Annotated in this window: 52 protein-coding genes (2 of these 52 running past the window's edge); 28 read left to right on the top strand and 24 right to left on the bottom strand. The window is 71.1% G+C overall.

All coding sequences use genetic code 11. The annotated features are described in order from the left end of the window. The 7 genes from IFT36_RS01650 to IFT36_RS01620 all read left to right on the top strand — a co-directional run. Positions 1-238: the 3' end of a biotin--[acetyl-CoA-carboxylase] ligase gene (locus IFT36_RS01650; protein WP_200412271.1), read on the top strand. It extends 542 nt beyond the left edge of the window; 238 of the gene's 780 nt are visible here — the last part of the coding sequence; its start codon lies beyond the left edge, outside the window; its stop codon occupies positions 236-238. A 4-nt stretch (positions 239-242) separates the two neighbouring features. Continuing rightward, the gene (locus tag IFT36_RS01645) at positions 243-791 is read left to right on the top strand and encodes a PH domain-containing protein (protein ID WP_285062925.1); all 549 of its coding nucleotides are present in this window, start codon (positions 243-245) and stop codon (positions 789-791) included. A 28-nt stretch (positions 792-819) separates the two neighbouring features. Next, positions 820-2,124 carry a UDP-glucose dehydrogenase family protein gene (locus IFT36_RS01640; protein WP_200412269.1) on the top strand — a complete coding sequence of 435 codons (1,305 nt, stop codon included), beginning with the start codon at positions 820-822 and terminating at the stop codon, positions 2,122-2,124. 98 nt (positions 2,125-2,222) lie between these two features. Further along, positions 2,223-2,699 (top strand): hypothetical protein, encoded by a 477-nt coding sequence (locus IFT36_RS01635; protein WP_200412268.1) that lies wholly within the window; start codon positions 2,223-2,225, stop codon positions 2,697-2,699. Continuing rightward, positions 2,696-3,835, top strand: a complete 1,140-nt coding sequence (locus tag IFT36_RS01630) for a 5-(carboxyamino)imidazole ribonucleotide synthase (protein ID WP_056046370.1) — start codon at positions 2,696-2,698, stop codon at positions 3,833-3,835. The genes IFT36_RS01635 and IFT36_RS01630 overlap by 4 nt, the downstream gene beginning before the upstream one ends. 86 nt (positions 3,836-3,921) lie before the next feature. Next, positions 3,922-4,389 carry a 5-(carboxyamino)imidazole ribonucleotide mutase gene (gene purE / locus IFT36_RS01625; protein ID WP_200412284.1) on the top strand — a complete coding sequence of 156 codons (468 nt, stop codon included), beginning with the start codon at positions 3,922-3,924 and terminating at the stop codon, positions 4,387-4,389. 47 nt (positions 4,390-4,436) lie between these two features. Further along, on the top strand, positions 4,437-5,729 hold the full coding sequence (locus IFT36_RS01620; RefSeq protein ID WP_200412267.1) for an LCP family protein: 1,293 nt from the start codon (positions 4,437-4,439) through the stop codon (positions 5,727-5,729). Positions 5,730-5,839: 110 nt separating this feature from the next. On the opposite strand, the gene IFT36_RS01615 is transcribed toward IFT36_RS01620, so the two are convergent. Genes IFT36_RS01615 through rfbB form a run of 3 tightly spaced genes read right to left on the bottom strand, consistent with a single transcriptional unit; the run spans position 5,840 to position 8,827 of the window. Next, a complete protein-coding gene (locus tag IFT36_RS01615; protein ID WP_200412266.1) occupies positions 5,840-6,979 on the bottom strand; it encodes a glycosyltransferase family 4 protein in 1,140 nt (379 codons plus the stop codon). Beyond that, a complete protein-coding gene (rfbD, locus tag IFT36_RS01610) occupies positions 6,954-7,844 on the bottom strand; it encodes a dTDP-4-dehydrorhamnose reductase (protein WP_200412265.1) in 891 nt (296 codons plus the stop codon). Before rfbD ends, IFT36_RS01615 begins: the two co-directional genes overlap by 26 nt. Beyond that, entirely contained in the window at positions 7,844-8,827 is a 984-nt protein-coding gene (rfbB, locus tag IFT36_RS01605; RefSeq protein WP_200412264.1) for a dTDP-glucose 4,6-dehydratase, read from the bottom strand. Before rfbB ends, rfbD begins: the two co-directional genes overlap by 1 nt. A gap of 148 nt (positions 8,828-8,975) precedes the next feature. Here rfbB and IFT36_RS01600 point away from each other — a divergent pair, with 148 nt between their 5' ends. The 4 genes from IFT36_RS01600 (at position 8,976) to rfbA (ending at position 11,674) form a co-directional block, all read left to right on the top strand. Next, positions 8,976-9,866, top strand: coding sequence for a M15 family metallopeptidase (locus IFT36_RS01600; protein ID WP_200412263.1), 891 nt, complete (start codon positions 8,976-8,978; stop codon positions 9,864-9,866). Positions 9,867-9,881: 15 nt separating this feature from the next. Then, on the top strand, positions 9,882-10,112 hold the full coding sequence (locus IFT36_RS01595; protein WP_056046357.1) for a hypothetical protein: 231 nt from the start codon (positions 9,882-9,884) through the stop codon (positions 10,110-10,112). A 70-nt stretch (positions 10,113-10,182) separates the two neighbouring features. Beyond that, positions 10,183-10,809, top strand: a complete 627-nt coding sequence (locus IFT36_RS01590; RefSeq protein ID WP_200412262.1) for a dTDP-4-dehydrorhamnose 3,5-epimerase family protein — start codon at positions 10,183-10,185, stop codon at positions 10,807-10,809. Position 10,810: 1 nt separating this feature from the next. After that, a complete protein-coding gene (gene rfbA, locus IFT36_RS01585) occupies positions 10,811-11,674 on the top strand; it encodes a glucose-1-phosphate thymidylyltransferase RfbA (protein ID WP_056046351.1) in 864 nt (287 codons plus the stop codon). Between the two features lie 91 nt (positions 11,675-11,765). On the opposite strand, the gene IFT36_RS01580 is transcribed toward rfbA, so the two are convergent. The 7 genes from IFT36_RS01580 to IFT36_RS01555 form a co-directional block, all read right to left on the bottom strand. Beyond that, complete coding sequence (locus tag IFT36_RS01580) at positions 11,766-12,725, bottom strand: hypothetical protein (protein ID WP_200412261.1); 960 nt, start codon at positions 12,723-12,725, stop codon at positions 11,766-11,768. After that, entirely contained in the window at positions 12,722-13,852 is a 1,131-nt protein-coding gene (locus IFT36_RS01575) for a glycosyltransferase family 2 protein (RefSeq protein ID WP_200412260.1), read from the bottom strand. Before IFT36_RS01575 ends, IFT36_RS01580 begins: the two co-directional genes overlap by 4 nt. After that, a complete protein-coding gene (locus IFT36_RS01570) occupies positions 13,849-14,751 on the bottom strand; it encodes a glycosyltransferase family 2 protein (RefSeq protein WP_200412259.1) in 903 nt (300 codons plus the stop codon). Before IFT36_RS01570 ends, IFT36_RS01575 begins: the two co-directional genes overlap by 4 nt. Beyond that, a complete protein-coding gene (locus IFT36_RS01565) occupies positions 14,748-15,833 on the bottom strand; it encodes a glycosyltransferase family 4 protein (RefSeq protein ID WP_307784996.1) in 1,086 nt (361 codons plus the stop codon). Before IFT36_RS01565 ends, IFT36_RS01570 begins: the two co-directional genes overlap by 4 nt. A gap of 41 nt (positions 15,834-15,874) precedes the next feature. Further along, positions 15,875-17,119 carry an ABC transporter ATP-binding protein gene (locus IFT36_RS16300; RefSeq protein ID WP_056046345.1) on the bottom strand — a complete coding sequence of 415 codons (1,245 nt, stop codon included), beginning with the start codon at positions 17,117-17,119 and terminating at the stop codon, positions 15,875-15,877. A 23-nt stretch (positions 17,120-17,142) separates the two neighbouring features. Beyond that, on the bottom strand, positions 17,143-18,069 hold the full coding sequence (locus IFT36_RS01560; protein ID WP_192123173.1) for an ABC transporter permease: 927 nt from the start codon (positions 18,067-18,069) through the stop codon (positions 17,143-17,145). An 82-nt stretch (positions 18,070-18,151) separates the two neighbouring features. Further along, positions 18,152-20,707 (bottom strand): glycosyltransferase, encoded by a 2,556-nt coding sequence (locus IFT36_RS01555; RefSeq protein WP_200412257.1) that lies wholly within the window; start codon positions 20,705-20,707, stop codon positions 18,152-18,154. A 108-nt stretch (positions 20,708-20,815) separates the two neighbouring features. Here IFT36_RS01555 and IFT36_RS01550 point away from each other — a divergent pair, with 108 nt between their 5' ends. Beyond that, complete coding sequence (locus IFT36_RS01550) at positions 20,816-21,850, top strand: glycosyltransferase family 2 protein (protein ID WP_200412256.1); 1,035 nt, start codon at positions 20,816-20,818, stop codon at positions 21,848-21,850. A gap of 181 nt (positions 21,851-22,031) precedes the next feature. Further along, entirely contained in the window at positions 22,032-24,083 is a 2,052-nt protein-coding gene (locus IFT36_RS01545; protein WP_200412255.1) for a hypothetical protein, read from the top strand. Between the two features lie 101 nt (positions 24,084-24,184). Here the strand turns inward: IFT36_RS01545 and IFT36_RS01540 are convergent, their stop codons facing one another. After that, positions 24,185-25,813 (bottom strand): DUF2142 domain-containing protein, encoded by a 1,629-nt coding sequence (locus IFT36_RS01540; RefSeq protein WP_200412254.1) that lies wholly within the window; start codon positions 25,811-25,813, stop codon positions 24,185-24,187. Between the two features lie 117 nt (positions 25,814-25,930). Between IFT36_RS01540 and IFT36_RS01535 the strand changes: the two genes are divergently transcribed. Then, a complete protein-coding gene (locus tag IFT36_RS01535; protein WP_200412253.1) occupies positions 25,931-27,220 on the top strand; it encodes a lipopolysaccharide biosynthesis protein in 1,290 nt (429 codons plus the stop codon). Here the strand turns inward: IFT36_RS01535 and IFT36_RS01530 are convergent. Genes IFT36_RS01530 through IFT36_RS01520 form a run of 3 tightly spaced genes read right to left on the bottom strand, consistent with a single transcriptional unit; the run spans position 27,190 to position 29,434 of the window. Next, positions 27,190-28,212 carry a glycosyltransferase family 2 protein gene (locus IFT36_RS01530; RefSeq protein WP_200412252.1) on the bottom strand — a complete coding sequence of 341 codons (1,023 nt, stop codon included), beginning with the start codon at positions 28,210-28,212 and terminating at the stop codon, positions 27,190-27,192. The two genes, IFT36_RS01535 and IFT36_RS01530, sit on opposite strands and share 31 nt — an antisense overlap. Continuing rightward, a complete protein-coding gene (locus tag IFT36_RS01525) occupies positions 28,209-28,700 on the bottom strand; it encodes a DUF2304 domain-containing protein (protein ID WP_200412251.1) in 492 nt (163 codons plus the stop codon). The genes IFT36_RS01530 and IFT36_RS01525 overlap by 4 nt, the downstream gene beginning before the upstream one ends. Next, positions 28,697-29,434 carry a glycosyltransferase family 2 protein gene (locus tag IFT36_RS01520; protein WP_192123187.1) on the bottom strand — a complete coding sequence of 246 codons (738 nt, stop codon included), beginning with the start codon at positions 29,432-29,434 and terminating at the stop codon, positions 28,697-28,699. The genes IFT36_RS01525 and IFT36_RS01520 overlap by 4 nt, the downstream gene beginning before the upstream one ends. Before the next feature lie 82 nt (positions 29,435-29,516). Between IFT36_RS01520 and IFT36_RS01515 the strand changes: the two genes are divergently transcribed. Continuing rightward, positions 29,517-30,899, top strand: a complete 1,383-nt coding sequence (locus IFT36_RS01515; RefSeq protein WP_200412250.1) for a hypothetical protein — start codon at positions 29,517-29,519, stop codon at positions 30,897-30,899. Between the two features lie 67 nt (positions 30,900-30,966). Then, a complete protein-coding gene (locus tag IFT36_RS01510) occupies positions 30,967-31,758 on the top strand; it encodes a polyprenol monophosphomannose synthase (protein WP_192123192.1) in 792 nt (263 codons plus the stop codon). A gap of 64 nt (positions 31,759-31,822) precedes the next feature. On the opposite strand, the gene IFT36_RS01505 is transcribed toward IFT36_RS01510, so the two are convergent. From IFT36_RS01505 to IFT36_RS01495, 3 genes are all read right to left on the bottom strand, one after another. Continuing rightward, positions 31,823-33,142, bottom strand: coding sequence for an exopolysaccharide production protein (locus IFT36_RS01505; RefSeq protein ID WP_200412249.1), 1,320 nt, complete (start codon positions 33,140-33,142; stop codon positions 31,823-31,825). Beyond that, entirely contained in the window at positions 33,139-34,458 is a 1,320-nt protein-coding gene (locus IFT36_RS01500; RefSeq protein WP_200412248.1) for an O-antigen ligase family protein, read from the bottom strand. The genes IFT36_RS01505 and IFT36_RS01500 overlap by 4 nt, the downstream gene beginning before the upstream one ends. Positions 34,459-34,519: 61 nt before the next feature. Then, entirely contained in the window at positions 34,520-35,716 is a 1,197-nt protein-coding gene (locus IFT36_RS01495) for an acyl-CoA dehydrogenase family protein (protein WP_056046317.1), read from the bottom strand. 155 nt (positions 35,717-35,871) lie between these two features. Between IFT36_RS01495 and manA the strand changes: the two genes are divergently transcribed. From manA to IFT36_RS01470, 5 genes are all read left to right on the top strand, one after another. Further along, the gene (manA, locus tag IFT36_RS01490; RefSeq protein WP_192123201.1) at positions 35,872-37,038 is read left to right on the top strand and encodes a mannose-6-phosphate isomerase, class I; all 1,167 of its coding nucleotides are present in this window, start codon (positions 35,872-35,874) and stop codon (positions 37,036-37,038) included. A gap of 116 nt (positions 37,039-37,154) precedes the next feature. Next, on the top strand, positions 37,155-38,114 hold the full coding sequence (gene galE, locus IFT36_RS01485; RefSeq protein WP_056046313.1) for a UDP-glucose 4-epimerase GalE: 960 nt from the start codon (positions 37,155-37,157) through the stop codon (positions 38,112-38,114). 185 nt (positions 38,115-38,299) lie between these two features. Further along, complete coding sequence (locus IFT36_RS16230; RefSeq protein ID WP_173151170.1) at positions 38,300-38,632, top strand: WhiB family transcriptional regulator; 333 nt, start codon at positions 38,300-38,302, stop codon at positions 38,630-38,632. A gap of 167 nt (positions 38,633-38,799) precedes the next feature. Next, positions 38,800-41,631: a glycosyltransferase family 2 protein gene (locus IFT36_RS01475; RefSeq protein WP_200412247.1), complete on the top strand. Its 2,832-nt coding sequence runs from the start codon at positions 38,800-38,802 to the stop codon at positions 41,629-41,631. Beyond that, positions 41,624-43,039, top strand: a complete 1,416-nt coding sequence (locus IFT36_RS01470) for a DUF5719 family protein (protein WP_159825352.1) — start codon at positions 41,624-41,626, stop codon at positions 43,037-43,039. Before IFT36_RS01475 ends, IFT36_RS01470 begins: the two co-directional genes overlap by 8 nt. Before the next feature lie 36 nt (positions 43,040-43,075). Here the strand turns inward: IFT36_RS01470 and IFT36_RS01465 are convergent, their stop codons facing one another. Next, complete coding sequence (locus tag IFT36_RS01465) at positions 43,076-43,525, bottom strand: metallopeptidase family protein (RefSeq protein WP_056046308.1); 450 nt, start codon at positions 43,523-43,525, stop codon at positions 43,076-43,078. A gap of 71 nt (positions 43,526-43,596) precedes the next feature. On the opposite strand from IFT36_RS01465, the gene IFT36_RS01460 reads away from it, so the two are divergent. The 3 genes from IFT36_RS01460 to IFT36_RS01450 all read left to right on the top strand — a co-directional run bounded on the left by IFT36_RS01460 (position 43,597) and on the right by IFT36_RS01450 (position 45,639). After that, on the top strand, positions 43,597-43,809 hold the full coding sequence (locus IFT36_RS01460; protein ID WP_056046306.1) for a DUF3499 family protein: 213 nt from the start codon (positions 43,597-43,599) through the stop codon (positions 43,807-43,809). Beyond that, complete coding sequence (locus IFT36_RS01455) at positions 43,799-45,220, top strand: phosphomannomutase/phosphoglucomutase (RefSeq protein ID WP_192123207.1); 1,422 nt, start codon at positions 43,799-43,801, stop codon at positions 45,218-45,220. The genes IFT36_RS01460 and IFT36_RS01455 overlap by 11 nt, the downstream gene beginning before the upstream one ends. A gap of 167 nt (positions 45,221-45,387) precedes the next feature. Continuing rightward, entirely contained in the window at positions 45,388-45,639 is a 252-nt protein-coding gene (locus IFT36_RS01450; protein WP_236556883.1) for a metal-sensitive transcriptional regulator, read from the top strand. Positions 45,640-45,669: 30 nt separating this feature from the next. On the opposite strand, the gene IFT36_RS01445 is transcribed toward IFT36_RS01450, so the two are convergent. After that, entirely contained in the window at positions 45,670-46,554 is an 885-nt protein-coding gene (locus tag IFT36_RS01445; RefSeq protein WP_082460291.1) for an RDD family protein, read from the bottom strand. Between the two features lie 18 nt (positions 46,555-46,572). On the opposite strand from IFT36_RS01445, the gene IFT36_RS01440 reads away from it, so the two are divergent. Next, on the top strand, positions 46,573-47,568 hold the full coding sequence (locus IFT36_RS01440) for a stage II sporulation protein M (protein WP_056046300.1): 996 nt from the start codon (positions 46,573-46,575) through the stop codon (positions 47,566-47,568). A 28-nt stretch (positions 47,569-47,596) separates the two neighbouring features. Here the strand turns inward: IFT36_RS01440 and IFT36_RS01435 are convergent, their stop codons facing one another. The 5 genes from IFT36_RS01435 to IFT36_RS01415 form a co-directional block, all read right to left on the bottom strand. Then, complete coding sequence (locus IFT36_RS01435) at positions 47,597-48,889, bottom strand: DUF58 domain-containing protein (protein WP_056046297.1); 1,293 nt, start codon at positions 48,887-48,889, stop codon at positions 47,597-47,599. 2 nt (positions 48,890-48,891) lie between these two features. Beyond that, positions 48,892-49,845 (bottom strand): AAA family ATPase, encoded by a 954-nt coding sequence (locus IFT36_RS01430; protein ID WP_056046296.1) that lies wholly within the window; start codon positions 49,843-49,845, stop codon positions 48,892-48,894. A gap of 70 nt (positions 49,846-49,915) precedes the next feature. Continuing rightward, complete coding sequence (locus IFT36_RS01425; protein WP_056046289.1) at positions 49,916-51,100, bottom strand: DUF4350 domain-containing protein; 1,185 nt, start codon at positions 51,098-51,100, stop codon at positions 49,916-49,918. Next, entirely contained in the window at positions 51,097-51,735 is a 639-nt protein-coding gene (locus IFT36_RS01420; RefSeq protein WP_200412246.1) for a DUF4129 domain-containing protein, read from the bottom strand. The genes IFT36_RS01425 and IFT36_RS01420 overlap by 4 nt, the downstream gene beginning before the upstream one ends. Further along, positions 51,732-52,946 carry a hypothetical protein gene (locus tag IFT36_RS01415; protein ID WP_056046285.1) on the bottom strand — a complete coding sequence of 405 codons (1,215 nt, stop codon included), beginning with the start codon at positions 52,944-52,946 and terminating at the stop codon, positions 51,732-51,734. Before IFT36_RS01415 ends, IFT36_RS01420 begins: the two co-directional genes overlap by 4 nt. Positions 52,947-53,095: 149 nt before the next feature. Here IFT36_RS01415 and mtrA point away from each other — a divergent pair, with 149 nt between their 5' ends. The 3 genes in view from mtrA to IFT36_RS01400 are tightly spaced (at most 9 nt apart) and all read left to right on the top strand, a layout consistent with a single transcriptional unit that may run on beyond the window. Continuing rightward, entirely contained in the window at positions 53,096-53,776 is a 681-nt protein-coding gene (gene mtrA / locus IFT36_RS01410; protein WP_056046282.1) for an MtrAB system response regulator MtrA, read from the top strand. 9 nt (positions 53,777-53,785) lie between these two features. After that, entirely contained in the window at positions 53,786-55,558 is a 1,773-nt protein-coding gene (mtrB, locus tag IFT36_RS01405) for an MtrAB system histidine kinase MtrB (protein ID WP_233568357.1), read from the top strand. Continuing rightward, positions 55,551-56,868, top strand: partial view of an LpqB family beta-propeller domain-containing protein gene (locus tag IFT36_RS01400; RefSeq protein ID WP_157485337.1) — the 5' portion only. Its footprint extends 383 nt past the window's final position; the window shows 1,318 of its 1,701 coding nt (coding positions 1-1,318); the start codon lies at positions 55,551-55,553; the stop codon falls past the right edge of the window. The genes mtrB and IFT36_RS01400 overlap by 8 nt, the downstream gene beginning before the upstream one ends.

The raw sequence follows: 56,868 nt of genomic DNA, 5'->3' as shown, positions 1-56,868 counted from the left end.
CGTCGCCGACCTCGTCGCGGCCCGGGGCGACGCCGTGGCGAGCGGCGCCCTGGCGCTGGTGCGCACGCACTGCGCGACGCTCGGGCGCGACGTCCGCGTCGAACTCCCCGGAGGCGCGGCTCTCGTGGGCGAGGCCGTCGACGTCGACGAGGCGGGCCGGTTGGTCGTGCGTTCCGCCTCGACCGGCGGGCTGACGGCCGTCGCTTCGGGTGACGTCACGCATCTGCGGTATGAATGAGCCTGTGAGCAGCGACGGACCACAGCCGACCGAGTACGTCGTCGCGCGGCTGCGTCCCCATGCCCGCGTGCTGTTCTGGCCGTCCCTCGGGCTCGTCGGCATCTGCGCGGCCACCGGCTACTTCGGAGGTCGCTTCGACGTCGCCTGGCAGAACTACGTCGTGCTGGGTGCGGCCGTCGCCCTCATCGTTCTGCTCTGGTTGGTGCCCGTGCTGATCTGGCTCGGCAAGCGCTACGTCATCACCTCGCGTCGCCTCGTCGTGCGCAAGGGGCTGTTCGTGCGCACTCGTCAAGAGTTGCTCCACAGCCGCGGCTACGACCTCACGGTGCGCAAGAACTCGGTGCAGAGCGCCTTCCGCAGCGGAGACGTCCTGATCAACACCGGCCTCGACCGTCCGCTCGTCCTCTGGGACGTGCCGTCGGCCGACCTCGTCCAATCGACCCTGCACGACCTGATGGAGTCGAACCTCAACAGCGTCGCGCAGCGTCGCCAACACGAGCAGTCCGTCGGACACGCCGACACCACCTCATGGGGCGACGACCGGGTCATCTGATCCGGCTCGCGTGATATAGGATATTACAATGCGAATCTCAGTCATCGGTTGCGGTTACCTCGGAGCCGTGCACGCCGCGTGCATGGCCGACCTCGGGCACGACGTGGTCGGCATCGACGTCGACCCGGGCAAGATCGCCCTGCTCTCGTCGGGTCACGCCCCGTTCTTCGAACCCGGCCTGCCCGAGGCCCTCCGCCGGGCCCTCGACTCGGGGCGACTGCGGTTCTCGACCGAACCGGCCGACGCCGCCGGTTCGCAGGTCCACTTCGTCGCCGTCGGCACCCCGCAGACCCCGGGCAGCGACGCGGCCGACCTCACCTACGTCGACGCCGCGGTCCAGGGGCTCTTGCCCCACCTCGCCGACGGCGACCTCGTGGTGGGCAAGTCCACCGTTCCCGTCGGCACCGCGAGCCGACTCGCCGACCTGGTCCGCGCCTCCTCCGGGGCCGACCTGGCCTGGAACCCCGAGTTCCTCCGCGAGGGCTTCGCCGTGGCCGACACCGTCGCGCCCGACCGCTTCGTCTACGGAGTGCCCGACGGTGACGCCGGTGAGCGGGCGACGGCCGTGCTCGACGAGGTCTACGCGACGGCTCTGGCGACGGGCACGCCCCGGCTCGTGACCGGGTACGCGACGGCCGAACTGGTGAAGGTCTCGGCCAACGCGTTCCTCGCGACGAAGATCTCGTTCATCAACGCGATGGCCGAGATCGCCGAGGCCACCGGTGCGGACGTGACGCAGCTGGCCGACGCGATCGGGCACGACGCCCGCATCGGCCGCCGGTTCCTCAACGCCGGCCTCGGCTTCGGCGGCGGGTGCCTGCCGAAGGACATCCGAGCGTTCCGGGCTCGATCGCGCGAGTTGGGGCTCGAGTCCCTGGACTTCCTCGCCGACGTCGACGCCGTGAACCTGCGCCGCCGCGACCGCGTCGTCGAGCTCGCGGGCGAGTTGCTCGGCGAGGTGCGCGGTGCGCGTGTCGCCGTCCTCGGGGTGGCGTTCAAGCCCGACAGCGACGACGTCCGCGACTCGCCGGCCCTCGACGTCGCCCGACGACTGCACGCCGCCGGGGCCGACGTGGTCGTCCACGACCCCGAGGCCAACGAGACCGCCGCCCGGCTGGCTCCCGACCTCACCTACGTCGGGGACGTCCCCACCGCCCTCCGCGACGCCGAGCTCGTGTTGGTCCTCACCGAATGGGCGCAGTTCAAGGCGCTGCGTCCGGCCGACGTCGTCGCCCTCGTCTCCCGGCGACGCATCGTCGACGCGCGCAACGTGTTCGACCCCGCCGAGTGGCGCGAGGCCGGGTTCGAGTTCCGGGGGCTCGGGCGACCGTAGCCTCGCGACGAGCTGTGGGTGCGCGATCTCGTGCCGGTGCCGGGCCCCGTCCGGCAGGTCGACGCCGCCCGGCCGGATGCCACCGATACGATGACCGCATGACGAACCGGGCCCTCATCGCCATGCTGACCGCCGGGGCCCTGGCCCTCTCCCTCTCCGCGTGCACGAGCGGCGACGACGACCCGACGCCGACGGTGTCGAGCTTCAGCCCGACGTCGACCGCATCACCGTCGGCTCCCGACACGGGGGCCGAGACGGTCGCCCCCACGGCGCCGACGGACGACCCGAACGACACCGTCGAGACGCCTGTCCCCGTGCCGTCCGACCAGGCGGACGGCTGGACCGACGCCCGCGCCTACGACGCCTGTCGGAACGAGGCCACGAGGTCGCAGGGCGCGGACTACACCTGGAACGACCGTTCGTCGCAGACCCTCGTGCAGGGGCCCGGGGGGCGCACCATCGACGTCGCCGGGCTCTACACAGGAGGCGACGTCGGTGTCGCCAACGTCACGTACCGGTGCACGGTCGGTGGAACTCCGGACTCACCGCAGTTGAGCGGGACGGTCGTCCGATGACGGCTCTTCGTGTCGGCGTGATCGGTGGCGGCCAGCTCGCCCGCATGATGATCCCGCCCGCCGTCCACCTCGGCATCGAGATCAGCGTCCTCGCCGAGGCCGAGGGCAGTTCGGCCAGGCTGGCGGCGACACAGGTGGGTGACTACCACGACGTCGACGTCGTCCTCGATTTCGCCCGCACGGTCGACGTGGTCACCTTCGACCACGAGCACGTCCCCCAGCAGGTCCTGGCCGCCCTCGTCGACGCGGGTGTGCCCGTGCACCCCGGGCCGTCCGCGCTGGCCGTCGCGCAGGACAAGATCGTCATGCGTCAGCGGCTCACCGAGCTCGGGCTGCCCGTCCCGGACTGGGCGGCCGTCCACGATGCCTCCGAGCTCGAGGCGTTCCTCGCCGACCACGGAGGCCGGGCGGTCGTCAAGACCGCGCGGGGCGGTTACGACGGCAAAGGCGTGCGCGTGGTCTCGGCCGCGCACGAAGCCGACGACTGGTTCGGAGCCCTGGCCGAGGACGGCAACGGAGGCGCGCTCCTCGTCGAGGAGCTCGTCGAGTTCCGGCGTGAGCTGTCGCAGCTCGTGGCCCGTCGGCCGAGCGGCGACATCGTCCCGTGGCCTCTCGTCGAGACCGTCCAACGCGACGGGGTCTGCTCCGAGGTCTTCGCCCCGGCGCCCTCGAGTGCCGGTCGCCTGGCCGACCTGGCCGACGAGATCGCCCGGACGGTGGCCGAGCGGCTCGACGTCACCGGGGTCCTGGCCGTCGAGCTCTTCGAGACGACCGACGAGCGCCTGCTGATCAACGAACTCGCCATGCGGCCGCACAACACCGGCCACTGGACGATCGACGGGGCGACCACCAGCCAGTTCGAACAGCACCTCCGGGCCGTGCTCGACCTGCCCCTGGGCGACACGGGCTGCCACCGCCCGTGGAGCGTCATGCTGAACGTGCTCGGCGGACCGGCGACCGGGTCGATGGCCGACCGACTCCCCGCTCTCATGGCCGACCAGCCGGCGGTCAAGGTCCACGACTACGGCAAGGAGCCGCGGCCCGGGCGGAAGGTCGGTCACGTCACCGTGGTCGGCGACGACCTCGACGAGGCCGTCTTCCGGGCGCGCGCCGCTGTCGAGTTCTTCACCGACTGACGGCTATCCTCTAGTCCGTGTCCGACCCGAAGAGCACCGACGTGCGCCCGAACGACCCCGCCGTACCCGCGAAGGTCGCCATCGTCATGGGCTCCGACAGCGACTGGCCCACCATGCAGGGCGCGTCGACGATCTTGTCCGAGCTGGGCATCCCGCACGAGGTCGAGGTCGTCTCGGCGCACCGCACGCCCGACAAGATGATCGCCTTCGGTCGAGACGCCGCCGGTCGAGGACTGTCCGTCGTCATCGCCGGGGCCGGGGGAGCAGCGCACCTGCCCGGCATGATCGCCTCGGTGACGACCCTTCCCGTGGTCGGCGTGCCGGTCGCGCTGGCCAAGCTCGACGGTCTGGACTCGTTGCTCTCGATCGTGCAGATGCCGGCGGGCATCCCTGTCGCGACCGTGTCGATCGGTGGCTCGGTCAACGCCGGCCTGCTCGCGGCCCGCATCATCGGCACGCACGACCCGGCCGTCGCCGAGCGCTTGGCCCGCCACGCCGAGTCCCTCGCCGGTCTGGTCGAGCAGAAGAACGCCGACCTGCGCCGATCACTGTGAGCACGTCCCTGCCCGTGCGTCACCCCGACGCCACCTCCGAGCCCTTCATGACGAAGCGAGCGTGGGTGCTCGTCCTGTTGAACGTGGTCGTGCCCGGCTCGGCCCAGGTGCTCGCGGGCAGCCGCCGACTAGGGCGATGGGGGCTCGCCTCCACCCTCGTCTTCTGGGCGGTCGCGGTCGTCGTCATCGTCCTGGCGTTCGCCTTCCGCTCGCCCCTGATCGAGATCGCGACCAACGTCGTCGCCCTCACGATCGTCCAGGTCTTCCTCGCGTACTACGCGGTGTTGTGGGTGGTGCTGACCGTCGACACGTTGCGCTTGGCCCGCATCGTCCGGACGGCCCCCTCGGCGCGGGGATTCCTCGCCGGAGCGATGGTGCTCTTGATGGTGGTGACCGTCGGGCCCGCCGCCTACGGGGCCTACCTCGCCGGGGTGCAGCACGGTCTGCTGAACAGTCTCTTCACCTCGAGGGCCGACGCCGCACCTCCTGTGGACGGTCGCTACAACATCATGTTGCTCGGCGGTGATGCGGGGGCCGACCGCACGGGGCTGCGTCCCGACAGCATCTCGGTCGCCAGCATCGACGCCGAGACCGGTGCGACCACCATCGTAGGAATCCCGCGGAACCTGTACGACGCGCCCTTCGTCGCGGGATCACCGCTGTACGGCGACTACCCCGACGGCTACGACTGCGGCGACGACTGCCTCGTGAGCTTCCTGTACACCTACGGGGAAGAGCATCCCGACCTCTACCCCGATGCCGAGTCTAGGGGCAGCAACGCCGGGGTCGAGGCGATGCGCGACGCCGTCGAGGGCATCACGGGCCTGACGGTGCAGTACTACGCCCTCATCGACATGCAGGGCTTCGTCGACCTCATCGACGCGCTCGGTGGCATCCAGGTCGACGTGCAGCAGCGCATCCCGATCAACGGAGGCGTCGACGGCAACGGTCAGCCGATCAACGTCGACGGCTGGATCGAGCCCGGTGATCAGAAGCTCGACGGGTACCACGCCCTCTGGTACGCCAGGGCACGGCACGGTACCAGCGACTACGACCGCATGGCTCGTCAGCGCGAGGTGCAGCAGGCGCTCCTGTCCCAGTTCCAGCCGGCGACGGTGCTGTCGAAGTTCCAGGCGGTCGCGTCGGCCGGTGTGCAGACCGTCGACACCGACATCCCGCAGGGTGCCCTGGCCGCCTTCGTCGACCTGGCCGTCGAGGCGAAGTCGCAGCAGATCACGAGCCTCGAACTCGTGCCGCCCACCTACGACAACGTCTACCCGGACTACGACGCGATGCGCGCCGCGGTGGCGCAGGCCACGACGTCCGTCACCGCACCCTGACCACCCGTCTCAGGCCGGGCGTCGAAGCCGATCGGCGGAAGCCGACCGGGTGAGGAGGCGCCCCGCTGCCCCGCGGGTCACGCGCGTCGTGACCCTGGCCTCAGGGTTCTTCAGAGGTCGGCGTGCAGCTGCCATACCTTGTCGGCCGAGTCCCGCCAGCTGAAGGCGCGCGCTCGGTCGATCCCGGCGATGCCGAGACGGGTCGACAGTTCGACGTCGGAGACGACCTGGAACATGGCCTGGGCGAGACGCTCCGGGTACCCGGCGGAGTCTTCCCGCGGCACGCTGACGGCCGCGTCCGCTGCGACCTCGAGGAGGGCGGGGGCATCCGAGACGATGGTGGGCGTGCCCAGGCTGAACGCCTCGACGACGGGCAGCCCGAACCCCTCGGCGAGACTGGGGAACACGAAGACGGACGCGCGCTGCAACAGGACGGCGAGCTGCTCGTCCGACACGAAGCCCATCGTGCGGACCTTGTCGGCGGGGAGCCCTGCCGCGGCGACCAGGTCGGCCACCTCGACGTCTCCCCATCCTTCGGGGCCGACGATCAGCAGAGGCAGGTCGGGGGCGTCGGGGTGTGCGAGGGCCCGGATGAGGGGCTCGAGGCCCTTGCGCGGTTCGAGGGTGCCGACGCTGAGGGCGTACCGTTCGGGAAGGTCCAGGGCATCGGCGACCTCGTCGGCGTCCGCGGGGACGGCGAGCTTGGGGCTCACGGCGCCGCCGATGACGCGCAGGCGGTCGCCGAAGGGGAACAGCTCGGAGAGCTCGCGAGCGACGCTGTGCGTCGGTACGACGACGCCGTCGGCGTGCTTGAAGGCCCGCTTGGTCATCGCCTTGTGCCAGCGGACGCCACGAGGGGTGAGGGTCTCGGGGTGGGTCCACGGCACCGTGTCGTGGATCGTGACGACGGTCTGCGTTCCCGGGTCGAGTGCGCGGTCGTGACGGTAGAGGGGAGCGAGCAGGCTGGTCGCGTGGACCATCCCCCGGCCGGGAAGGCCGACGACGCCGCCCTGCCACGCCAGCGACAACTCACGGCGACCGAGTGGCGACTTGGCGACACGGGACAGCCCCGGGAGCAGATCCGTCAACCGGTCGTAGTCGGTCTGTGGGTGGGCCGCCACGACACCCTCGACGTCGCAGCCGCGGGGGGCCGTCTCGACGAGGGCTCGGGTCAACTCTTCCGTGTAGCGCCCGATGCCTCCGGGGATGGGAGCCAGGATCTGGTCAACGACTACTCGCAGCGTGGTCATCGGTCTGCAACACTCCCCTGCTCGCGGCCTCGGCCAGCGCTTCTCTCCACGGACGCATGGGCGTCAAGCCGGCCCGTGCCCACGCGTCGTGGCCGAGGACGCTGTAGCTCGGTCTCGGTGCGGGACGGACGAAGGTGGAGCTGTCCGTCGGCAGGACCCTGGCCGGATCGAGTCCGGCTTCGTCGAAGACGGCCCGGGCGAACTCGAACCAGCTCGTACTGCCGGAGTTGGTGCCGTGGTACACGCCGGCCGGAGCGTCGGAGTCGAGCAGCGCGACGATCTGGGCCGCGAGGTCGGCCGTCCAGGTCGGCTGGCCGAGTTGGTCGTCGACGACCTTGACGGTGTCGTGTGAGCCCGCGAGCTTGACCATCGTCTTCGCGAAGTTGCCCCCGTGGGCACCGTACAGCCACGCCGTGCGCACGATGAAGGTGCCCTCCGGGTTGGCGGCGAGGGCGAGCTTCTCTCCCTCGGCCTTGGTGCGGCCGTAGGCGCTGACCGGCGCGATCGTGGCGTCCTCGGCATAGGGCGATGCGGCGTCGCCGTCGAAGACGTAGTCGGTCGAGACCTGGACGAGCGTCGCCCCGACGGATGCCGTCGCCTCGGCCAGCAGACCGGCGGCGGTGCCGTTGACGGCCAATGCGGTTTCTTCGTCGGTCTCGGCCGCGTCCACGGCGGTGTACGCGGCGGCGTTGATGACGACGTCGTGTCCCTGGACGGCGGCGAAGACGGCATCCCGGTCGGTCACGTCGAGGTCGGCACGGCCGAGGACCGTGACGTCTCGCCCGAAGAGCGCTTCGAGCAGGTCGGTGCCGAGCATGCCCCGGGCCCCGGTGACGAGGTACTTGGAGTTCTGGGCGGCGGCCATCAGAGAGCGGCGCGCTCTTTGAGCGGCTGCCACCACTCGCGGTTGTCGCGGTACCACTGGACGACGTCGGCGAGACCCTTCTCGAAGGGCACCTGGGGCTCGTAGCCGAGCTCGTCGCGGATCTTCGAGATGTCGACGGAGTACCTCAGGTCGTGGCCCAGACGGTCCTGGACGCGGTCGACGTAGGACCAGTCCTTGCCGGTTGCCTCGAGCAGCATCTCGGTGAGTTCTTTGTTGGTGAGCTCGGTGCCGCCGCCGATGTTGTAGATCTCTCCGGCGCGACCACCGACGAGCACCATGGCGATGCCACGGGTGTGGTCGTCGACGTGCAGCCAGTCGCGGATGTTGTTGCCCTCGCCGTAGAGCGGCACGTGGACGTCGTCGATCAGGTTCGTGACGAAGAGCGGGATGACCTTCTCGGGGAAGTGGTACGGGCCGTAGTTGTTGCTGCAGCGCGTGATGGAGACGTTGAGGCCGTGCGTGCGGTGGTAGCTGCGGGCGAGCAGGTCGCTCCCGGCCTTCGAGGCGGAGTAGGGCGAGTTGGGCTCGAGCGGACGGTCCTCGGCCCAGGAGCCCTCGGCGATGGAGCCGTAGACCTCGTCGGTCGAGACGTGCACGAAGCGCTTCAGGTCGTTGCGCAGGGCGGCGTCGAGCAGCTGCTGCGTTCCCAGCACGTTCGTCTCGACGAAGATCGAGGCGTCGCGGACCGAGCGGTCGACGTGGGATTCTGCGGCGAAGTGGACGACGGCGTCGACCTCGGGGAAGAGCGTGTCGAGCAGGGCGCCGTCACGGATGTCGCCCTTGACGAACGTGTAACGGGGGGAGTCGGCGACACTCACCAGGTTGGCCTCGTTGCCCGAGTAGGTGAGCGCGTCGAGGACGACGACCTCGGCCCCTTCGAGGCCCGGGTAGGCGTCTTCGAGCGTGCGGCGGACGAAGTTGGAGCCGATGAAGCCGGCTCCGCCGGTGACGAGGATTTTCACAGGTGTTCCTTGCAGGTCGGTCGCGGAAGAGTCGGTCGATCTTAGCCGACGGGGACGGCTGACCGAGTGGTCCGGAGGCCCTCGACGCGGACGTGCCCCCTGCCTCTGGGGGTAGACCGATGGCAGGCCGGCGTGCAAACGTCGTTCCATGCGCCCTGATACCTCTGTGCCCTCGGCACGTGACCTGGGCCCCGTCCTCGGCCGCCGGGGGCTCCTGAGCCTCGCGGTCGTCGCCGGTGCGGGTGCCTCGGGACTGCTCTCGACCCAGTCCGGTCGGGCCGCCACGACGCTCGGCGAGACCTCCGACGGCGTCCAGACGATCGAGTCGGCTCTCGCGCAGGCCGCGACCCAGGCGTGGGGAGGCCAGGCCAACGGCCGCATCCCGTCGGGCCTCCTGGTCCCCGTGCCCGCGTCGGTCGGCGGATCGGGCTTCCTGCGGGACGACGCCGCTCGGCAGTACTTCGCGATGGGCCTCGCCTTCCAGGCGGCCGTCGGCCGTCCCCTGCAGATCACCGAGGGCTACCGCTCGTACGACCGTCAGGTCGACTACTGGAACCGCTACCAGGCGGGCACCGGCAACCTGGCCGCCTATCCGGGCACCTCGAACCACGGTTGGGGCATCTCCTGCGACTTCGGCGCCGGGGTCGACGCGGCGGGGTCGTCGGCGAAGCGGTGGATGGACGCGAACTGCGGGCGATACGGCTGGGCGCCGACGGGCAACACGTTCTCCCGGCCCGAGGCCTGGCACTTCGACTACGTGGCGGCGTACCCGGGTCCTGCATCGGCGGTCCGCGACACGTCCGGGCTCGTCGCGGTCCGCGTCCCGGAGTCCATGCCCGGGGTCGGGACGAGCTACACGGCTCTCCTGGGCATGCGGTCCTTGCGTCACTTCACCACGATCGGGCAGGTGAACGCCGTCCGAGCCGTCGGCATCCCCTACTTCGACGTGGTCTCCCGACGAGACTTCGAGGGCTTGCTCGACGCGATGTCCATCCCACGTTCTGCGCTCACGACCAACGCCGACTACTGGCGTCCCTGACCTCTAGGAGAAAACATGCTCGTCCTGCACTGCTACGACAACCTGCCCGAGGTCGGCCGGGGCTACGTCTGCGTCGTGGCGCCACGCATGCTGCGGCACGTGACCACCGAGTCGACGGTCACCGCCCTGCGTGCCGTCGGCATGGCACCACGAGACATCAACGGCCAGGGGTTCTACGACATCCTCGCGTCGTTGTCCATCCCACGCTCCGAGCTCAAGACCAACGCGGACTACTCGCGGCGGTGACCGGGGCTGCAGTGCGCGAGCCGCGATCGGCGCTTCCGTGCCCCGCGCCGGCTCTTGGTAAGCTGCCCCGGTGCAGATCCGCGAACTGAAGATCCCAGACAGCTACGAGATCACCCCGAAGCAGTTCGGTGACGACCGGGGCGTCTTCCTCGAGTGGTACCGCTTCGACAAGCTCGCCGAGGTGGTCGGGCACCCCGTCCAGCTTCGTCAAGCCAACACCTCCGTCTCGAAGCGCGGTGTCGTCCGAGGCATCCACTTCGCCGACGTCCCGCTCGGCCAGGCCAAGTACGTCACCGCGACGCATGGTGCGGTCCTCGACTACGTGATCGACATCCGGGTGGGCTCCGCCACCTACGGCCAATGGGACTCCGTGCTCCTCGACGACGTCGACCGGCGCGCCATCTACCTGTCCGAGGGCCTGGGGCACGCGTTCGTCGCGCTGACCGACGATGCGACGGTCAGCTACCTGGTCTCCGACACGTTCCACGCCGAGCGCGAACACGGGATCGACCCCCTCGACCCCGAGATCGGCCTCGTCTTCCCCGAGGGTGCCGGTGAGCCCCTGCTCTCACCGAAGGACACCTCTGCGCCGACGCTGGCCGAGGCGGCGGTCGCCGGGCTCCTGCCGACGTGGGACGACATGCGCGCCTACTATGCGTCCTTGGATGCGGCACACGTCGCCGGAGAGGGCGAATGACATGAAGGGCATCATCCTCGCCGGCGGGTCCGGCACGCGTCTCTGGCCGATCACCAAGGGCATCTCCAAGCAGCTCATGCCCATCTACGACAAGCCGATGGTCTACTACCCCTTGTCGACCCTGATGATGGCAGGCATCCACGAGGTGCTCGTCATCACCACGCCCGAGTACAACGACCAGTTCCGGGCACTGCTCGGCGACGGGTCGCAGCTGGGCATGACCATCGAGTACGCCGTTCAGCCATCGCCCGACGGCCTGGCCCAGGCATTCGTCATCGGCGAGGACTTCATCGGCGACGACAGCGTCGCCCTGGTCCTCGGCGACAACATCTTCCACGGCGTCGGACTCGGCTCGAACCTCAAGAAGAACGCCGACGTCCAGGGCGCGACGATCTTCGCCTACCACGTCGCCGATCCCAAGGCCTATGGGGTCGTCGAGTTCGACGAGGCGTTCAAGGCCGTCTCCATCGAGGAGAAGCCCCTGGCACCGAAGAGCAACTTCGCCGTCCCCGGTCTCTACTTCTACGACAACGCCGTCGTCGGGATCGCGAAGACCATCGAGCCGAGTGCTCGGGGAGAGCTCGAGATCTCGACCGTCAACGAGCGTTACCTCGAGGCCGGCGAACTGCAGGTACAGGTCCTCGACCGCGGCACCGCGTGGCTCGACACAGGCACCTTCGAGTCGATGATGCAGGCGTCCGAATACGTCAGGGTGATCGAGGATCGCCAGGGTCACAAGATCGGCTGCATCGAGGAGATCGCCTGGCGCAACGGGTGGATCGACGACGAGCACCTGGCCGCGTTGGCCGCTCCGCTCGCCAAGAGCGGATACGGTCTCTACTTGCAGAAGCTCCTCGCCGACTGACGTCGGCTCGCCGACCACCGACGACACGAGACCGACCGGAGGGTTCCGGTCGGTCTCGTGTCGTCGTTCGTCGTGTGGCCGGCCTCACGCCTCAGCTGGCTCGAGACGGAGCCGCTCCACCTGACCGGAGCCGACCATCGCCCCAGCCGGACCGACGGACGCTGCCCACGACGTAGGCCGGTCCCACCTGTCGTTGGAAATGGTAGAAGACGTCCTTCAAGGGTTTGAGGGCGTGGTACTGGTTCAATTCCTCGGACACGAGGCTGATGTCGGTACGCGCCTTGACGACACGCCAGCCCTTGGCGTGTGCGAAGAACGACATCCACTGATCCTCGAGGAACGCGAACCGGCGGGGGAGGCGAGCGAAGAACGCGTCGTCCGACACCAGTTCGCAGTCGTACACCGTGCCGCCCGTGCCGGCGTGGTCGGCGGGGGAGCCCGGAGCGATCTCGGCGCGGGCCCAGTACGATCCGTGCTGACTGAAGGCCCACCAGGAGACCACGGATCGGGACTCGTAGTCCGCCAGGAGATCCGTGACGAAACGGGATGAGACGTCCTGGTCGTCGTCCAACATCACGACCGGTCCGCGGTACCCGGCGTTCCACAACAGACGGGCGGCGACGAAGCGGGCGAGACCGCCGATGTTCACCGGGCTCTGGACCAGATCCACGCTGACCAGGCTCCCGGTCGCGGCGCCACGGACGGCTTCTGCGTAGCGAGCCGCGTCGGCCGAGTTGTTGTTCCACAGGAGGAGGCGGACCGGACGCTCGGCGTCGAGTGCCGCGAGCATGTCGAGCACGTGAGGCAGCCGGTCCGGTCGGTTCCACAGGCACATGACCATCGGGATCCCGGCCGAGTCGGGGCGGCCCCAGGCGCCACTGGTCGACACCGAGACGCCCGTTCGCAGGAACTCACCGATGACGGCCTGCCAACGGCTGTCCCGTCGTCGTTCGGCCGCCACGCGTGCGGATCGGAGGCCACGGTCGTAGACGCGCTCGACGCGCAGCATCCGGGCGACCGCTCGGGACGCACGGCGGAACCGACGGTTCATCTCGTGCGTCGGGTTCGTTCGCGGACCCCGTCGACGAGCTTGACGATCCGGCGGTTCTTCATCGCCTCGACCTCCGCACGCGTGCGAGCGAGCTCGTCCTCCAACCCGGCGGCGTGTCGACGGAGTCGAACGGCTTCGTCCTCGGCGTCCGACAGGGCCTGCGCGGCCTGGTCGAGCCGCGCCTCCTGCCGGGAGATCTGTTCGTCGCGGCCGACGAGCGAACGGCCGAGCCCGCCGAGGTGCCGGTCGACCGGCTCGGTGAACGGGACGTCGGGCGGGTAGGGGCCGGAGGGCGGCACTTCCGCGAGGAACTCGACGAGCGAGCGATCGAGGCGGAACGGACCCTCGGCGGCCTCGGCATCCGTCACGTGCCGGGCCGCGTAGTAGGACAGGAGCGTGCCGTCGAGCAGACGACGGTAGTCGCGCATGCCGTGGTGATTGGGACTGGGGGTCAGATGAGGGCTGGCGAGGTACCCGAGTCCTGCGCTCTCGACCTTGCGCCGGAACTGCGTCCAGGAGCGCCACGGAAGGTGGAGCACCTCGAGTTCGAGCCCCTGCGCAGGTGCACCTGTGCTGGCGATGCTCACCACGTGGTTGCCCTGTGCGACGGTGACGTCGGCGTCGGCGACGTGGACCGCGTTGGTGGTCGGCTGGGCGAGCACGCCGACCGCCCGGAGTTCGTCGTTGGTGCGTTCGTCACGCCACACGAGCCGGTCGATGCCGGGACCGTCGAGCGCGACGGGCCCGACCATGTTGACGACCGGCACCGAGAACGAGCCCAGGCCGGCGTCGAGTCGCGCGAACACATCGGCCAACCGCAGTGAGCGGTCCCGGGGGATCAGGAACTCGTCGGCGTCGGCGTTGACGACCCAGTCGGCACCGTGGACGGTCGCGGCTTCTCGGGCCATGCGCGTCACGACGGCACCCTGTTGTTTCCGGTGCTCGGGGTCGTGGTGCAGGACGATCGTTCCTGCGGCCTCGAATTCGGCGAGGATCTCTGTGGTGCCGTCGGTCGAGGCGTTGTCGGTGACGATGATCACGTCGACGCCCTGAGCCACGTGGTAATCGACCCATCGGCGGATGATGTCCGCCTCGTCGCGGACCATGGCGGTGACTGCCAGCGTCATCGTTTTCCCGTCGGGTTCGGGGTGGACGCCCGGCGGGGGAGCCCGCCGAGCCGGAAGCGAGCCTCGAGAGCGACGCGGAGTGCGGCGCGGACGGGCCAGAGGTACCACGCGCGGTACTTCGACGCGAGGAAGCGGTAGGCGCTGCGGTGGTGCTCACGTCGCATCGCGTCCGACGACTCGCGCGTCGAGTGTGCGCCGACGTGGACGACGGTGGCGGCGGGCTCGTAGACGCTCCGGCGGCCGGAGAGGCCGATGCGGTAGCCCAGGTCGACGTCTTCGAAGTACATGAAGTAGCGCTCGTCGAACCCGCCCAACTCGTCGAACACGTCACGACGCACGAGTAGGCAGGCACCGGAGAGCCAGCCGGTGTCGCGCCGGGCCTCGTGCTCGCCTTCGCGCCGGTACGAGCGAGACCAGGGGTTCGTCGGCCAGAGGTTCGCGAACAGCGCGTGACCGAGGCCCGTTCGCAACGAGGGGATCTGTCGAGCGGAGGGGTAGGGCTCACCGTCGGCTTCGACGATCGCCGGGCCGACCGCGGCGATGTCGTCGCCGGAGCGGAGGGTGTCGAGCAGGACGTCGACGACGCCGGGGGCGAGGACGACGTCGGGATTCGAAATCAGGACGTGGTGGACCGAACTCGGCAGGTGGGTGACGGCCCGGTTGACCGCCGTGCCGTAGCCGCGATTCGCCCCGACCTCGACGAAACGACCACCGGCGCCCTCGGTCGTCGTCCGGGCCGCGTCGACGTCGGTCGACGCGTTGTCGGCGACGACCAGACGGGTCGGCTCCGCCGAGGCGGACTCGGTCGACGCGAGGAAAGCGCTCAGGTAGCGGCCGGAGTTGTAGCTGACCGTGACGATCGCCACGGTGGGCTCGTCGGAACGGGTGGGGGTGGTCATGGTGTCGTGTAGGCCTCGTCGTGCGCGAGCGCGCACCGCGCCCAGGTGAAGAGTGTGGCACGTTCTCGTGCCAGGGCACCGAGGCGGGACCGCTCGTCGGGTGAGGAGAGCAATGCCGACAACGCCGTCCTGAGCGAGGTGACGGTCGCCTCGGCGTAGGCGACGGCGTCGCCACCGACCTCGGGCAGAGCCGTCGACCGCGTCGTCAGGACGGCGGCGCCCGTAGCCATCGCCTCGAGCACGGGCAACCCGAACCCTTCGCCCGTGCTGGGGTACGCCACGACGCTCGCCCCGCCCAGGAAGGCGGAGAGGTCGTCGAGGGGGAGGTAGCCGAGGTGCCGGAGCGCTGCTCCGGGACGGTTGCCCGCCTCGGTCAAGGTCCGCGCGGCGTCCGCGTCCCAGCCCAGACCACCGGCGACGAGGAGCGGAGGAGCGTCGGGCCCGAGGAGGCGGTGGGCCTCGATGAGGGACGGCACGCTTTTGCGGGGTTCCACCGTCCCGAGGAATGCGATCCACCCCGGGTCGGTCGTCAGCCCGTTCACCTCGGCGAACGCCCGGACCTGGTCGGTCGACGGAGCGTGGAAGACCGCCCGGTCGACCCCGTGGTGCGCGACGACGACGGGTGCCCTCGACGGGCCGACGTGACGGTCGAGTTCGGCCGCCGTGCTGGCGCTGGGCACGACGACCGCTCGTGCCCAACGTCGAGCAGCCTTCGTCCACACGGAGAAGAAACGCCGCTTGCCCGTGGAGTGGTCGCCGGGGCTGCTGAAGAAGGTCGCGTCGTGCAGGGTGACCACCGTGCGTCGGCTGAGGACAATCGGGAACGTGTAGTGGGGCGAGTGGAGGGTCTGGACGCCGAGGCGGTGGGCCAGGACCGGGAGGGCGATCTGTTCCCAGGCGAGCCGCATCGGCCGACGGGACACCAGCGACGGCGCCACGACGTAGCGGTGGGTCGGTGCCTGCTCGCGGAGCCAGTCGAGATCGTCGGGCTTGACCACGACCGTGACGACCGTTCCCGTCTCGCCGAGACCCGTCAGGAGCCCGGCGATGTATCGCGCGACGCCGCCCTTGGTCGGAGGGATGGACGTCGCGTCGAGCAGGACCGTCCCCGGGCCGCGTCCGCTCAGGATTCGAGCTCTCGGACGGTGGCCGGGATGCGGACGACACCGGCCGCGTACTCGTCGTCGGCCATGACGAACCGCGCGGCCTGACGCTGGATGGCGATGTGTGACCCGTCGGCCGCGGCGAGGAAGCTGTGGACGAAGTAGGGCCCGCCTCCGAACTGGATGTCGTCGAGGCGGTACTCGACGCTGGCCGTCCCGTCGAGGGGGGCGTGTCGGAGACCCATCCGACGACTGTCGGTTCCGTAGACCTGCGTGCCCAGGTTCGTCTCGATCTTGAACCCCGAATGCCACGTCTGCAGGGGCGTGCTGTGGCTGTAGTGCATGCGGACCACGAGGGTGTCTCCGGGCTGAAGCTCTTCGCCGGCGGCGCGTCCCTCGACGAAGACCTCGGTCGCGGTGACGCGGCCGGGAGCCGCCTCGACCTCGGGTTCGGCGGCTTCTGCCTCGGCGATTCGCCGACCCTCGAGGATGTCGCGGAAGTTCTTGACCGCGTCCGCTGCCGACCCGGCGAACTTGACCTCGCCTCGGGAGAGGACGACCGCCCGGTCGCAGAGCTCTTGCACCTGCCCGAGCGAGTGGCTGACGAGGATGATCGTGCGGCCCTGTCGCTGGAACTCGCGGATCTTGTCGAGGCATTTGCGTTGGAAGGCTTCGTCACCGACGGCCAGCACCTCGTCGACGAGCAGGACGTCGGGATCGGTGTGGATGGCGACCGCGAAGGCGAGCCGCACGTACATGCCCGACGAATAGAACTTGACCTGGGTGTCGATGAAGTCGCCGATGCCCGAGAAGGCGAGGATGTCGTCGAAGCGGTCCTCGGTCTCGGCCTGGCTGAGACCCAGGATGGAGGCGTTCAGGAAGACGTTCTCCCGGCCGGTCAGGTCGGGGTGGAAGCCAGCGCCCAACTCGAGCAGGGCGGCGAGTCGACCACGACGTTTGATCGACCCGGACGTGGGCTCGATGATGCCGCCGATGGCTTTCAGCAGGGTGCTCTTGCCGGAGCCGTTGGGGCCGAGGAGACCGATGGTGCTGCCGGCGGGGATCTCGAGCGAGACGTCCTTCAACGCCCAGAACTCCTCGCTGTGCCGACGACCGGCGCGTCCGAGGGTGACGAGACGCTCTTTCAGCGAGTTGTCCTTGCGGATGACGAACTTCTTCGACACGTTCTCGATCGACACCACGGTGGGCGAGCCGGCGGGGGAATCGGGTGAGGCCAGAGGGGTCGACAACTGATCGGTGCTCATGGGTGCGGGACGTCCGTTCGGGTCTAGAGCTCTTGGGCGAAGTTGCCCTGCAGGCGGGCGAAGACGCGGTGGAACGCGTACACGAGCACCAGCCCGATCAAGGCGGCGACGCCCATGCGCAGCAACAGGTCGGCCGGGTACGAAGAGTCGTCGCCGGCGATCCAGAAGGCACGGTGGAATCCGAGCACCGCGAGGGTGATCGGATTGTCGGTGTAGAGACCGAGCAGCCATTCACGGCCACCCGTCAGGGCGTTCGAGACCATCGTCCAGGCGTAGACGATGGGCGATGCCCACATCGCGAGCATCAACAACACCTCGACCAGGTACTGCATGTCGCGCAGGTAGACGTTCAAGGCGGCGAGCAGGAGTCCGAACGCCGTGCCATAGATCAGGATGAGGAGCACCGACGGGAAGAAGTACAGGATGTCGAGGTGCGCCGGGAAGCTGCCCGTGACGATCGTGGCCCCGATCAGTACGACCATCTGGATGCCGAAGTTGAACAGGGCCGAGCCGATGCTCGCCAGGGGGTAGATCTCTCGAGGCGTGTAGACCTTCTTGATCAGGCCACCGTTGCTGACGATCGACGACGTCGAGCCCGCGATGATCTCACTGAACAAGCCGTAGATCGTGAGGCCAGAGAAGATGTAGACCGCGAATTCGGGGATGTTGCGCGCGGCGCCGAGGATCTGCCCGAGGACGACGTAGTAGATGATCAGCTGGGTGATGGGGCGGATGAGGGTCCAGAGGAACCCCAGCGCGCTGTCCTTGTAGCGCGACTTGAGGTCGCGTCGGATCAGCAGGTCGAGGAGCTGCCGGTGCGAGTAGATCTCACGCACGATGCCGAAGGTGCCGCCGAAGACCTTCGACGGCTGGCCCGCGACGACCATGGGCTCTTTCGCGAGGCGCTCGAAGCGCTCGCCCGACGTACTGCTCGGTGTCGTGGTGGTCATGGGCGTGGACCCCTTCGTGGTCAAAACTGAAGCACTATACCCCGGTCGGCTGAGGCGGACCGGTTCACGGGAGGGCGGGAGCCTACTTGCCGTACTTGCTGGCGCGCATGGTCGCCAGACGGTTCTGCACCTTGCTGCGCAGCACCTCGATGCCGCCTCCGTCGGTCACGTAGTGGCGGGCGAGCGCGAGGTCGCGCGCGACGCCGTGACGGCGGTTGGCGATCTCGTGGAACTTCTCCTCGCTCGACCTGGCGACCTTGCCACGCAGCGCCTTGACGGTCGTGACCGCCGTGCTCTCGAGGGCACGGTCCGGTGCGACGTGCGGGTCACGGCAGAACTCCACGAGCGGGGAGAGCGCTTTCTCCCAGGTGAAGTCCTCGCGAACCCGGGACACCGCGTCCCGGGTCGCCGCCGTCACCTCGGGATCGTAGAGAACGGACTCGAGCGCGTCGGCGAGTGCTTCGACGTCACGCTCGGGGACGGCCACACCCATCCCCTCGGCGCCGACGAGATCGCCGAAGCTGTCACCCCGGGTCGTGACGATGGGCAGGTTCGCCCACATGTAGTCGAGGATGCGCGTCCGGAAGGAGAACGTCGTCTCGATGTGGTCGTAGTGCGTGCTGACGCCGGCGTCGGCCTCGAGCAGGTAGTTGGCGCGGTCGTCGAGGGCGACCCACTGCTCGTTGAAGAACACGTTCTTGCCGGCGACTCCCAGCTCGGCGGCGAGCTGGCGGGTCCGCGCGACGATGGCCATCTCGGGCACGTCGGGGTTGGGATGGGCCACCCCGAGGAAGAACAGGCGGACGTCCGGGCGCCGTTCGGCGAGCAGGGCGATGGCACGGATCAGGGTGAGCGTGTCGAACCAGTTGTAGATCCCGCCGCCCCAGATGACGACCTTGTCGTCTTCGCCGATGCCCGGGACGACGCCCCGGATGGCCTTGCGCGTGTGCGCAGGGGGAGTGGAGTCCATGCCGAACGGGGCGATCGCGATGAGCTTCTCGAGGTTTTCGTCAGCCGCGTAGTTCTCGGGGTTGATGCGCCCGAGGCCGGCCAGCTGCCCGAGCCAGAAGAGACGCTGACGCTCGGAGGCGCAGAGGAAGAAGTCGGCTCGGAGCAGCTGCTCGTTGAGGACGTCGGTGGCCGAGGCGACCTGGTTCTTCCACTGCGCGAGGCCCCACTCTCGGCCCTGTTCGAGCTGTTCGAGGTGCATCGGGTCGTAGAGGTCCGCGACCATGATCTTCTTCGACCTCTTGAGGGTCGTGAAGTGGTGCAGGGCGTGGCCCTGGAAGACGATGACGTCGGCCCACTCTTCGTGCGCCTTCATCTCGTGCTCGTTCTGGAGGCGGACGCGATCCACCTCGAAGAGGTCGGACTTGCGGGCCGCGACGTTCCAGGTCAGGAGCCGGACGTCGCTGTGCTCGGAGAGGGCCTCGCTGATCTTCCAGGCCCGCATGGCCGGCCCGGCCATCTTGTCGCCGATGGCATCACCCGTGATGACGAGCACCTTCGTCCGCTGGGTGTGCTCGCGGATGTCGAAGGCGTCGACGATGGAGCGGAAACCCTCGAGGTAGTAGGGGTCGCCGAAGAGCGGCTTGAAGATGTCGCCGAAGAGCCGGAAGACTTCTCCGTCGGTCTTGGTCCGGCGGGCCTGCAGGTCGTCTCGCGCGGCCTGCAGATCGGGCAGCTCGGCGACGAACTGGTCGAGTGCGAAGAGGCCCGCCATGGTGTCCTTCGACACGGGGGTCTCGGGGTCGAACTCGTCGGCCGCCCCGACGAAGCGGCGGATGTCGAACATCTCGGAGTCGAGGCCGCTCTTGGCCACGGCCCGGCGGGCGAGCAACGCGAGGGCGCCGGGCAGGAACTTCGCGAGGCTCTCGTCCGAGAGGTTCTTGAAGAGCAGCATCAGGGCGTTGCGCTCGAGCAGGTACATCTCTCGGTGCTCGCCGAAGCTCTTCATCGAGCCGTGGTGCTTGTGGAAGACGATCGACTGCGGTGCGAATCGGACCCGGTAGCCCAGGATGTTCAGTCGCCAGCCGAGGTCGACGTCGTCGTAGAACATGAACAGCTTCTCGTCGAAGCCACCGACCTGCTCGAAGACGGACTTGCGCACGAACAAGGCGGAGCCCGTGCCGAAGAGCAGGTCTTTCGGGGTGTCGAACTGGCCGTCGTCGACCTCGGTGACGCGGTCCTTGTAACCCATGCCGAACCAGGTGAGGCTGCCCTGGACGAAGTCGATGGCCTTGCCGTCCCAGTCCAGGACCTTGCTGCCGACTGCCGCGACCCGAGGACTGACGTTGAACTGGTCGAGCGCCTCACGGATCCATCCGGGGTGGGGCTTGGCATCGTTGTTCAGGAACGCCACGAACTCGCCCTTGGCCTTCTTGGCGCCGAGGTTGCTGCCACCGGTGAACCCGAGGTTGTCCTTCGAGACGACGATCTTGACGTTGGCGTGGCCACCGAGCTCGGCCTCGAGACGCTGGCGGCTGTCGTCGCCCGAACCGTTCTCGACCACGACGATCTCGAGCTGGTCGGTCGGCCAATCCACCTCGGTGAGGCGGGCGACGCACTCGAGGGTGTCGTCCGTCCCGCGGAAATTGACGATGACGACCGAGACGACGCTCGACGTGGAAACAGGCACGGTGGGTACTCCCAAGGACGGTGGTGCGGGCCGGTGGGCCCCGCGAGTGCGCTCCCACTATACGAGGGCGTCACCGGCACCCGCCCCCGGCGCTGTCAGAATGGTCGGATGGACGCATCCGTGATCGTCGTCAACTGGCGTCAACCCGAACTCACGCTGCGCTGCCTCGAGTCGCTCGTCGGCCAGCGAGCGAGCGCCTCGTTCGAGATCGTCCTCGTCGAGAACGAGGCGTCGCCTGGCGGCACCGAACCGTTCCGGCGCCTCGTTCCCGATCTCGTCGTGGTCGAAGAGGCGACCAACGCCGGCTTCGCGGGTGGGGTGCGTCGAGGCATCGAGGCCTCGCGCGGTGACGTCGTCGTGCTGCTGAACAACGACGCGGTCGCCGAACCCGGCTTCGTGGAGGCGGGCCTCGCAGCCCTGCGCGCCGGCGGACCTCGGGTGGCCGCCGCCTCGGCCACCGTGACGCTCGAGGGCGGTTTCGTACGCGCCACCCCTCGGGACGAGGGTGCGCTGGTCGACGGCCGCGGGACGGCGTGGCTCCGGTCGTCGGCTCCCGAGGCCGTCGGCCTGCTGAACGGAACCGGTGTCGAACTCGCCCCCGACGGCAACGGTCGCGATCGAGACTGGCTGCAGCCCTCGGACGACGTCGTCGACCATCCTGCCGACCCCTTCGGATTCTCGGGAGGGGCGGCCTTCGTCCGGCGGACGGCCCTCGAGGCCGTCGGGGGCTTCGACGAGGGGCTCTTCATGTACTACGAGGACCTCGACGTCTCGTGGCGGCTCCGGCTCGCGGGCCTCGAGATCGTGCACGCCGCCTCGGCCCGGACGATCCATCGACACGCGGCGAGCTCGGCCGGCAGCGGTGCCCTCGTGCGGCGACAGAGCATGCGGAACCGCCTGCTCGTCGTCGTCCGCAACGGTTCGGCAGGGTTCGTGGCGCGGGTGACGCTGCGGACCCTCGCGCGCCTCCTGATCGATCTGGCGCGCCCCCGCGGGGCCCAGCTGTCACGTCGGGACTGGGGCTCGGTGTGCCGTGGGCTGCCGTCGGCGGTCGCCGGGGCGCTCGTCTCGCGTCGGCGCTCGGGCGTGACGAGGGGTGCGCGTCGGCGTGTCGAGCAGTCGCTGAGGCCGATCGACCGCTGACCCGTCTTCGGGGGACACGGCCTTCCGGTCGGGGTACGGGAGGCTACAGTCGGAGGACTGGTCGGGCTTCGCATCCGGTCTCCCGCTCGAACGACGAGGTACGCCGCCAGGGGGCGGCGGTGGGGAGGCGCCTCGACCGCGTGCCCCAGGGAGGCCACCCGTGTCCAGAAGGATCATCGCGATGGCTGCGGCCGTCGCCGTCGCCGCCGGTCTGTTGACCGGCTTGTCATGGGGGGCGTCCTCGCCGCCGGCCCAGGCTCTCTCGGGGGCGGACTTCGACCCGGGCAACATCATCACGGACCAGGTGTTCTTCAATTCGGGGGCGATGTCCGAATCGCAGGTGCAGTCCTTCCTCGCGTCCCGGATCGGCAGCTGCTCGAACTCGAACTGCCTCAACGTGAAGCGCCTCGACACGGCGTCGCGTCCGGCCGACGCGATGTGCAACGCCTATCAGGGGGCGAGCCAGGAGCCGGTCTCGCGGATCATCGCCAAGGTCGCCCAGGCCTGCGGCATCAACCCGCAGGTGTTGCTGGTGACGCTGCAGAAGGAGCAGAGCCTGGTCTCGGGTTCGATCGCCAGGGCCCCGTCCGATGCCCGGCTCGAGCGTGCCATGGGGTACGCCTGCCCGGACAGTGCCAACGGTGGCTGCGATCCGTCGTTCGCCGGGGTCTACAACCAGCTCTACAAGGCGTCGTGGCAGTTCAAGCGGTACGCCAACCCGGCCGGGACGAGCAACTACTTCACGCAGTACGCGCCCGGTGGCAATCGGACCGTGCTCTACAACCCCAACGCCGCCTGCGGATCGAAGTCCGTCTTCATCAAGAACCAGGCGACCGCCAACCTGTACTACTACACGCCCTACACGCCCAACGCCCCGGCGCTCGCGAACCTCAACGGGACGGGCGACTCGTGCTCCGCCTACGGCAACCGCAACTTCTGGGTGTACTTCACCGACTGGTTCGGCTCGACGACCGGCGGCAACGGTCCGCAGGGCGCGCTCGACTCGCTGACGACCGGTCTCGAGTCCGTCTCGGTCAACGGGTGGGCCTTCGACCGCGACCTGCCCGCGCCCATCGGGGTGCACGTGTACGTCGACAAGACCGGGTACCCCTTGACGGCGGACCGGTCGCGACCCGACGTGGGTGCTGCGTACCCGTCCAAGGGCAACAACCACGGCTTCCAGGGCACCGTCCCGGCGTCCCCCGGCGTCCACGAGGTCTGCGTCTACGCCATCGGCCTGCGCGGCAACGGCAACACGACCCTCGGTTGCCGGACCGTCACGATCGCGTCGGCGTCCCCGGTCGGTGCCGTCGACTCGGTCGTCGCCGCTCCTGGCGGAGTCCGCGTCAACGGATGGGCCCTCGACCCCGAGAGCACCGCCTCCATCGCCGTCCACGCCTACGTCGACGGCGTCGGGTACCCCCTACGCGCCTCCGGGCAACGACCCGACATCGGGCGCGCGTACCCGGCGAACGGGGCGGCACACGGTTTCACGGCTGATCTGCCCGCCTCGGCGGGCGCGCGCTCGGTGTGCTTCTTCGCCATCAACCAGGGCGCGGGGGGCAACTCGAACCTCGGCTGCAAGACGGTCACGGCGGTCGGCTCGACACCGGTGGGAGCGCTCGACGTCGTCTCGACCTCGGCGAACGCCATCACGGTCGCCGGATGGGCCCTCGACGGTGACACCACTGCGTCGATCCCCGTCCACGTGTACGTCGACGGCGTCGGACGCGTCACGACCGCGTCGAACGCTCGCCCGGACATCGCCCGGAACTACCCCGCCTACGGAGCAGCGCACGGTTTCAGCTCGACCGTGACGGCGTCGGCCGGGTCCCACTCGGTCTGCGTCTACGCCATCAACCAGGGCGCGGGCACGAGCAACACGACGTTGGGATGCCGGACCGTCGTGGTCGGCGGCGCGCTGCCGGTCGGCAACTTCGAGTCGGCCGTCGGGACGACCGGAGGGGTCCGGGTGAACGGTTGGGTGGTCGATCCCGACACGGCTGCGCCGTTGCCCGTCGCGTTCACCGTGGACGGTGCCGCCGGCGCCACGGTCGTCGCCGACCAGAGCCGTCCCGACGTCGCGCGGTCGTACCCGACCTCGGGTCCGTTGCACGGCTTCGGGGCGGTCGTCCCCGCCGCTCCCGGTTCCCGGACCGTGTGCGGCACCGCCAAGGACTCGTCGGGCGTCGGGCAGCTGAACCTCGGCTGCCGGACGGTGACCGTTCCCTGACCGTCTGAGGCCCCCTGGGGCGAGACCACGAACGGGTGGCAGCCGACGAGGCTGCCACCCGTTCGTGCTTCCACCCGGCCGGGGTGGATCGCCTCGCGGCGTCAGGCGGAGGGGGGCCCCACCGAGGAGGCGCGATCATGGACGGCGGGTTCCTCCAGCCGCGTGTCGGCACGATCCGAGGCTCCGAGCGACGGGGCATCGGTCGCTGGCACGTCGTCCGTCCGCGAGAACGCCGCCCGGCCGAGGAGCACGGCACCGCCTACGAGGGTCACGAGCAGGACCGCAGCCCAGATGTACCACCCGCCCGGTGGCAACCACTCGGGATCGGTGAACATGCGCGACCAGCCATCGGGCATTCCCAGCACGTAGCGCTGGAGATTCCAGACGTAGGTGTGGAACTGCATGATGGCGAGGATGACCAGGACGAAGCCCGCGAGGCGGCGGGCACCAGGCAGGGTGAACGCAGTCGGGAAGGCGTCGTCGAGGGCGATGCCTCCGGCGATGACGAGAGGGCAGACGATCGCCAGCAGGTAGCGTGCCTGCCAGATGTAGCCGTAGTCGGCCGCTGCGTAGCCCTGCATGAGCGGCGGGATGAACAGGAACGCCAGGATGAGCAGCAGGACGGTGCGACGCGGACGGCCCCGGCCGAGGAACAGCCCGGCGACGGCCAAGGCGAACATCAGCCCGCCCCAGATGGCCACGGTGGTGAAGGGTGCGGGGACCTCTTGCCAACCGAAGATGCCGACGTAGCCGGTCAGGTTCTCGAACGTCAGGAAGGCCATGGTCCGGAAGGCGAGACCGAAGCCCGTGCCTGTGCCCGCGCTCTCGGTGGACACGCTGAGGCTCGCCGAGAGGACCGTCCAGGCGAGGCTGAAGGCGGTCCCGACGCCGATCGCGACGACGCCGACCCAGAAGGCGCGGGATCGGAGGAGGCGCTTGACGAGTTCGAGGTCGAACAGGGTCGCCAGGACGATGATCAGGACGTAGAGCGGGCCGATGCTGCGGCTGTTCGCGAGGGCGACGGCCGCGACGGCGACCATGGCGATGCGCACCGGGGGGACGCCGTCCTCACGCCATCTCTGGGCCAGCAGGCTCAGCCAGGAGAACAGCATGACGGCCGAGGCGATCTCGAGACTGTTGGGATTGATGCCGCTCGCCAGGAAGAGGACCTTGGGGGTGATCGCGACGGCGAGGGCGAGGAGGGCGAACCCCCGTCGCCTGAGCTGTGACAGGGCGACGACGGCGAGGGCCAGGAACGCGGAGACGAGCATCACGCTCACGCCCCTCATGCCGTAGTAGGAGGCCTTCCCGTCGAGGACGAGAGACGGGAGGCCCACGACGGCGTAGTAAGCGGGGTCGTAGGAACCCGCCGAGGTCGTCACGGTGGTCTCGACCTCGGAGTCCGGGACGAGCATCTGGCACTGGGCCGACTCGGCGTTGCGGAAGGCGAAGCACGGCAGGTCGTGGGCTATCGCGATGTACTCGGGGACTTCGACGTCTGTCCATCCACCCTTGCCGGTGGGCGTGCCGGACCATTCACCCCGAACGACGGCTGCGGCGTGGATGGTGTGCGCCGGCTCGTCGGGGAGCGACATCAGGGGGTTGGCCATGGCCCAGGTACCGCCGAGCAGGCAGAACGCCACGAAGGAGAGCAGGAAGGTGGTGAGGGGGCGCCGGGACCTGCCCTTCGAACGGGAGGGCTGTGAGGCGGTGCGGGTGTCGACGTTCATGTGGTCCTCAGATCGCGGGATCGGCAGGCACCCCGAGGGCGTGAACTGCACGGGCGGCCCCGACGATGATATCGATGGTGGGCGCTACCTCGATCTGGCTGACCGTAGGCTGACGCCATGAGTGTGAAGGGCGCGACCGCGACGACGGTGGAGCGGAAGAACGGTGCGATGGCCTCGGCGGCCCTTCTCTCGACCGTCGGGATCGGCGCCCAGGGCGTCAGCCGTCTCATCTACACGGTCTTGATCGGACGTACCTTCGGCACGGAAGCACTCGGGCACGCCTCGACCCTCTTGTCCCTGTCGATCTTCGTCGCCCTGCTCTGGCCGACGGCGGCCGGGAACACCGCCTCGCGCTTCCTCGCCCTCGCCCTGCACCGCCGCGTCTCCGATGCCGCCCTCGTCCGTGTCCTCGGACGGACCATGCTCGCCTCGTCGTTGCTCCTGGGCGTGGCCACCGTGCCCGTCGCCATGGCTCTCGGCAACTCTCCTCTCGTGGCCGTGTCCGCCGCCGGGCTCGTCGTCGGCTACGGGCTCTACGCCTACGCCCGCGGCGGTCGGCTGGGGCGTCACGGCGCCGCCCGTGTCGCGCTCTGGGACTCCGTCTCGGCCGCAGGCGCGCTCGGCTTGTTGATCGTGGTCTGCCTCACCGGTCAGGGGACCTGGGTGCTCGTCCCCCTGACCGTCGGCTACCTCGTCTTCGCCGTCGCCTGCCTGCCCCGTGGCAACCGTCTGGCGGGACCCGAGCTCGAGGTCTCGCCCGTCCTCGGTTTCGCCCGATGGAACGTGGTGGCCGGGTTGACGACCAACGGCCTGCTCCAACTGGCCATGATCTCGGCCCAGGTCTGGGCTCCGGGCGACGCGGCCGGGTTCTTCGCAGCAGCCTTCACGCTGGCCACTCCCGCGTCCATGCTCGGCCAGGCCGTCAGTCAGATCGTGATCCCCGCGTTCGCCCACCGGGCGACGAGTTCGTCGCTGCGCCACCGTGGACCGTTGTCGTTGTTCCTGGCATTCGCGGGGGGGTCGGCTCTCCTGTTCGGAGCGATGGTCCTGCTCGCTCCGTGGTACCTGCCGCTGTTCTACCCGACCGAGGGCGACGCGGCGGTACCCCTGTTGCGATTCCTGATGCTGGGTGTCTACGTCTTCACCGTCGCGCTCATCCCGGCGGCCCTCATGCTCGCCGCCGGTCGGTCCCGCGAGGTGGCCCTCAGCTCGGTGGCCGGGTTCGTCGCGGGCGTCACGGTGATGGTCGCGTCGGGCCCGACAGCGGGAGTGTCGTCCGGCAGCATCGGCTTCTTGGTCGGCTCGACGGTCAACCTCGTGGTCGTCGTCCTGTTGTCGGTCGGCCGTCGCCCGTCGGCGTCGTCACCGGACGTGGATCAGAGCAGCGAGCGCGCAACCCTCCAGTAGAGGCGCATCGACGCCTGCAGGAGGCCGGCGCCGGCGGGGAGCGGGAACACCTGCTGGTCCAGGGTGGCCGAGAGCAGCGGGGCCAGGTCTCGATCGGACACGACCCTCCGGCTCTGCACCCACCGACGTCGTTGTCGTATCCACGCGGCGTTGTCACGGACCCAGGCATCGGCCCGCTTCTTCTCGGCAGCCCACCCCTGGCTCCGGGCCACCAGGGTCATGACGAGTCCGAGGGCGGTGACGGGCAGCCAGGTCACGACGCGCAGGCGTCGACCGTAGGCGGTCCGCAGGAAGATCTGTCGGTTCTTCTCGAGCAGGAACATCTTGAGGGGGTTCCGGCTGAACTCGTAGTGGTGGATCACCACGGCGTCAGGGACGTAGACGACGGTCAGTCCCGCCTGCCAGGTGCGCCAGCTGAGATCGACGTCCTCGTGATAGGCGAAGTACTCGTCGGCGAATCCCTCCAGGCGCGTCCAGAGGTCGCGACGCAGGACGAGGCCTGCACCGGAGGCGGAGGCCACGAGGGTCTGGGCGGCGTGGTCACTCGCCGGTTCGTTCATGCCGCCGGCCCAGCTGAGACCGACGACGTGGACGGGGTTGCCTGCCGAGTTCATGCGTCCGGGATCGGATGCCAGCCGGATGCTGCCCGTCGCGATGCCCACGCCGGGGCGGGAGGCCACCGCCACGAGCTTGGCGAGGGCGTCCGGTGCGACCTCGGCGTCCGAGTTGACCAGGGCCAGGAACTCGCCCTCCGCGAAGCGGGCACCGTGGTTGACACCGCCTGCGAAGCCGAGGTTCTCGCGGGGGGTCACGATCCGCAGCCGTGGATCATCGGGCAGGTCGCGGACGGCGTCGCTCGTGCACCCGTTGTCGACCAACACGAGGTCGACGTCGACGCCGGTCGAGTCGAGCACCGAACGGACGGCTCGGTCCAGCACGGCCTCGTCACCATAGGCGAGCGTCACCACCGTGACGCGGGGCGACGCGGTCATGAGCGGCCGGCCCGGTCGGTGGGCTCGTCGGTCCGCAGGCCCTCGTCGGGTTCGTGCCCGGTGGCATCGCCCTCGGGGTGCGACGTCGTCACGCCACGGCCGGTGGCACCCACGTCGTCCGCCGAGGCCTTCCTGTCCGCAGCGCGGTCGAGACGGGAGACGCGCTCGTCGAGGAGGGCCACGTGTTCGGCCAGGGTGCGCGACTTCTCTTCGAGGATGGTCAGCTCGGCGCTGTGTTGCACCGAGACGAGGAAGAGGACGACCACGCAGACGAAGAACCCGAGGTTCGTGGGCACGGCGATGCCGAGCAGTCCGGCCAGGCCCGTCAGGACGTGCGGGAAGACGGCGATGAGCAGCGCGAGGGTGCCCGCGACCATCCACCACAGGGCGTGGCGCTCGCGGACGCGGCGGCGACGCAACAACTCGAAGACGACGACGAGCACCAAGAGGGCCGAGACGATGCCGAACACGTAGGTCGTGACGCTCACGCGGCGACCCCCGCGTCGCTGCGCAGGGACAGGGGCGGCCGCCACAGCGCGATGACGAGGGCGAGGCACGCTCGTCCGAGGTACACGGCGGCTTTGGCGGGATCGTGTGACGGGATGCCGCCGGCCCGGACCCGCATGGACACCGGCACCTGGGTGAGGCGGCAGCCGGCCCGGGCGGCGAGCACGAGTGATTCGACGGTGTCACCGAGGTACTCGGCAGGGTAGTGCTCGGCGAAGATCTCGACGGCCCGCGGGCCGGCCCCCCGGAATCCGGAGGTGGTGTCGGTCAAGGGCGTGTGGGCGATGCGGCTCACGACCGTGGCGAGCACGACCATCGCCCAGCGGCGCGGCCCGCGCGCCTCGTAGTCGCCCTCGCCCGCGAACCGGGCGCCGATGGCGACGTCGTGGGACTCCAGGGCCTTCAGCAGCAGCGGGACCCCTGCCGGATCGTGCTGCCCGTCCGAGTCCACCTGCACGACGTTCTCGAAGCCGTTGGCCCGCGCGAACTTGAACCCGGCACGCATGGCCCCGCCGACACCGAGGTTGAAGGGCAGATCGAGGACGGTGGCGCCCGCGGCACGGGCCACCTCGACGGTGCGATCCCGCGATCCGTCGTTCACGACGAGCACGCTGATGCCGGGCAGGGCGCCGAACACCTCTCGGACGACGTCTCCGACCGCGGCCTCTTCGTTGAAGGCGGGCATGACGATGAGCGTCTTCTCCAACGAGACCATGCAGTGATGCTAACAGTCGACCCGGCCGGCATCCGGCGCGCCGGGGGAGCGCGCCCGGACGGGGATGCAGGAGAATCGTCCGGTGACCCGAGCGCTTCCGAACACCACGACCGACCGGTCGGCGGACTTCGTCGACGACGATGCCGCCGACGCGCGACGAGCGCCCCGCCTCGTCCTCGACGTCGGCACGGCTGCCGCGCTGGGTGTCGTGGCGGCCCTGGTGTCGTGGTGGCGCCTCCCCGAGGCGGCGAGGTCGACCCTCTGGGCGGAGGACGGCCCGATCTTCCTCTCGCAGCGGCTCGACCTCGGCCCCTGGGAGTCCCTCGTGACCCCCTACGCCGGCTATCAGCACCTCGGCGCGCGCCTGGCGACCGACCTGGCGGTTCTCGTGGGCGATCTCGGGGACGTGGCCCACGTGATCGCTGCGGTCTGCTGCGCGGTGGTCGGCCTCGTGACCGCGCTCGTCTTCGTCCTCAGTCGTCAGTACGTCATGTCCTCGGCCGCCCGGGTGGCGATCGCCGCCGTGACCGTGCTCGCCCCGATCGCCCCGATCGAGGTGTCCGGCAACCTGGCCAACCTGCACTGGTACCTGCTCTGGCTCTTGTTCTGGGCGGTGCTGCACGTGCCGCGCACCTGGTGGGGCAGCGGCCTGCAGGCGGGCGTCGTCCTCGTCTGCGCGCTCACCGAGGTCCAGTCGGTCCTGCTGGTTCCCCTGGTCCTCGTCACCGTCCGGCACCGACGCTCGTGGCCGGTGTCCGGTGCCCTGCTCGTGGGGGTGGCCGTGCAGCTGTGGACCTCGTGGGCCTTCCCCCGTCCAGCGTCGACCTACCCCGCACCCGATCTGACCGACCTCGTCCTCAGCTTCCTGGCTCAGCCGGTCATGTCGACCTTCGTCGCGTCATCCGGAACGGCCTCCGACCTGCTCGTCGAGACGTCCTGGGGCATCGCGGTACTCGTGCTGGCGGGCATCGTCCTCTGCGCCGGCTGGGCCGCCGTGGCGGGGCGGCGTCGACGTCTCTGGCTGGTCCTGGGTCTCGTCGTCTACGCACCGCTCCTCTGGGCCGCCGGCATCGTCGCGAACGCGAGCGGGCTCACCGAATACGGTCTGAACGGCCCGGGCTGGCTGGCGACGTCCGGCTACCTGAGGTACGCGCTCGTGCCGTCGATGCTGCTCCTGACCGCCGTCGCCCTCGCCGCGGACGCGTTCCTCGCGCGGCGCCGCGCCGTGACGACGGTCGCGGGCGCCGTCCTCCTCGCCGCCTTCGCCGGGGCCGTCCTGTGGCACCCACAGCTCGACCACGTGCTCCGCAGCGACTACGGCCCGTGGCAGTCGAACTACGACCAGGTCGTCGACCAGTGCCGCAGCGGGGACGTCGTGCTCGACGACGGCAAGGCCCTCGTGCCGATCGCCCCGACCGGCTGGTTCGTGGCAGCCGACTGCTCGACGCTCGACGAGCGCGGATGAGGCCCTGGCGCAGCCGTGGAATGATGGACGCACCCTGCCGCCCCCGTACCGAAAGCCACCCGATCGCATGACCTCCTCCGCGCACACCGGCGCCGGCGCCCTCGTCGTCCTCCCCACCTACGACGAGGTCGAGAACCTCCCGCTCATCCTGGGGCGCCTGTTCGCCGCGGCCCCCGAGATCGACGTGCTCGTGGTCGACGACGGCAGCCCCGACGGCACCGGTGAGTTGGCCGAGACGATGGCCGCCACCGATCCCCGCATCCACGTGATGCACCGCACGGGCAAGCTCGGGCTCGGTTCCGCTTACGTCATGGGCTTCGGCTGGGGCCTCGAGCGGGGCTACGACGTCGTCGTCGAGATGGATGCCGACGGCTCGCACCCGCCCGAGAAGCTGCCCGAGATGATCGCCCTGGTCAGCGCGTCCGGCCCCGGCACGCCGAGCCTCGCGATCGGCTCGCGGTGGGTTCCCGGCGGCTCGGTCATCAACTGGCCGGTCTCGCGCCAGGTCCTGAGCCGGGGCGGCAACCTGTACGCCCGCCTCGCCCTCGGACTGCAGCTCAAGGACGTCACGGCGGGGTTCCGGGCCTACACCCGTGAGGCGCTGCAAGCGATGGACCTCACGGGCATCGACTCGAAGGGGTACTGCTTCCAGGTCGACATGACCCTCCGCGTCCTCGACGGCGGGGGGCGCGTCGTCGAGGTGCCCATCGAGTTCCGCGAACGCGAGCTCGGCGAGTCCAAGATGAGCCAGGCCATCGTCGTCGAGGCCATGCTGCGCGTCACGCAGTGGGGCTTCCGACGCCGCCTGCAGACCCTGCTCGGCAACCGCCCCGGGCCGCGCTGGGTCGTCGAGGACTGAAGCGGCGCGCCGGGTCGCGACCGGCGACCGACGTCTGCGACGGCACCCGACCGAGCCGCGCCTCCTAGCGGCGGTTCGCCTGCGGCAGCCGTGACCGCCACGACCGCTTGCGGGCGGCGATCGTCGCGATGGCGACGAAGGTCATCAGGGTTCCCTCGAACAACACGAAGCTCTCGGCGACGGCGGTGACCCCGATCAGCACCAGGACGAGCGCCGGCCAGACGTACGCCACGATCGGGTGACCCGACGCCGTGATCCAGCTGCGCACGAACGCCAGGGTGCCGGCCACGACGAGGAGCAACCCGCCGACCAGGCCCAGTTGCAGCCAGATGTCGAAGAACGCGTTGAGCCCCGTCTCGTGCGGTCGGCCGCTCGGCGCGATGATCGTCGAGTACGGGAAGATCCCGGTCGGCCACTGCCCGACGAAGCCCCACCCGACGATGTCGTGAACCGCGGCCAGTTCGCGGATGCGCGCCCAGAGCAGCGACCGCACCGACAGGTCGTTGGTCGCGTCCACCGCGTCCAGGAGGCGCGAGCGACCCGCGTAGGCCAGTCCACCACCCAGCACCACGATCACCGCGAAGACCGATTGCATGAGCGACCGTCTCGACTCGGGAGCTCGGCGCAGCGCGTCGAGCGCCACTCCCGCCACGATCAGGACGATGACCGCGATCGCCGTCGCGGGGGAGCGGGCGAAACCGAGCGCCGTGAGGGCGAGCACGCCCGAGGCGACGGCCTGCCGCCGAGGGACCGACCGGGTGAGGAACTCGACGGCGAACGTGATGACCGCGAGCGTCGCCAGGAAGCCCAGGTAGTTGCGGGTGCCCGAGATGCCCTGGATCGGACCGCCCGCGGCGAGGTTGCCCTGGATTCCGAGGAACGCGATCGGTTGGTCGATCAGCAGCCCGCTCAGCACCTCGAGCGACAGCGACACGACGAGCAGGATGCGGAGCGCGTCCCCGAAGGCCCGCACCACCTGGACCAGGTCGCGGCCCAGGGCCAGGTACAGCCCGAGGGCGCCGAACCCGACCGCGTAGGCCACACCGCCGACGGTGACCCAGGTGTACTCGCTCCAGAAGACGCTGAGGGCCATGAAGCCGAACAGGGCGATGAGCGACACCGGCAGGATGCCGTGCCACTCGATGTGGTGTCGGCCACCGACCAGGGAGAGGGTCGCGAGCACCACGAGGGTGCCCAGGACGGCGAGCGAGCCCGGCCACCCCATCAGGGCGCGGACCGACTGGGTCGAGAACGCGAAGAGCACGATGGCGACCGAGAGTGCCTGCGAGAAGTGCCCGCCGGCCGAGAAGCCGATCCAGGCCGAGAGGTACCGGCGCAGGGGATCGCGGCTGCGGTCGAACCCGTGGCCGTGGCCGGACGTCACCGGTCGTGGCCCGTCCAGCCGAAGGGGTCGCGGCGCGTCACGAGCACGACGACCACGAACGTGGCCCAGCCCCACTCGACGATCAGCCGGGACTCGGTCAACCCGTGGACGAGCAGGGCCGTCACGAGCAGCAAGGGCAACAGGTCGAGGGCCGACCACGGCGCCGCGACCCCGCGCGAGAGCATGCGGCGGTCGACGGCCCACCACCACGATCTCAGGACGACGCCGACGATCGTGAGCCCGAACAACGCGAGGCCGATCCAGCCCAGCTGGAACCAGACGTCGAGGTACGCGTCGTGCGCCTGCAGGTAGACCACGCCGTTGCGCTCGGCGAGGTCGGTGAACGGTTCGACGAACGGGAACCAGTAGCTGACCCAACCCCAGCCCACGACGGGGTGCTGGACGCCGAGGTCGTAGACGGCCGACCAGATGTCGGTGCGACCCGTCAGGTCGCCGCTCTTCCCCAGCAGCGCGAGCAGCGGGCCTCGGGCGAGGACGACCACCGTGACGGCCGCCAGCACGACGAGCGCCGCCACGCCGAGGACGGGACCCCGGCGGCCGGGCTCGCGGCGTCGGGTCGCCACCACCAGCAGCGACACGAGGCCGACGGCGACCGCGACCACCGCGACGGTCGCCGACCGGGTCAGGGCGAGCGCCAGCAGCGAGGTGACGAGACCGACGACCGCCGTGCCGCGACCGATGGACCGGTCCGCCGCCTGGACCGCCGTGACGATCAGGGCGAGCAGGGCGATGATCGCGAGGATGTTGCTGTTGCCCTGCAGCCCCTGGATGCGACCGCCTTCGAAGAGCACGTCGCGCGACCAGAACCACGCCGCCGGCCGACCCGTGCAGTCCAGGTACACCGGGCAGACCGGCTGGCGGACGACGAGTCCGACGACGACCTCGAAGAGCAGGGAGGCCACGACGTGGATGCGCAAGGCCCGTCCGAGGGCGGTCACGATGGTCGGCCACGAGGCGACGACGGTGACCGCCAGGGCGCCCACGGTCGTCATCAGCGTGAGGACGATGCCGATCGCCGAGCCGGCGGGGTACTGCGACCACGCGATCGAGACGACGGCGAAGAGCAGGAAGAGCACGAGGAGGCGCGGGAGGGTCCGTACCCGGGGCGGATGCCGCACGACGAGGACGACGGCGGCGACGACCATCGCCACGCAGGCCGCCCCCCAGCCCCACCAGCCGGTGCCGTTGCGGAGGACGTCGCCACCGAACAACACGAGGAACGCCAGCGTCGCGAACGTCGTGGCTCCGCGCGTCGGCGCCGTCCGGGCGGGCCGCGCGGGCAACGTCGTGGTCATGGGCACCAGGCTAGACGACGGGGGAGGCGCGGAGGAGCGACCGGGGGCCGCCCCTCCCGGATCAGACGAACGCCGCCTGGCCCGTGATGCTGCGGCCCACGATGAGGGTGTTCATCTCGCGGGTGCCCTCGTAGCTGTACAGCGCCTCGGCGTCGGCGAAGAACCGGGCCACGTCGTACTCGAGCACGATGCCGTTGCCGCCCATGACCTCGCGGGCGTACCCCACCGTCTCGCGCATGCGGGCCGTGGTGAACGCCTTGGCGAGCGAGGCGTGCTCGTCGCGCTGGGTGCCCTCGTCGAGCATCTGCGAGCACCGCACCACCATGCCGATCGAGGCGGTGATGTTGCCGATGCACTTCACCAGCAGGTCCTGGATCAGCTGGTGCTTGGCGATGGGCTTGCCGAACTGCACGCGCTCGTTGGCGTACGCCAGGGCGGCCTCGTAGGCGCCGATCGAGTTGCCCACGGCCGCCCAGGCGACCTCGGCCCGCGTCAGGCGCAGCACGGCCGCCGTGCTGCGGAACGAATCGGCCTGCTGCAGTCGGTGGCTCTCGGGCACGCGCACGTCCTCGAGGGTGATGTCGGCGTTCTGGACGATGCGGAGACTCTGCTTGTCCTCGATCTTGGTCGCCGTGTAGCCGGCGGTGTCGGTCGGGACGATGAAGCCCTTGACCTGGCCGTCCTCGGCGCTCTTGGCCCAGATGATCGTGATGTCGCTGAACGTGGCGTTGCCGATCCAGCGCTTGGAGCCGTTCAGCACCCAGTCGTCGCCGTCGCGGGTGGCGATCGTGCGGAGTCCCTGGGCCGAGTCGGACCCCGACAGCGGTTCGGTCAGTCCGAAGGCGCCCACCAGGTCACCGCTCGCCATGCGGGGCAGCCACTCGGCACGCTGTTCGGGCGAGCCGCCGACGCCGATCGAGCCCATCGCGAGTCCGTTCTGCACGCCGACGAAGGTCGCGACGGACGCGTCCACGCGCGCGAGCTCGAGCGCGACCCAGCCGCGGAAGACGGCGGAGTTCTCGAACGGGCGCGTCTCCTCCCACGGCATGCCGAAGAGGCCCAGGCCGGCGAGGCCCTTCACGATCTCGTGCGGGAAGGTCGCGTCGGCCCAGTGGCGGTTCACCCCGGGCTTGACCTCGGTCTCGAGGTAGTGCCGCAGGTCGGCCAGCACGCCCTTCTCGCGGTCCGAGAGGAGGTCCTCGTAACCGTAGAAGTCGCTGACGAGGGAGGTGAACGAGGTGAGGGTCGCTGATGACATCCGTGCTCCATTGCTTCGTGTCGGGACGACAGGAGCCTAGGCAGCGCCCCAGCCGCCGCCAAGGGGTTGGTAGCTTTGATCAACGCCCCGGCGTCGTCGACCTCACCGCTTTGTAGGGGGCGACCAAGCACGACCTCCGACAAGCAGGTAAAGCCATGTTCCTCGCCATCACCAACACGCCCCGCGACTACGCCTGGGGCTCCACGACGGCCATCGCCGACCTGCTCGGTCGTCGACCGAGCGGCCGCCCCGAGGCCGAGCTGTGGCTCGGTGCGCACCCGGGTTCGCCGAGCGTCGTCGTCGCCCCGGCGGTCGTGGGTGGTGCCGACACCCTCGCCGACTGGTTCGCCGCCGAGCCGGGCAGGGCGCTCGGCCGCGACCGGGACCACCTGCCGTTCCTGCTGAAGTTGCTCGCGGCCGACGGCCCGCTGTCCATCCAGGCGCACCCCACCCCCGAGCAGGCCCGCGAGGGCTTCGCGCGCGAGGACGCCGCGGGCATCCCGCTCGACGCCCCCGAGCGCAACTACAAGGACTCCTCGGCCAAGCCCGAGATCATCGTGGCGTTGAGCGACACCTTCGACGCCCTCTGCGGGTTCCGCGAGCCGGCCCGGACCCTGGCCGACCTCGACCTCCTCGACGACGGCTCGGGGCGCCTCGACCTGCTCCGCCGACACCTGGGCGAGTCCCTGCGGTCGACCCTGGCCTTCCTCTTCCAGGGCGACGACGAGTCGTCCGCGGCCATCGCGGCGGTGAGCGAACTCGCCGCCGCCCACCGGGCGGACGGCGCGGGCATCGCCACGGTCGTCGACCTGGCCGAGCGCTACCCCGGCGACCCCGGCGTGGTCGTCTCGCTGTTGCTCAACCGGGTCACGCTGCGTGCCGGGGAGGCGCTGTTCCTGCCCGCCGGCAACGTGCACGCCTACCTGGGCGGCTTCGGCGTCGAGCTCATGGCGCCCTCCGACAACGTGCTGCGCGGCGGCTTGACTCCCAAGCACGTGGACGTCCCCGAACTGCTGAAGGTGCTCGACTTCGAACCACTGCCCGTCCCCCGTCTCGACCCGACCACGGTCGCCCGGGGGGTCGAGCGCTTCGCGCCTCCCGGCACGGGATTCGCCATGCTGCGGGTCGACGCCGAGGGCCCGGGCGCCGTCGTCGAGATCGGCGGTCCGAGCATCGTCCTGGTCACCGCCGGAGAGGTCCACGTCAAGGGTCAGGACGGCACCATCCGGCTCGGTCGTGGCGAGTCCGCGTTCGTCACCCCCGACGAGGTCCGACTCGCGATGACCGGCGGCGGCACCGCCTACGTGGCGACGCCGGCCTGAGCCGGGCCGAGCGGCCGGGTGGAGCCGTCCGCTCCGCGTGACGTCCGGCTCCGCGCGCCCCACCCGGCGCTCGTGCTGGCACCCGTGACCCGTCGGGCACCCGATAGGTTGGCCCCATGTCATGGTTGGTCACCGGCGGTGCCGGGTACATCGGTTCTCACGTCGTCCGCGAGCTCACGGGGGCGGGCATCGACGCGGTCGTCCTGGACGACCTCTCGTCCGGCCTCGAGGCCTTCGTGCCCGCCGACGTCCCGTTCGTCCGGGGTTCCCTCCTCGACCGCGAGCTGATCGAGCAGACCATCGACCGGCACGGCGTGACCGGCGTCGTCCACGTCGCGGGCTACAAGTACGCCGGGGTCTCGGTCCAGCGGCCGTTGCACACCTACGACCAGAACGTCACGGGGACCGCCCGCCTCCTCGAGGCCATGTCGAGCCGGGGCGTCGACCGGATCGTGTTCTCGTCCAGCGCGGCCGTCTACGGCACGCCGCCGACCGAACTCGTCACCGAGGACACGCCCAAGGCACCCGCGTCGCCCTACGGAGAGAGCAAGCTGATCGGCGAGTGGCTGCTGCGCGACCAGGGGGTGGCCGAGGGCCTGCGCCACACCAGCCTGCGCTACTTCAACGTCGTGGGTTCGGGTCGGCCCGACCTCTGGGACGCCAGCCCGCACAACCTCTTCCCGCTCGTCTTCGCCGCGCTCGCCGAGGGCCGCGTCCCGCGCATCAACGGCGACGACTACGACACCCCCGACGGGACGTGCGTCCGCGACTACGTCCACGTCGCCGACCTGGCGGTCTCGCACGTCGCGGCGGCCCGCCGACTGGACGCGGGCGAGCCGGTCGAGCCGGCCTACAACCTCGGTTCGGGCGGCGGCGTCTCGGTCGCCGAGATCATGACCGCGATGCGCGAGGGCACCGGCATCGACTTCACGCCCGAGATCGCCCCGCGTCGTCCCGGCGACCCCGACCGCATCGTCGCCGACGGCAGCCTGGCGGCGCGCGACCTCGACTGGGAGATGCGGCACACGCTGCTCGAGATGGTCACCAGCGCCTGGCAGGCCGCGCCTCGCGGTTGACCGTCCGCCACGTACCCGACATCACCCGTTCCCGTCGAAACGTCCCCCGACACGCCGGGGCTCCCTTGCCCCTGATCGGGGGGTGGAGGGTTTATTGGCCCTCGACTTGACGGATGGGTAATGACACCGGTGTAATTACCTTGTCGCGTACATTCACGGGCGATCGACACGAGGGGAGATGCGCTGTGGGCATCCACGAGAACCGCGCCGGCGTCCCGGACGACTGGCACGTCGACCCGATCCAGCTGGGCGTCCCCGGCATCGGATCGTCGTCGCGCACCATCGTCGCCGACGACGAGAACCAGCTGGCCTGGCAGGCGGACTCGCTCTGCGCCCAGACCGATCCCGAGGCGTTCTTCCCCGAGAAGGGCGGCTCCACGCGCGACGCCAAGAAGATCTGCGCCTCCTGCGACGTCCGGGCCCAGTGCCTCGAGTACGCCCTGCAGAACGACGAGCGCTTCGGCATCTGGGGCGGGCTGTCCGAGCGCGAGCGTCGCAAGCTCCGCAAGCGGGCCTGACCCGCGCCTCCTCGGCTTCCGACGGCATCGACCCCTCCGGGTCGGTGCCGTTCCGTCGTGATGGCCCGAGGTCGCGGGGACCAGGAGGCGCGGGTCGTCACGTCTCGCCCGTCGCGTCGGCGCGCCGAGCCGGTGCCCGCGCCGGTGCGACCTAGGCTGCACGAGTCATGCAGCCGAGAGTCACAGCGATCCTCGTCGCCCCTGGTGGAGCGACCTACCTCGACCGAACCCTCGACGGACTGTCGCGTCAGACGCGGCCCCCCGAGGCATTGGTGGTGGTCGACACGGGCGGCAAGGACTCGGCCGCGGGTCGGCTGTCGCTGAGCGGCGCCGCCCAGTTGGCCTCGCTTCCCGACGCGAAGACGTTCGGCGCCGCCGCCGCGCACGGCGTGCGACTCTCCGACCCGGGCGACGGGGACCCCGACGAGTGGGTCTGGCTGCTCGGGCACGACAACGCACCCGCGCCCGAGGCGCTCGAGCGCCTCATGACGACCGTCGAGGTGTCGCCCTCCGTCGCGGTCGCGGGCCCCAAGCTGATGCAGTGGGGCCAGCCCGGTGTCATCGCCGAGTTCGGCGAGACCGTCACCCGGTACGGCGCCTCGCTCGCCCGCGTCGAGAACGAACTCGACCAGGGCCAGCACGACGTCACGGACGACGTGCTCGGCGTCGCGGCGGGGGGCATGCTCGTCCGTCGCACGGTCTGGACCGCCCTGGGCGGCTTCGACCCCGCGCTGCCGCACGTCGACGCCGCACTCGACTTCTCGATCCGTGCCCGCCTCGCCGGTCACCGCGTGGTCCTCGTGCCCGACGCGAAGGTCGACAGTGCCGGACCGCCGGAGGAGTTCGGCCACGGGCCCGTCGGGCACGCCCGCCGGGCGCGCCTGCACCGTGCCGCCCAACTGCACCGGCGCCTCGTCTACTCGGCGGCCGCCCTGTTGCCGCTGCACTGGCTCAGCCTGGTGCCGCTGGCGGTCGTGCGCAGCGTCTGGCACCTGCTCACCAAGAACCCGGGGGCCGTGGTGGGCGAGTTCGCCACCGCGTTCCGTGCTGCCTTCGGCGGCTCGCACGTGCGATCGGCTCGTCGGGCCCTCGCCCGGACCAAGAGCGTCGGCTGGAGTTCGGTGGAGCCCTTGCGCGCGTCCCGCGCGATGCTCCGAGAACGACGGGTCACCGAGCGTGACGCACAGGTCGCCGGCGTCGAGGACGCACCCGACCCCCGGGCGAGCTTCGTCCACTCGGGCGGCCTCTGGGTCGTGCTGGTCGCCGCCGTCGTCGGTGTGGTGGCGTTCCTGCCGCTGCTCGCCAACCCGGCCGTCACGGGTGGGGGACTCCTGCCGCTCAGCACCTCGGTGGGTCAGCTCTGGTCGTCGGTGGGCTACGGCTGGCGCGAGATCGGCACCGGGTTCCTCGGCCCCTCGGACCCGTTCGCCGCGCTCGTCGCGGTCCTCGGCAGCCTGACGCCCTGGTCGCCGTCGACCGCGGTCCTCGGGGTCTACCTCGTGGCCCTGCCGCTCTCCGCGCTGGGCGCGTGGTTCGCCACCCGCCGCGTGACCCGCCGCACCTGGGTGCCGGCCGTCGCCGCCGCGCTCTACGCCCTCTCGTCCCCGCTGCTCTCGGGTCTGCAGTCCGGTCACCTCGGTGCCGTCCTCGCGCACGTGGCGCTGCCGTTCCTCGTCTGGGCCATGATCGGGGCCGCGAGGTCGTGGACGGCCGGGGCCACCGCCTCCTTGCTGTTCGCCGTCGTCGCGGCGGCCGCTCCCTCGCTCGTGCCGGCCCTCCTCGTCGGTTGGCTCGGGTCGATCGTCAGCCGCCCCCGCGGCACCCATCGCCTCGTCGCGGTGCCGCTGCCCGCGCTCGCCCTCTTCGCCCCCCTCGTCGTCGCCCAGCTGCAGCGGGGCACCTGGTGGGCCGTGTTCGCCGACCCCGGGGTCCCCACGAGGTCGGACCCGGCCTCACCGCTGCAGCTGCTGCTCACGTCCCCCGAGACGGGCCTCAACGGCTGGACGGCACTGATCGCCGGGACGGGTTTCTCGTCCGCCACGCTCGCCGTCCTGGTCGCCGTCGCGATCGCCCCGCTGGCGCTGCTCGCCGTTGCCTCGCCGTTCGTCGGCTCGCAGCGCCGCGCGGTCCCCGCCCTGTCGCTCGCCCTGCTCGGCTACCTGACGGCCGTCGCCGCGACCCACGTGTCCGTCACGGGCGTCGGCAGCGACACGACCACGATCTGGGCCGGCAGCGGACTGAGCCTCTACCTGTTGGGGCTCGTCGGCGCCGCGGCCGTGACCCTCGACCGACTGCCCCGCGTCGCCCCGCCGGTCGGCACCCTGGTCGCCGTGCTGGCGGTCGCCGCAGCGGCCCCCACCGTGATCGCGTCGTTCGGCCCCGTGGCCGACGTCCGTCCGAGCTCGGGGCGCATCCTGTCGGCCTACGTCACCGCCGAGGCCGAGGCGACACCCGACGTCGGGACGCTGGTCCTCACGCCCCAGTCGGACGGCTCGCTCGCCGTGTCCCTCGAGCACGGTCAAGGAGCGACGCTCGACGACCAGTCGACGCTCGACTCGACCGCCCCACGCCTCACCTCGGTCAACGAGGACCTCACCGTCCTGGCCGGCAACCTCGTCAGCCGCAGCGGTTTCGACCCGACCGACGACCTGCGTCGACTGGGCGTCGGGTTCGTGTTGCTGACGGCCACCGACGACGACGGCGACGCCGACCGACTCGGCCAGCGTGCGGGCGAGGCGCTCGACGCCGACGCCGACTTCCTGCCGGTGGGTGACACGTCCAACGGCCTCCTCTGGCGTTACGTGGAGGCGCAGGACGAGCGCGAGGCGCGTCCAGCTGCGGGACCGCTGCGACCGATCGTCCTGATCAGCTGGGGACTCGTCTTCGGTTCCGCCCTGTTGCTCGCCATCCCGACGTCGCCGCGACGACGTCGATCCCGGGCCGGGACGCCCGAGGCCGAGCAGCCCGCCACGACCTTCGACGAGGAGCGAGATGAATAAGCGATCGGTCTTCTCCACGACGGGACGCGTCGCGGTCGGCGTCGTCGGTCTGGCCGTCGCCGCCGCGGTCGTCGGCGGTGCCACGGTCGTCCGCCTCCCCTCCTTCGAGACGGTGCCGGCGGGGCAGCTCGTGACGCCCGTGCCGGTCGACCAGCAGCGGGTCTGCACCGGTGCCCTGTTGCAGCTCTCGGACGCCGAGGGGCAGCAGGCCACGACCGCGAGTTCGGTGGGTCGAGCGGCCGTGGCCCGGGAATCGAGCGAGGGCGACGTCGACGTCGACGAGCTCGCCGGTGCCGACGGCAGCGACTCGCGACCGTCCGTGGTCACGGCACCCGTCGAGGGCGCCGACGTGCCCCTCGTCGCGGCCGCCCAGAGCCAGTCGGTCGACGAGGGCGACCTGCGCGGCTTCGCCTCGGCACCCTGCACCGAGCCCACCAGCTCGACCTGGCTGATCGGCGGCTCGACCGAGACGGGACGCGTGTCGCTCATCAGCCTCGTCAACCCCAGCGACGTCAACGCCACCGTCGACCTCGACATCCGTTCCGAGACCGGCGAGGTGCAGGGCCCCGGAATCGACGGGATCGTCGTCGCGCCCCGCAGCCAGAAGGTGGTTCCGCTCTCGGGCTTCGCGACCGGACTCGTCTCGCCGGCCGTCCACGTGTCGAGTCGCGGCGGGCAGATCGTCGCCACGCTCCAGCAGAGCGTCGTCCGCACCCTCGAACCGGGTGGGGTGGACATCGTGACCGGCTCGGCCGCGCCGTCTCGCGAGTCGGTCGTCACGGGGATCGTCGTCCGCGACTCCGCCAACCTCGAGGGAGCACTCGCCGACCCGTCGTCCTCCGACCTCCAGTCGGTGCTGCGCGTCCTCGTCCCGGGCCAGGGTCCCTCGCAGCTGAGCGTCTCGTTGGCCACCGACGACGGCACCGGCACCTCGTTCGAGACCCGGGTCGAAGGCGGGCGCGTCACCGACGTCCCGATCGACGGGCTCGAGGACGGCGTCTACACGGCCACCGTCCGGTCGTCGACGGCCGTGGCCGTGGCCGCCCGGACCTCCACGGTCGCCGCGGACGCGGGAGGCGTCGACCTCAGCTGGGCCGCCTCGTCGCCCCGTCTCTCCGGTGACACCGAGGTGGTCGTGCCCGACGGTGAGGGCGGACGCCTCTGGCTCGCCAACCCGGGCCAGGACGCCGTCACGGCCGAGGTCACGGTGGGCGACGGCGACGAGCGGGACGTCGAGGTACCCGGTGGGTCCACGGTCGGGGTCGACGTGCAACGGGGCGACGCCGTCCGGCTCGGGAACGCCGACGACCTGCGCGCGGGCGTCAGCTTCTCGGCCCCCGGAGCCGTCGCCGCCTGGCCGGTGACCTCGCCGCTGCCGGCGTCCACCCCGGTGACCGTCTACCCCTGACGTCGGGGGCACACACCCCGACGACCCCGTCGCGCGTCAGCCGTCGCGCCAGCGGTCGGGAGCGAGCTCCCACGGGTCCTTGCCGAGGAGGTCCGCGACGGCCCGGAACACGTAGCCCTCGACGAGCACCCGGTGGTTCCACTCGTCCTCGGCGGCCCCCCGCCGGTCGTGCGAGGGGGCGAGCCGTTCGATCGGCAGGCGGTACAGCACGACCCGGCCGGCGGCCCGGTCGACGGACCACCGTTCGACCCGGGTGCGGTCCGGTTCGGCGGGGAGGCCGGCGACCTCGAACGACGTGTCGGCGAGCTCGTCGGGCCACGCCTCGCGGAGGTAGTCGGCGGTGGCGGCGACGATGTCGTCGAAGAGGTCGACCCTCGTCCGCAGGAAGGGCAGGTGAGGCCCGGCGGCGGACGACCGCAGCCCGCGTCCATGGCGGTCGCGCCGACGGGAACGGTCGGTGACGCGTGCGCGGCGGGGCCTGCTCATCAACCCATCGTAGGCCCGCCCAGGAGGCGCGGGTCGGCCCCCGAGGACCCTCGCGATAGTCTGTCGGGCAGATGAACGGTCGACCCTGCAGCAAGGTGACGTGCCACGACGAGGCCGTCGCCACGCTGACCTACGTGTACGCCGACTCGATGGTCGTGGTCGGGCCCTTGAGCGACCGCGTCGAGCCGCACGGCTACGACCTGTGCGCCCGCCACGCGGGCTCGTTGTCGGTCCCGCAGGGCTGGGAGGTCCTGCGCCGGGTAGTTTTGGGTCATGACCTCTGAGAACGCCCCCGTCGACCTGACCGCCTTCGTCAAGACCTACGACGTCCGGGGACTGGTGGGCACCCAGCTCACCGACGAGGTGGTCGAGGCCTTCGGTGCGGCCTTCGCCGACGAGATCGACGGCGCCGGCCACGACCTGGTCGTGGGTCACGACATGCGGGACTCCTCGCCGGGCTTCGCCGAGGCCTTCGCCCGCGGGGCCCGGGCCCGGGGTGCGAACGTGGTCGCCCTCGGCCTGTGCTCGACCGACGAGTCGTACTTCGCCTCCGGCTCGCTCGACGCCCCGGCGGCCATGTTCACCGCGAGCCACAACCCGGCCACCTACAACGGCATCAAGATGAGCAGGGCCGGCGCCCAGGGCATCAGCCTCGACACGGGGCTGTCCTCGATCCGTGACCGCGCCTCCTCGTTCCTGGCCGACGGCATCGAGGCCGTCGCCGAGCCGGGCGCCGTGCGGGAGCACGACGCGTTGCCGGGCTACGCCGCGTACCTCCGCGGTCTCGTGGACCTCGCGGGCATCCGGCCCATCAAGGTCGTCGTCGACGCCGGCAACGGCATGGGCGGGCTCACCGTCCCGGCCGTGCTGGGCGAGGCCGCCGGGCTGCCGAAGCTGCCGATCGAGATCGTCCCGCTGTACTTCGAACTCGACGGCACCTTCCCGAACCACGAGGCCAACCCCCTCGACCCGGCCAACCTGGTCGACCTGCAGAAGGCCGTCCTCGAGCACGGGGCCGACCTGGGCCTCGCGTTCGACGGCGACGCCGACCGCTGCTTCGTCGTCGACGAGAAGGGTGACGCCGTGACCCCGTCGGCCGTGGCGGCGATCGTCGCCGTCCGCGAGATCGCGCGCGTCCGGGCCGCCGAGCCCGACGTCGAGATCTCGGTGATCCACAACCTCATCACGTCCCGCGCGGTGCCCGAGGCCATCGAGGCGGCCGGCGCGACGCCGGTGCGCACCCGCGTCGGCCACTCGCTCATCAAGGACGAGATGAGGGCGACCGGGGCCATCTTCGGGGGCGAGCACTCGGCGCACTACTACTTCCGCGACTTCTGGAGCGCCGACAACGGCATGCTGGCCGCCATGCACGTCCTGGCCGAGTTCGGGTCGCAGGCCGAGCCCCTCTCGACCCTGACCGACCGGTACACGCCCTACGCGGCGAGCGGCGAGATCAACTCGACCGTCACCGACGTGCCGGCGGCGTACGCCCGCATCGTCGAGGCCTACACCGGGGTCGGCGAGTTCGACGAGCTCGACGGCCTCACGGTCAGTGGTTCGTCCGACGACGGGTTCTGGTGGTTCAACGTCCGGCCGTCGAACACCGAGCCGCTGCTGCGCCTCAACGCCGAGGCGGCGACGCCCGCCGGCATGGAGCGCGTCCGCGACGACGTGCTCGGGCTCATCCGCGGCTGACGGTCGGCCGGGTGCGGCCGAACGGGCGGAGCGGTTACCCCCTGGGGGTATCCTGGCGGGACCGGTCGACACGGCGTGACCGGACGACACACGAGGAGGCGCGGGTGGCGCAGCAGGGTGAGCACGCGACGGCGACGCACGTCGGCTACAGCGGCGACAAGGAACAGATCGTCAAGCGCCTCCGCCGCGCCGAGGGCCAGGTCCGGGGCATCCAGCGCATGGTCGAGGACGACATGTACTGCATCGACGTCCTGACGCAGGTCAGTGCCGCGACCCGTGCCCTCGAGACCGTGGCGCTCCAGTTGCTCGAAGACCACCTCGCCCACTGCGTCGCCCAGGCGGCCCGAGAGGGAGGCGACGTCGCGGACGCCAAGGTCCGCGAGGCCTCGGCGGCGATCGCGAGGCTCGTCCGGTCCTGACGCGGAGGCCGGGCTCGACGGCGACGCGGGTCAGCGCCGGGGGAAGCCCCGGACCGTCTCGGTCAGCGCCGGGGTGAGGCGGTCGAGCAACGCGGACTCGCGAGCGAGGGCGGCGGACTCACGCCGACGCCGGAGCGCCGAGACGCCGGCCAGGAGGAACTCCGGGTCGCCGGACGGCACGGGCGAGACGTAGGGCGTGGTCTCGGCCGCCAACTCGTCGGCGACGCGTCGCCGACTGGCCGGGGAGAGCTGCGGCGCCTGCTGCAGGAACGACGCGATGCGACGGGCCAGGCCGTCGGGCAGGCGCCCCACGTCCGCGATCTCGGCCCACCCCTGCAGGTGCGCCGGCACGCCGTAGACCACGTGAGCGGCCTTGGGCACGCGTTCGTTGCGACTGTACGTGCCGGCCATGAGGTCGCCGAGACGCCGCGACGAGCCGTTCAGCAGGGCGACGACGACGGCCAGGCCGCCACTGGTGAACACGATCTCGAGCAGCCCCACCAGCGCTCGGGTGAGGGCGTGGCGCAGGCCGATCGCCCCTCCGTCGGTGCGGACGATGCGCGCGCCCACGGCGAGTCTGCCCAGGGACCGCCCGTGGCTCGCGGTCTCGACCACCGTCGGCACGACGATGAAGCAGATCGCGATCGACGCCACGAGGAACGCCTGTGACAGGGCGTCGTCGAGCACCCCGCCGTCGTTCAGCAACGAGACGAGCACCAACGCACCGACGAGCAGCAGGGCGTAGGCCAGGTAGTCGATGAGCACCCCGGCCGCGCGCAACACGAAGCTCGTCGGTCGGAGGTCGAGGGCGACCGCCTCGCCCGTGACCAGTTCGTCCCCACCCGCCGTGAAGGCCTCGACCTGGTCGGGTCGCAGCACCACCGGGGAGGCGCCTCGTGCCTTCGTGCGGGACATGCCTAGTATCTAAGCAGAATGGACATCGACGCCTACGCCGCCGCCCACGGCCACGACTGGGCCGAGCTCGAGCGCCTCGCCCGGCGCGGGCGACTGAGCGGGCCCGAGGCAGACGAGCTCGTCCGCCTGTACCAGTCGGGGGCCGGGCAACTGTCGGCGCTGAAGACCGCCACCGGCGACTCGGTCGTGGCCGACCGGCTCTCCATGACCCTGTCGCGAGCACGCCTGCGGTTCACGGGCGCGGGTCGCAACCTGTTCAGCCAATTGCCGACCTTCTTCGTCGTGCAGCTGCCAGCCGCCCTCTACCGCGTGCGGTGGCTGTCGCTCGTGTTGACGCTCGTGACGGTGGTCGTCGCGGCCGTGTTCGCGACCTGGGCCGCGAACACACCCGCGCTGCTGGCCTCGTTCGGCAGCGAGGAGTTCCGCCGGCAGTTCGCCGAGCAGGACTTCGTGAACTACTACTCCGAGAGCGCCTCGACGTCGTTCACCGGCCAGGTGTGGACGAACAACGCCTACATCGCCGCGCAGTGCGTGGCGTTCGGCATCACCGGGGTCTGGGTTCCCTACGCGATCCTCAGCAACGCCATGAACGTCGGGATCTCGGCCGGGCTCATGGCCGACCAGGGGCGGCTGGACCAGTTCTTCCTGTACATCGCTCCGCACGGTCAGCTCGAGCTCTACAGCATCTTCGTCGCCGGGGCCGCCGGTCTGATGATCTTCTGGTCCTGGGTGGCACCCGGTGCCCGCACCCGGGGGCAGGCGTTGGCCCAGGACGGACGCGCGCTCGTGACCATCGCGGTCGGGTTGATGCTCTCGTTGTTGGTCTCGGGCGTCATCGAGGGGTTCGTCACCCGGCAGGCCTGGCCCTGGCCGATCAAGATCGGCATCGGCACCGTGGCCCTCCTGGGGTTCCTGGCCTATCAGTGGCTGCTCGGCGGACGGGCCCACCGGGCGGGACAGACCGGCGACCTCGACGAGTTCGAGGCCGGGGCCACACAACTCGTGGCCGACTGATCCCGCGTCGTCGGCCACCGAGCCTGCGTCAGAGGCGGCCGGCCGCCTTGAGCGCGAGGTAGCGGTCGGCGAGGGCGGGGGGCAGGTCGGCCGGCGCTCCGGTCACGACGTCGGCGCCGACCTGACGCAGGGCGGCGGCGACCCGGCCCTGGTCGAGTCGGGCCCGCTCGGCCGAGGCGGCCCGGTAGACCTCGTCGCGGGTGCCCCGTCGCACCACCGTCTCGTCGAGGGCCGGATCGGTGACCGACGCGACGACCACGAGGTGCTGGCGGGTCAGTTGGGGGATCGCCGCCAGCAAGGAGCGGGAGGCGCCGGGGCTGTCGACGGTGGTCGCGAGGACGACGAGCGCCCGACGGGACGTGACCGAGCGGACGAGGGCCGGCACGGCGGCCCAGTCGGTCTCGACCAGTTCGGGCTCGACGGGGGCCATGGTCTCGACCATCGACGAGAGCAGGGCGGGCCCCGTCGCGCCCTGCACCCGACCCCTGACCCGTCGGTCGAAGAGGACGACGTCGACCCGGTCGCCCGCCCGCGAGGCCAACGCCCCGAGCAGCAGTGCCGACTCGAAGGCCGTGTCGAGCCGCGGTTCGTCGTCGATGCGGGCCGCGGAGGTCCGCCCCGTGTCGACCACGACGACCACCCGACGGTCGCGCTCGGGCCGCCAGGTGCGCACGACGAGGTCGTCGCGGCGTGCGGTCGCCCGCCAGTCGATCGAGCGGACGTCGTCCCCTCGCACGTACTCGCGCAGGCTGTCGAACTCGGTGCCCTGGCCGCGGATCATCACGCTCGTGCGCCCGTCGAGTTCTCGGAGACGGGCCAGACGGGACGGCAGGTGCTTGCGCGACGAGAACCGCGGGAGCACGCGGACCGCGCCCGGCACCTCGTGCGTCGCCTGACGACCGGCGAGCCTCAGGGGACCGATCGTGCGGACGGTGACGCCGCCGGCGCGGCGTTCGCCCCGGCGGAACGGGGTCAGCGTGACGGTGAGCGTCGCGGCCCGCCCCGGTCGCAGGGACAGGCGACGGCGGGTCGGGGTCGCTCCGGCCGACGGCTGCCATGCGTCGCGCACGAGTCCGCGCAGCGTGCGTCGGCCGTCGTTCACCACGGTCAGCCGGGCGGGTGCGCTCTCGCCGAGACGGATCGCCCCCGGCAGTTCGCGCCGGATGGTGAGCGACCGGGGCGACGCCGTGAGGGCCACGTCGAGCACCGTCAGCGCGGCGACGACGCCGAGCCAGCCGACGATCGCCCACCCGCTGCCCGTCAGGACGACGGGCACGACGCCGAGCGCGACGAGCACCACGAACCAACCGGTGATCGCCATGGCTAGAGCGGGACCCGGACCTGCTGCAGCACCGAGCGGACGATGGCGTCGGCGTCGACGCCCTCGAGCTCGGCTTCGGGCCGCAGCTGCAGGCGGTGTCGCAGCACGGGCAGGGCCATGGCCTGGACGTGGTCGGGCGTGACGTGGTCGAAGCCGGTCAGCCACGCCCAGGCCTTCGAGGCGGCGAGGAGGGCCGTCGACCCTCGGGGGCTCACGCCGATCTTGACCGACGGGCTCTCGCGCGTGGCCCGGGCCAGGTCGACCATGTAGGCGAGCACGTCGGGGGAGGCACCGACCCGGGCCACCTCCGCTTGGGCGCGGGCGAGGTCGTCGGGCCCGAGGACCGGGGTCACGCCCGCGGCTCGCAGGTCGCGGGGCGAGAAGCCGGCGGCGTGACGGCCGAGCACCTCGACCTCGGCCTCGCGCGGCGGCAGGTCGAGCGTGAGCTTCATCAGGAAGCGGTCGAGCTGGGCCTCGGGCAGCGTGTAGGTGCCCTCGTACTCGACGGGGTTCATGGTGGCCGCGACCAGGAACGGGGTCGGCAACGCGCGACTGACGCCGTCGACCGAGACCTGGCGCTCCTCCATGGCCTCGAGCAGCGCCGACTGCGTCTTGGGAGGCGTGCGGTTGATCTCGTCCGCGAGCAGGACGTTGGTGAACACCGGCCCCGCCCGGAACTCGAACTCGCCCGACTTCGCGTCGTACACGAGCGATCCGGTGATGTCGCCGGGCATCAGGTCGGGCGTGAACTGCACGCGGGCGGTGTCGAGCGAGAGCGAGTGGCTGAGGGCGCGCACGAGAAGGGTCTTGGCCACGCCGGGGACGCCTTCGAGCAGGGCGTGACCCTGGGCCAGCAGGGTCACGATCAGGCCCGTCACGGCACCGTCCTGGGCGACGACGGCCTTGCCCACCTCGGTTCGGACTCGGGCGAAGGTCTGCTGCAGTTCTGAGCTCATCTGGTGGTCTTCTCCGGGGTGGGGGTCGATGCGGGGGCGATCGGACGAGGCGGGGGAGGCGCGGGGCGGGTCACGACGGAGTCGTCGCCCGTCGGACCGCACCCTCGAGGTCGAGCAGGCTGTCGCTCAGCGCGACGAGCTCGCGGTCGTCGACCGGGTCGGCGTCGACGAGCACGTGCCGCAGGCCCCGGGGGTCGGCCGAGATCAGTGCGGCCACCCGGGCGACGATCTCGTCGACCGACGCGGTCGAGGACAGGCCCGTCGTGCGCGCGAGTCGCCCGAGCGTGCCGATGCGGAGCTGGTCGAGGGCATGGCGGCGCTGCCCGGAGCGCTCGTAGAGGCGGGCGCGCCCCTCGGTGGTCTCGGAGGCCTTGACGGTGACCGGCAGCCGCTCGACGACGAGAGCTCCGAGGCGTCGACCCCGCCACACCATCGCGGCCACTCCGGCCAGGAGGAGCACGACCAGCGACGGCGTCACCCATGACGGCGTCAGCGTGGCGAGAGTGCCCTCGCCCTCGGGCAGGTCGCCGGCCGAGGGCAGGTACCAGGTCAGCTCGGAGGACCCGCCGAGCAGCGCGAGTGCGAAGGCCGCGTCGTCGTGCGTCCCGATCGAGCCGTTGGTCAGGGCGTCCGTGGCTCCCAGGACGGACACGCGCGTGTCGCCGTCCTCCAGCTCGACGAGCCCGTAGCCGTCGTCGGTCGGCAGGCAGCGGACGGCGCCGGGGGCGTCGACGTCGTACGCGACGCCCGCGACGTCGACCCGGGACGTCTGCGCGAGGGCCGGTGACGAGCAGGCGGGCCCGGCCGTGCCCTCGTCGACCGGGCCGGTCGACGCGACGCCCGCGGCCACGGCGTCGAGCGCGGCGGGCCCCGGGGCGGGGAGCACGAGGTGGGAGGTCGCCGTGACGAGACGCCCCCACTGGTCGCCGACCAGGAACCCCGAGGCGTCGTCGACGAGGAGCGTGCCGCCACCGGACCCGAGTCGGTCCAGGGTCTCGTCGAGGGTGGTCGTGACGGTCACGTCGACGCCCTGGCGGCCGAGCACCTCGACGAGTGCCTTGGCCCCGCCGGGGGCGGCGTTCGCGGGGCCGAGGGCGCGGCCTTCTCCCGAGCCCGAGCCCACGAGGAGAGCCGCCCCGACGCCGAGGGCCAGGACGAGGGCGAGTGCGACCCAGAACCGGGCACGTCGGACCGACACCGCGACGGTGGGGGTCGAGACGGAGGTGGGCGCCTCGGACGGTGCGGCGGCGGTCACGCGGGCACCCGCCGGGACGAGGTGACGCGCCGGTCGAGCTCCGTGACGGCCCGGTAGTCCTCGTCGGTGCCCGGGCGGTCGAGGTAGCGGACGCCGTCGAAGGCCGTGGCGGCGTCCGCGAAGTCGGCCCGGAGGTCGGGGAAGACGTCGCCCGCCCGGCGGGCCACGTCGCGTGCGGTGGTGCCGGGGGAGACCGCGACGTCGCCCCGCTCGGCCAGCGAACGGGCGATCGCCCGGAAGGCCTCGGCGACGGCGAGCGTCAGATCACCCCGGGAGGCCGCCTCCCGGGCCGCGGCACGCATGGCGTCGGCGTCACGGACGTCGTCGTCGCCGAAGAGGGCGAGGTCACGCGCGGACCGGCGGTTGAGTTGCGGCACCCCGTAGACGAGCAGCACGACCAGGACGACCACCACGACGACCGCGAGCAGCACGATCAACGCGACCGCCGGCGCCCCCTCTGTCCCTCCGAACCGGATCGACCCCAGCCAGTCCCAGAACGCCTGCGCCGCACGGTCGAGCCAGGACGGCTGCGCCGCCACGTACTCGGGCCCGGTGAGCTCGCGCAGGACCTCGCGCCGGGCGTCGTCGGCGTCAGGGGTCAGGGGCGGCCCGGCGGCGAAGGGCAGCGGGCTCACCAGCGCGGTGCTCCCGGGTGCGTCGTCGGCGGGACCGGGGCCTCGGGCGTGCGGTACGGGTCGGGCTGTCCTCCGACCGCCCGCCCGCCGCGCTCGACGTAGCGCACGAGTTCGAGGTCGAGCCCTTCGGTGCGGATGCGTCGGTCGACGTAGACGAGGCCGGCCGACGCCGCCTGCAGCACGGACCCGATCGCGCCGATGACGGCCGTGATGCCGAGGGTGACGGCGTAGGTGCCCGCCGTGAGGGCCAGGAAGGTCGGGTCGGTCACGTCCCCCGTCGGCGCGAGCGTGCCCGTCAACACGCTGAACAGCACCGAGAACGGCGTCGCGACGACCTGCGACGCGACCTGGACCATGAGGAACACCAGGGCGATCACGCCGAAGGTCCGCCAGAAGGAGGCGCGGGTCAGCGACCACGAGCGCCGCACGGCCGCGCCCAGCGTCAGCCGTTCGAGCATGATGGCGCTCGGCACGAGGGCAGTCTTCACGGTCAGCCACACGCCGAGGACGAGGAGGCCCAGGCCGAGGAGGACCGCGAGCACGACGCCGACGGCGATGCTCGGCCCGGAGCCGACGGCCACGCCGACGACGACGACGCCGGCCACGAGCGCCAGCGCCACGACGTAGGCGACCGTGAGCAGGGCGGACCACCCGACGAGCGTGCCGACGCGGCCCTTGGCCATCGCCCAGAGGCCGCCGAGTCGGAGCTTCTCCCCGAGCGTCTGCCGCGAGGTCTCGAGCACGAAGAGCCCCTGCAACAGGGCCGTGACGATCACCTGCAGGGCGATCGGCACGAGGGCCGACGCGGCGACGACGGCGACGGCGCCGGCAAGGACCGCGTCACGGTCCCGGGGGAGGGCCTGCTCGACGCGTCCGAAGGCGAGGAAGGCGCTGCCGCCGGTGATCACCACGGTCACCACGAGCAGGACGACCTGCGACAGCAGGGCCGTGCCGAACGTGGTCCGTGGGTTGCGGCGGAAGACCTGGAACGAGGCACCCAGGATCTCGCCGAAGGTGAGGGGGCGCAGCGGGACGAGGCCCGGCTTCGGCGGCGGAGCCCAGCCGGGTGCCGGCGGGGTGGTGCCGCCCGGGGCGGCCCCCGGGACGGGCCCCGCGGAGAGGGGGCCGGGTGACGTGGGGTCGACGCGCTCGCCCCAGCGCGGCGGGGACGTGTCGCCCCCCGGTGTGCTCCAGGCGTTCGGATCGCTCATGGTCCCCCTGGTCGTCCTGACCGTGAGGTCGTCCTCACGAGTGTGTTCATGTTTCCACACCGGACCGGGCGCTGCCAGCCGACGAGCGCCTCCTGCACTAATCTGTCCTGACGTGCCGCCTCCCGAGCGGCCCAGCCCAGACGGAGAACATGAACCCGCGCATCCTCGTGGTCGACGACGACCCGGCGCTCGCCGAGATGATCGGCATCGTCCTTCGCGCCGACGAGTTCGACCCCCACTTCTGCGGCGACGGCGCGGCCGCCCTCGAGGCGTTCCACGAGGCCTCACCCGACCTCGTCCTGCTCGACCTGATGCTGCCCGGCCTCGACGGCATCGAGGTCTGTCGCCTCATCCGGGCCGAGAGCGGCGTGCCGATCATCATGCTGACGGCGAAGGGCGACACGGCCGACGTGGTCCGCGGTCTCGAGAGCGGGGCCGACGACTACGTGGTCAAGCCGTTCAACCCGAAAGAACTCGTCGCGCGCATCCGCACCCGGCTCCGCCCGGCCACCGAGCCCACGAACGACGTGCTCACGGTGGGTGACCTCCGCCTGGACGTCGCCGCGCACGAGGTGCGGCGCGGTGACACCCCGATCGCCCTGACCCCGCTCGAGTTCGAGCTGCTGCTCGCGCTCGCCTCGAAGCCGCAGCAGGTCTTCACGCGCGAGATGCTGCTCGAACAGGTCTGGGGTTACCACTACAAAGCCGACACCCGTCTGGTGAACGTGCACGTGCAGCGGCTTCGCGCCAAGGTGGAGCACGATCCGGACGCGCCCCGCATCGTCACGACCGTGCGCGGCGTCGGGTACCGCGCCGGCGCGGGTTCGTAGCCCGGTCGGGTGGCGCTCGTGTCGACGGTCGCGGGGCCCGACCAGGGCGGGCCCGTCCGCTCGGGCGGACCGTGGTCGTGGCGGGCACCGGCGTGGCGCACGTGGCCGACCCGGGTGGTCGGCTTCTGGCGGTCGTCGTTGTCGTTCCGCACCGTCGCGCTCACGGTGGTGCTGTCGACCGTCGCCGTGACCGTGATCGGCACGCTCATCTCGGTGACGATCGGCACGAGCCTCTACGACCAGCGCCGGGAGCAGGTCGAGGCCGAGAGCGTCCGGGCGACGCTCCTCGCGCAGAACATCTTCGACTCGGCCACCGCCACCGAGGACGCCAACCAGGTCGAGCTCGACGCGCTGCAGAACGAGGCCCAGACCGCCATCCTGGGTTCGACCTCGAGCCCGGGCGGGACGAGCATCGCGATCCTCCGGACGCCGGGGCAGAACAGCCCGCAGACCATCCAGAACATCGCCAGCCCCGACTTCCCCGACTCCGTGATCTCGCCGGCCCTCCGCGAGGCGGTGGCGGCGGACGACGAGCGTCTCTCGATGCAGTCGGTGTCGCTCCCTCCGACCTCGCAGGGCGGGGGCTCGCCGGGCATCGCGGTCGGCTCGACCCTGCAGGTGCCCACCGCGGGCCAGTACGAGCTCTACCTCGTCTACGACCTCAGCGACGCGCAGGCCACGCTCGACCTCATGCAACGGACCCTCGGCATCGGCTCGCTGGCACTCGTGCTGTTGATCGCGGCGATCACCTACCTCGTCGTCCGCCTGGTCGTGGGGCCGATCCGCACAGCGGCCGAGACCAGCCAGAAGATCGCGGCCGGCCACCTGGAAGAACGCATCCCCGAGAAGGGGCAGGACGTCGTGGCCACGCTCGGGCGCTCCTTCAACGGGATGGCCGACGCCATGCAGCGCCAGATCTCGCAGCTGGCCGAGCTGTCGCGCGTCCAGCAACGCTTCGTGAGCGACGTCTCGCACGAGTTGCGCACGCCGCTGACCACGATCCGGCTGGCCGGCGACGTCCTCTACGACCAGCGCACGTCGTTCACGCCCTCGGCCGCCCGGACGGCCGAGCTGCTGCACACCCAGGTCGACCGGTTCGAGCTGCTCCTCGCCGATCTGCTCGAGATCTCGCGGTTCGACGCCGGTGCCGTCGAGCTGGACACCGAGCCCGTCACGGTCGTCCGTCTCGTCGAGGACGGTGTCGACGAGTTCGGGCCGCTCGCCGCCGGGTCCGGCAGCGTCGTCTCGGTCGTCGCCCGGGGCGGGTACTTCGAGGCCGAGATCGACCCGCGGCGGCTGCGCCGCATCCTGCGCAACCTGCTGGGCAACGCCATCGAACACGGCGAGGGGCGGCCGATCGAGGTCGAGGTCGACAGCGACGCCACGGCCGTCGCGGTGGCCGTCCGCGACCACGGTGTGGGCATGAGCCCGGCCGATGCCTCGCGCGTGTTCGACCGGTTCTGGCGGGCCGATCCCTCTCGCAAGCGCACCATCGGGGGCACCGGGTTGGGCCTGGCGATCAGCCTCGAGGACGCGGCCCTGCACGGCGGCCGGCTCGAGGTCTGGTCCGAGCCGGGCTCGGGCAGCCGGTTCGTCGTCACCCTGCCCCGCGTGGCGGGCGGTCGCATCGAGGGGGCGCCCCTGCCGGTCGTGCCGCCGGACCGTCGGGGCGAGACGACCGTGCCGGTGACGGGCGAACCGTGGTCGGGTTCGGTCCCGGTGGCCGAGACGCCGGGCGTGCCGATCCCGTCGCGGTCGGCGGGGGGTGCCGACGATGACTGACCCACGACGGAACGCCCGGCGGGGCCGCTGGTCCGTGGTGCTGGCGGTCCTCGTGGGCGCCGCGATCACCCTGACCGGGTGCGTCGGCATCCCGGACGCCGGTCAGGTGCAGCAGGGCGACACCGTCAGCGACGACGTGGTCAGCGACTTCGTGTTCCGGCCCAACGGGCCGGTCGCCGGCAGTTCGCAAGAGAGACTGCTGCGCGATTTCCTCTCGGCGGGCACCGGGTCCCAGGACAACTACGGGGTGGCCCGGCAGTTCCTCAGCGCCGGCTTCGCCGACGAGTGGGAGCCGCGGGCCAGCGTCACCATCAGGCCCGGGGTCGGGTCGACCTCGCGGGTCGGCGGGTCGACGCTCGACTACGCGTTCGTGGGCTCGGCGACGGTCGACTCGGCGGGGCACTACACGCCGGCCACGTCCTCCACGACGACGTCCCTGGCGTTCTCCTTCGTCCGCGAGGGCGGCGAGTGGCGCATCAGCGACGCCCCCGACGGCATCGTCCTCTCGCCGGCCACGTTCGACTCGGTCTTCCGGTCGCACGCCGCCTACTTCTACGACCCCACCTTCACCTATCTCGTGCCCGACGAGCGGTGGTTCCTCGCACGGTCGTCGACGAGCACGCGCCTCGCGACGGCCCTGCTCGACGGACCGTCGGACTGGCTGCAGGGTGCCGTCGTCTCGGCCTTCCCCGAGGGCACCCAGCTGTCGTTGACGGCCATCACGGTCGACGACGGGACGGCCCGCGTCGACCTCACCGCCGACGCCCTCGAGGCGACCCCCGCCGCCCGGGCCCGGATGCAGGCGCAGCTGCTGGCGAGCTTCTCGACCCTCGCGACCGTGACCGCCGTCGAGCTCAGCGTCGAGGGCGCGCCTCTGACCGTGCCGGCCATGCAGCAGCCCGTGCCGGTGCGCGACCCCGCGGTCGACGCCCGGCCCCTCGTGCTGGCCGACGGCGTGCTGGGATTCGCCACCACGAGCGCCACGAGCCAGCTCCCGGGCCTCTCGGACGCGGTGGAGGCGCTCCGCCCCCGGTCGGTCGAGCTGTCCGCAGACCAGACGGCCGCCGCCGTCGGCACCTCGTCGGGCGCGTACGCGGTCACCTCTCAGGGAGGAGCCCGGTTGGTCGACGCCCGGACCGGACTCGTCGCCCCCTCGCTCGACGACGCGGGATTCGTCTGGTCGCTCGTCGCCGACGACCCGACGAGCCTCACGGCGTACGCCCTCGACGGCACGCCCCACCCCGTGGTGACGTCGCTCCCCGCGGGGCCGAGCGTCACGACCTTCCGCATCTCGCGCGACGGCACCCGCG

Origin of the sequence: Frigoribacterium sp. CFBP 13605, assembly GCF_014839405.1 — a bacterium.
Taxonomy (GTDB): domain Bacteria; phylum Actinomycetota; class Actinomycetes; order Actinomycetales; family Microbacteriaceae; genus Frigoribacterium.
The sequence above is the reverse complement of the archived record's forward strand: the minus strand, read 5'-3'. Positions and strand labels throughout refer to the sequence as shown.

Coding starts and splice junctions, on each gene's coding strand:
- IFT36_RS01470 (WP_159825352.1), top strand. CDS start 41,624: ATGAATAAGCGATCGGTCTTCTCCACGACGGGACGCGTCGCGGTCGGC.
- IFT36_RS01640 (WP_200412269.1), top strand. CDS start 820: ATGCGAATCTCAGTCATCGGTTGCGGTTACCTCGGAGCCGTGCACGCC.
- IFT36_RS01550 (WP_200412256.1), top strand. CDS start 20,816: ATGGACGCATCCGTGATCGTCGTCAACTGGCGTCAACCCGAACTCACG.
- IFT36_RS01535 (WP_200412253.1), top strand. CDS start 25,931: ATGAGTGTGAAGGGCGCGACCGCGACGACGGTGGAGCGGAAGAACGGT.
- galE (WP_056046313.1), top strand. CDS start 37,155: ATGTCATGGTTGGTCACCGGCGGTGCCGGGTACATCGGTTCTCACGTC.
- IFT36_RS01540 (WP_200412254.1), bottom strand. CDS start 25,813: ATGAACGTCGACACCCGCACCGCCTCACAGCCCTCCCGTTCGAAGGGC.
- IFT36_RS01465 (WP_056046308.1), bottom strand. CDS start 43,525: ATGAGCAGGCCCCGCCGCGCACGCGTCACCGACCGTTCCCGTCGGCGC.
- IFT36_RS01600 (WP_200412263.1), top strand. CDS start 8,976: ATGCGCCCTGATACCTCTGTGCCCTCGGCACGTGACCTGGGCCCCGTC.
- mtrA (WP_056046282.1), top strand. CDS start 53,096: ATGAACCCGCGCATCCTCGTGGTCGACGACGACCCGGCGCTCGCCGAG.
- IFT36_RS01570 (WP_200412259.1), bottom strand. CDS start 14,751: ATGACCACCCCCACCCGTTCCGACGAGCCCACCGTGGCGATCGTCACG.
- IFT36_RS01440 (WP_056046300.1), top strand. CDS start 46,573: ATGGACATCGACGCCTACGCCGCCGCCCACGGCCACGACTGGGCCGAG.
- IFT36_RS01560 (WP_192123173.1), bottom strand. CDS start 18,069: ATGACCACCACGACACCGAGCAGTACGTCGGGCGAGCGCTTCGAGCGC.
- IFT36_RS01620 (WP_200412267.1), top strand. CDS start 4,437: ATGACGAAGCGAGCGTGGGTGCTCGTCCTGTTGAACGTGGTCGTGCCC.
- IFT36_RS01580 (WP_200412261.1), bottom strand. CDS start 12,725: ATGAACCGTCGGTTCCGCCGTGCGTCCCGAGCGGTCGCCCGGATGCTG.
- IFT36_RS01635 (WP_200412268.1), top strand. CDS start 2,223: ATGACGAACCGGGCCCTCATCGCCATGCTGACCGCCGGGGCCCTGGCC.
- IFT36_RS01500 (WP_200412248.1), bottom strand. CDS start 34,458: ATGACCACGACGTTGCCCGCGCGGCCCGCCCGGACGGCGCCGACGCGC.
- IFT36_RS01630 (WP_056046370.1), top strand. CDS start 2,696: ATGACGGCTCTTCGTGTCGGCGTGATCGGTGGCGGCCAGCTCGCCCGC.
- IFT36_RS01530 (WP_200412252.1), bottom strand. CDS start 28,212: ATGACCGCGTCGCCCCGCGTCACGGTGGTGACGCTCGCCTATGGTGAC.
- rfbD (WP_200412265.1), bottom strand. CDS start 7,844: ATGGCCGCCGCCCAGAACTCCAAGTACCTCGTCACCGGGGCCCGGGGC.
- IFT36_RS01575 (WP_200412260.1), bottom strand. CDS start 13,852: ATGACGCTGGCAGTCACCGCCATGGTCCGCGACGAGGCGGACATCATC.
- IFT36_RS01510 (WP_192123192.1), top strand. CDS start 30,967: ATGACCTCCTCCGCGCACACCGGCGCCGGCGCCCTCGTCGTCCTCCCC.
- IFT36_RS01430 (WP_056046296.1), bottom strand. CDS start 49,845: ATGAGCTCAGAACTGCAGCAGACCTTCGCCCGAGTCCGAACCGAGGTG.
- IFT36_RS01545 (WP_200412255.1), top strand. CDS start 22,032: ATGGCTGCGGCCGTCGCCGTCGCCGCCGGTCTGTTGACCGGCTTGTCA.
- IFT36_RS01445 (WP_082460291.1), bottom strand. CDS start 46,554: ATGTCCCGCACGAAGGCACGAGGCGCCTCCCCGGTGGTGCTGCGACCC.
- IFT36_RS16300 (WP_056046345.1), bottom strand. CDS start 17,119: ATGAGCACCGATCAGTTGTCGACCCCTCTGGCCTCACCCGATTCCCCC.
- purE (WP_200412284.1), top strand. CDS start 3,922: ATGGGCTCCGACAGCGACTGGCCCACCATGCAGGGCGCGTCGACGATC.
- IFT36_RS01435 (WP_056046297.1), bottom strand. CDS start 48,889: ATGGCGATCACCGGTTGGTTCGTGGTGCTCGTCGCGCTCGGCGTCGTG.
- IFT36_RS01475 (WP_200412247.1), top strand. CDS start 38,800: ATGCAGCCGAGAGTCACAGCGATCCTCGTCGCCCCTGGTGGAGCGACC.
- IFT36_RS01495 (WP_056046317.1), bottom strand. CDS start 35,716: ATGTCATCAGCGACCCTCACCTCGTTCACCTCCCTCGTCAGCGACTTC.
- IFT36_RS01455 (WP_192123207.1), top strand. CDS start 43,799: ATGACCTCTGAGAACGCCCCCGTCGACCTGACCGCCTTCGTCAAGACC.
- IFT36_RS01415 (WP_056046285.1), bottom strand. CDS start 52,946: ATGAGCGATCCGAACGCCTGGAGCACACCGGGGGGCGACACGTCCCCG.
- rfbA (WP_056046351.1), top strand. CDS start 10,811: ATGAAGGGCATCATCCTCGCCGGCGGGTCCGGCACGCGTCTCTGGCCG.
- IFT36_RS01460 (WP_056046306.1), top strand. CDS start 43,597: ATGAACGGTCGACCCTGCAGCAAGGTGACGTGCCACGACGAGGCCGTC.
- IFT36_RS01615 (WP_200412266.1), bottom strand. CDS start 6,979: ATGACCACGCTGCGAGTAGTCGTTGACCAGATCCTGGCTCCCATCCCC.
- IFT36_RS01595 (WP_056046357.1), top strand. CDS start 9,882: ATGCTCGTCCTGCACTGCTACGACAACCTGCCCGAGGTCGGCCGGGGC.
- manA (WP_192123201.1), top strand. CDS start 35,872: ATGTTCCTCGCCATCACCAACACGCCCCGCGACTACGCCTGGGGCTCC.
- IFT36_RS01520 (WP_192123187.1), bottom strand. CDS start 29,434: ATGGTCTCGTTGGAGAAGACGCTCATCGTCATGCCCGCCTTCAACGAA.